This is a genomic window from Cellulomonas telluris (assembly GCF_004886325.1).
Classification (GTDB): Bacteria; Actinomycetota; Actinomycetes; order Actinomycetales; family Cellulomonadaceae; genus Cellulomonas; species Cellulomonas telluris.
Window position 1 is genome coordinate 1 of sequence record NZ_QXFN01000003.1, and the last position, 56,584, is coordinate 56,584.

At 76.2% G+C, this 56,584-nt stretch carries 55 protein-coding genes (1 of these 55 cut by a window edge); 30 read left to right on the top strand and 25 right to left on the bottom strand.

Annotated features, from left to right (window positions below):
* The 4 genes from FB586_RS08815 to FB586_RS08830 form a co-directional block, all read left to right on the top strand.
* A partial coding sequence (locus FB586_RS08815; RefSeq protein ID WP_136518992.1) for an RHS repeat-associated core domain-containing protein occupies positions 1-303 on the top strand: 303 nt, incomplete at its 5' end.
* Between the two features lie 338 nt (positions 304-641).
* On the top strand, positions 642-845 hold the full coding sequence (locus FB586_RS19400) for a hypothetical protein (protein WP_168800514.1): 204 nt from the start codon (positions 642-644) through the stop codon (positions 843-845).
* Between the two features lie 716 nt (positions 846-1,561).
* The gene (locus tag FB586_RS19800; protein ID WP_222928331.1) at positions 1,562-2,116 is read left to right on the top strand and encodes an RHS repeat-associated core domain-containing protein; all 555 of its coding nucleotides are present in this window, start codon (positions 1,562-1,564) and stop codon (positions 2,114-2,116) included.
* 12 nt (positions 2,117-2,128) lie between these two features.
* Positions 2,129-2,332 carry a hypothetical protein gene (locus FB586_RS08830; protein WP_136518994.1) on the top strand — a complete coding sequence of 68 codons (204 nt, stop codon included), beginning with the start codon at positions 2,129-2,131 and terminating at the stop codon, positions 2,330-2,332.
* A 318-nt stretch (positions 2,333-2,650) separates the two neighbouring features.
* Here the strand turns inward: FB586_RS08830 and FB586_RS08835 are convergent, their stop codons facing one another.
* From FB586_RS08835 to FB586_RS08850, 4 genes are all read right to left on the bottom strand, one after another.
* On the bottom strand, positions 2,651-3,283 hold the full coding sequence (locus FB586_RS08835) for a hypothetical protein (RefSeq protein WP_136518995.1): 633 nt from the start codon (positions 3,281-3,283) through the stop codon (positions 2,651-2,653).
* Positions 3,267-4,478, bottom strand: coding sequence for a hypothetical protein (locus FB586_RS08840; RefSeq protein WP_136518996.1), 1,212 nt, complete (start codon positions 4,476-4,478; stop codon positions 3,267-3,269). The genes FB586_RS08835 and FB586_RS08840 overlap by 17 nt, the downstream gene beginning before the upstream one ends.
* Entirely contained in the window at positions 4,475-5,128 is a 654-nt protein-coding gene (locus FB586_RS08845; protein ID WP_136518997.1) for an ATP-binding cassette domain-containing protein, read from the bottom strand. Before FB586_RS08845 ends, FB586_RS08840 begins: the two co-directional genes overlap by 4 nt.
* Positions 5,129-5,777: 649 nt before the next feature.
* The gene (locus FB586_RS08850; RefSeq protein ID WP_136518998.1) at positions 5,778-6,347 is read right to left on the bottom strand and encodes a hypothetical protein; all 570 of its coding nucleotides are present in this window, start codon (positions 6,345-6,347) and stop codon (positions 5,778-5,780) included.
* Positions 6,348-6,653: 306 nt separating this feature from the next.
* Here FB586_RS08850 and FB586_RS08855 point away from each other — a divergent pair, with 306 nt between their 5' ends.
* From FB586_RS08855 to FB586_RS08865, 3 genes are all read left to right on the top strand, one after another.
* Positions 6,654-7,661, top strand: coding sequence for a hypothetical protein (locus FB586_RS08855; RefSeq protein ID WP_136518999.1), 1,008 nt, complete (start codon positions 6,654-6,656; stop codon positions 7,659-7,661).
* 149 nt (positions 7,662-7,810) lie between these two features.
* On the top strand, positions 7,811-8,251 hold the full coding sequence (locus FB586_RS08860) for a PPOX class F420-dependent oxidoreductase (RefSeq protein ID WP_246036665.1): 441 nt from the start codon (positions 7,811-7,813) through the stop codon (positions 8,249-8,251).
* Between the two features lie 194 nt (positions 8,252-8,445).
* Positions 8,446-9,939: a glycoside hydrolase family 88 protein gene (locus tag FB586_RS08865; protein ID WP_246036666.1), complete on the top strand. Its 1,494-nt coding sequence runs from the start codon at positions 8,446-8,448 to the stop codon at positions 9,937-9,939.
* Positions 9,940-10,066: 127 nt separating this feature from the next.
* On the opposite strand, the gene FB586_RS08870 is transcribed toward FB586_RS08865, so the two are convergent.
* Together FB586_RS08870 and FB586_RS08875 are read right to left on the bottom strand one after the other, a co-directional pair.
* Complete coding sequence (locus FB586_RS08870; protein WP_222928332.1) at positions 10,067-11,443, bottom strand: acyltransferase family protein; 1,377 nt, start codon at positions 11,441-11,443, stop codon at positions 10,067-10,069.
* A gap of 162 nt (positions 11,444-11,605) precedes the next feature.
* Positions 11,606-13,144, bottom strand: coding sequence for a non-reducing end alpha-L-arabinofuranosidase family hydrolase (locus FB586_RS08875; protein ID WP_136519000.1), 1,539 nt, complete (start codon positions 13,142-13,144; stop codon positions 11,606-11,608).
* Positions 13,145-13,474: 330 nt separating this feature from the next.
* Here FB586_RS08875 and FB586_RS08880 point away from each other — a divergent pair, with 330 nt between their 5' ends.
* The 3 genes from FB586_RS08880 to FB586_RS08890 all read left to right on the top strand — a co-directional run bounded on the left by FB586_RS08880 (position 13,475) and on the right by FB586_RS08890 (position 16,875).
* Positions 13,475-14,428 (top strand): DUF808 domain-containing protein, encoded by a 954-nt coding sequence (locus tag FB586_RS08880; RefSeq protein ID WP_136519001.1) that lies wholly within the window; start codon positions 13,475-13,477, stop codon positions 14,426-14,428.
* A 70-nt stretch (positions 14,429-14,498) separates the two neighbouring features.
* A complete protein-coding gene (locus FB586_RS08885; RefSeq protein ID WP_136519002.1) occupies positions 14,499-15,314 on the top strand; it encodes a formate/nitrite transporter family protein in 816 nt (271 codons plus the stop codon).
* A gap of 79 nt (positions 15,315-15,393) precedes the next feature.
* Positions 15,394-16,875, top strand: a complete 1,482-nt coding sequence (locus FB586_RS08890; RefSeq protein WP_136519003.1) for a gluconokinase — start codon at positions 15,394-15,396, stop codon at positions 16,873-16,875.
* Between the two features lie 84 nt (positions 16,876-16,959).
* On the opposite strand, the gene FB586_RS20000 is transcribed toward FB586_RS08890, so the two are convergent.
* The 3 genes from FB586_RS20000 to FB586_RS08905 all read right to left on the bottom strand — a co-directional run bounded on the left by FB586_RS20000 (position 16,960) and on the right by FB586_RS08905 (position 18,870).
* The gene (locus tag FB586_RS20000) at positions 16,960-17,526 is read right to left on the bottom strand and encodes a dTDP-4-dehydrorhamnose 3,5-epimerase family protein (RefSeq protein WP_136519004.1); all 567 of its coding nucleotides are present in this window, start codon (positions 17,524-17,526) and stop codon (positions 16,960-16,962) included.
* A 152-nt stretch (positions 17,527-17,678) separates the two neighbouring features.
* Positions 17,679-17,894 carry a hypothetical protein gene (locus FB586_RS20005; protein WP_136519005.1) on the bottom strand — a complete coding sequence of 72 codons (216 nt, stop codon included), beginning with the start codon at positions 17,892-17,894 and terminating at the stop codon, positions 17,679-17,681.
* A gap of 133 nt (positions 17,895-18,027) precedes the next feature.
* On the bottom strand, positions 18,028-18,870 hold the full coding sequence (locus FB586_RS08905) for an SMP-30/gluconolactonase/LRE family protein (RefSeq protein WP_136519006.1): 843 nt from the start codon (positions 18,868-18,870) through the stop codon (positions 18,028-18,030).
* 217 nt (positions 18,871-19,087) lie between these two features.
* On the opposite strand from FB586_RS08905, the gene FB586_RS08910 reads away from it, so the two are divergent.
* The 4 genes from FB586_RS08910 to FB586_RS08925 all read left to right on the top strand — a co-directional run bounded on the left by FB586_RS08910 (position 19,088) and on the right by FB586_RS08925 (position 24,764).
* Positions 19,088-21,184 (top strand): prolyl oligopeptidase family serine peptidase, encoded by a 2,097-nt coding sequence (locus FB586_RS08910; RefSeq protein WP_136519007.1) that lies wholly within the window; start codon positions 19,088-19,090, stop codon positions 21,182-21,184.
* A complete protein-coding gene (locus FB586_RS08915; protein ID WP_136519008.1) occupies positions 21,181-22,365 on the top strand; it encodes an amidohydrolase family protein in 1,185 nt (394 codons plus the stop codon). The genes FB586_RS08910 and FB586_RS08915 overlap by 4 nt, the downstream gene beginning before the upstream one ends.
* A 129-nt stretch (positions 22,366-22,494) precedes the next feature.
* A complete protein-coding gene (locus FB586_RS08920; RefSeq protein WP_136519009.1) occupies positions 22,495-23,364 on the top strand; it encodes an LLM class flavin-dependent oxidoreductase in 870 nt (289 codons plus the stop codon).
* The gene (locus FB586_RS08925) at positions 23,361-24,764 is read left to right on the top strand and encodes an MFS transporter (protein ID WP_136519010.1); all 1,404 of its coding nucleotides are present in this window, start codon (positions 23,361-23,363) and stop codon (positions 24,762-24,764) included. The genes FB586_RS08920 and FB586_RS08925 overlap by 4 nt, the downstream gene beginning before the upstream one ends.
* Here FB586_RS08925 and FB586_RS08930 read toward each other — a convergent pair.
* Positions 24,758-26,800: a prolyl oligopeptidase family serine peptidase gene (locus FB586_RS08930; protein WP_136519011.1), complete on the bottom strand. Its 2,043-nt coding sequence runs from the start codon at positions 26,798-26,800 to the stop codon at positions 24,758-24,760. The two genes, FB586_RS08925 and FB586_RS08930, sit on opposite strands and share 7 nt — an antisense overlap.
* Before the next feature lie 200 nt (positions 26,801-27,000).
* Here FB586_RS08930 and FB586_RS19405 point away from each other — a divergent pair, with 200 nt between their 5' ends.
* The 8 genes from FB586_RS19405 (at position 27,001) to FB586_RS08965 (ending at position 34,954) form a co-directional block, all read left to right on the top strand.
* Positions 27,001-27,153 carry a hypothetical protein gene (locus tag FB586_RS19405; RefSeq protein WP_168800515.1) on the top strand — a complete coding sequence of 51 codons (153 nt, stop codon included), beginning with the start codon at positions 27,001-27,003 and terminating at the stop codon, positions 27,151-27,153.
* A 68-nt stretch (positions 27,154-27,221) separates the two neighbouring features.
* Entirely contained in the window at positions 27,222-29,366 is a 2,145-nt protein-coding gene (locus tag FB586_RS08935; RefSeq protein WP_136519012.1) for a YcaO-like family protein, read from the top strand.
* A 52-nt stretch (positions 29,367-29,418) separates the two neighbouring features.
* Complete coding sequence (locus FB586_RS08940; RefSeq protein ID WP_246036720.1) at positions 29,419-29,979, top strand: NADPH-dependent FMN reductase; 561 nt, start codon at positions 29,419-29,421, stop codon at positions 29,977-29,979.
* Positions 29,976-30,800 carry a class I SAM-dependent methyltransferase gene (locus FB586_RS08945; RefSeq protein WP_136519014.1) on the top strand — a complete coding sequence of 275 codons (825 nt, stop codon included), beginning with the start codon at positions 29,976-29,978 and terminating at the stop codon, positions 30,798-30,800. The genes FB586_RS08940 and FB586_RS08945 overlap by 4 nt, the downstream gene beginning before the upstream one ends.
* A gap of 34 nt (positions 30,801-30,834) precedes the next feature.
* Positions 30,835-32,481: an ABC-F family ATP-binding cassette domain-containing protein gene (locus FB586_RS08950; RefSeq protein ID WP_136519015.1), complete on the top strand. Its 1,647-nt coding sequence runs from the start codon at positions 30,835-30,837 to the stop codon at positions 32,479-32,481.
* 63 nt (positions 32,482-32,544) lie between these two features.
* Positions 32,545-33,519, top strand: a complete 975-nt coding sequence (locus FB586_RS08955) for a squalene cyclase (RefSeq protein WP_136519016.1) — start codon at positions 32,545-32,547, stop codon at positions 33,517-33,519.
* 53 nt (positions 33,520-33,572) lie between these two features.
* Positions 33,573-34,136, top strand: a complete 564-nt coding sequence (locus tag FB586_RS08960; protein WP_136519017.1) for an RNA polymerase sigma factor — start codon at positions 33,573-33,575, stop codon at positions 34,134-34,136.
* The gene (locus FB586_RS08965) at positions 34,133-34,954 is read left to right on the top strand and encodes a hypothetical protein (protein ID WP_136519018.1); all 822 of its coding nucleotides are present in this window, start codon (positions 34,133-34,135) and stop codon (positions 34,952-34,954) included. The genes FB586_RS08960 and FB586_RS08965 overlap by 4 nt, the downstream gene beginning before the upstream one ends.
* A 79-nt stretch (positions 34,955-35,033) precedes the next feature.
* On the opposite strand, the gene FB586_RS08970 is transcribed toward FB586_RS08965, so the two are convergent.
* From FB586_RS08970 to FB586_RS09000, 7 genes are all read right to left on the bottom strand, one after another.
* Positions 35,034-35,690, bottom strand: a complete 657-nt coding sequence (locus tag FB586_RS08970) for a response regulator (protein WP_136519019.1) — start codon at positions 35,688-35,690, stop codon at positions 35,034-35,036.
* Positions 35,687-36,934 carry a sensor histidine kinase gene (locus FB586_RS08975; RefSeq protein WP_136519020.1) on the bottom strand — a complete coding sequence of 416 codons (1,248 nt, stop codon included), beginning with the start codon at positions 36,932-36,934 and terminating at the stop codon, positions 35,687-35,689. The genes FB586_RS08970 and FB586_RS08975 overlap by 4 nt, the downstream gene beginning before the upstream one ends.
* Before the next feature lie 36 nt (positions 36,935-36,970).
* Entirely contained in the window at positions 36,971-39,019 is a 2,049-nt protein-coding gene (locus FB586_RS08980) for a serine hydrolase domain-containing protein (protein WP_136519021.1), read from the bottom strand.
* 396 nt (positions 39,020-39,415) lie between these two features.
* Positions 39,416-40,093 (bottom strand): response regulator, encoded by a 678-nt coding sequence (locus FB586_RS08985; protein ID WP_136519022.1) that lies wholly within the window; start codon positions 40,091-40,093, stop codon positions 39,416-39,418.
* 47 nt (positions 40,094-40,140) lie between these two features.
* Positions 40,141-41,517 (bottom strand): sensor histidine kinase, encoded by a 1,377-nt coding sequence (locus FB586_RS08990; RefSeq protein WP_136519023.1) that lies wholly within the window; start codon positions 41,515-41,517, stop codon positions 40,141-40,143.
* A gap of 71 nt (positions 41,518-41,588) precedes the next feature.
* Positions 41,589-42,434, bottom strand: a complete 846-nt coding sequence (locus tag FB586_RS08995; RefSeq protein ID WP_136519024.1) for an ABC transporter permease subunit — start codon at positions 42,432-42,434, stop codon at positions 41,589-41,591.
* Complete coding sequence (locus FB586_RS09000; RefSeq protein WP_136519025.1) at positions 42,431-43,384, bottom strand: ABC transporter ATP-binding protein; 954 nt, start codon at positions 43,382-43,384, stop codon at positions 42,431-42,433. Before FB586_RS09000 ends, FB586_RS08995 begins: the two co-directional genes overlap by 4 nt.
* A 234-nt stretch (positions 43,385-43,618) precedes the next feature.
* On the opposite strand from FB586_RS09000, the gene FB586_RS09005 reads away from it, so the two are divergent.
* Both FB586_RS09005 and FB586_RS09010 read left to right on the top strand, forming a co-directional pair.
* Positions 43,619-43,819: a hypothetical protein gene (locus tag FB586_RS09005; protein ID WP_136519026.1), complete on the top strand. Its 201-nt coding sequence runs from the start codon at positions 43,619-43,621 to the stop codon at positions 43,817-43,819.
* A 78-nt stretch (positions 43,820-43,897) separates the two neighbouring features.
* Positions 43,898-44,266: a VOC family protein gene (locus tag FB586_RS09010; protein WP_136519027.1), complete on the top strand. Its 369-nt coding sequence runs from the start codon at positions 43,898-43,900 to the stop codon at positions 44,264-44,266.
* A 69-nt stretch (positions 44,267-44,335) separates the two neighbouring features.
* On the opposite strand, the gene FB586_RS09015 is transcribed toward FB586_RS09010, so the two are convergent.
* On the bottom strand, positions 44,336-45,433 hold the full coding sequence (locus FB586_RS09015) for an NADH:flavin oxidoreductase/NADH oxidase (protein ID WP_136519028.1): 1,098 nt from the start codon (positions 45,431-45,433) through the stop codon (positions 44,336-44,338).
* A gap of 234 nt (positions 45,434-45,667) precedes the next feature.
* Between FB586_RS09015 and FB586_RS09020 the strand changes: the two genes are divergently transcribed.
* Together FB586_RS09020 and FB586_RS09025 are read left to right on the top strand one after the other, a co-directional pair.
* Positions 45,668-46,435 (top strand): hypothetical protein, encoded by a 768-nt coding sequence (locus FB586_RS09020; RefSeq protein ID WP_136519029.1) that lies wholly within the window; start codon positions 45,668-45,670, stop codon positions 46,433-46,435.
* A gap of 119 nt (positions 46,436-46,554) precedes the next feature.
* A complete protein-coding gene (locus tag FB586_RS09025; protein ID WP_136519030.1) occupies positions 46,555-47,226 on the top strand; it encodes a DUF2238 domain-containing protein in 672 nt (223 codons plus the stop codon).
* A 6-nt stretch (positions 47,227-47,232) separates the two neighbouring features.
* On the opposite strand, the gene FB586_RS09030 is transcribed toward FB586_RS09025, so the two are convergent.
* Positions 47,233-48,366, bottom strand: a complete 1,134-nt coding sequence (locus FB586_RS09030; RefSeq protein WP_168800516.1) for an RDD family protein — start codon at positions 48,364-48,366, stop codon at positions 47,233-47,235.
* 130 nt (positions 48,367-48,496) lie between these two features.
* Here FB586_RS09030 and FB586_RS19730 point away from each other — a divergent pair, with 130 nt between their 5' ends.
* On the top strand, positions 48,497-48,979 hold the full coding sequence (locus tag FB586_RS19730) for a GNAT family N-acetyltransferase (protein WP_246036667.1): 483 nt from the start codon (positions 48,497-48,499) through the stop codon (positions 48,977-48,979).
* Positions 48,980-49,087: 108 nt separating this feature from the next.
* On the opposite strand, the gene FB586_RS09040 is transcribed toward FB586_RS19730, so the two are convergent.
* The 4 genes from FB586_RS09040 to FB586_RS09055 form a co-directional block, all read right to left on the bottom strand.
* On the bottom strand, positions 49,088-49,426 hold the full coding sequence (locus FB586_RS09040; protein WP_136519032.1) for a DUF3140 domain-containing protein: 339 nt from the start codon (positions 49,424-49,426) through the stop codon (positions 49,088-49,090).
* A 40-nt stretch (positions 49,427-49,466) separates the two neighbouring features.
* Entirely contained in the window at positions 49,467-49,700 is a 234-nt protein-coding gene (locus FB586_RS09045) for a hypothetical protein (protein WP_136519033.1), read from the bottom strand.
* A gap of 72 nt (positions 49,701-49,772) precedes the next feature.
* Complete coding sequence (locus tag FB586_RS09050) at positions 49,773-50,726, bottom strand: NAD(P)/FAD-dependent oxidoreductase (RefSeq protein WP_136519034.1); 954 nt, start codon at positions 50,724-50,726, stop codon at positions 49,773-49,775.
* A complete protein-coding gene (locus tag FB586_RS09055; RefSeq protein WP_136519035.1) occupies positions 50,723-51,622 on the bottom strand; it encodes a class I SAM-dependent methyltransferase in 900 nt (299 codons plus the stop codon). The genes FB586_RS09050 and FB586_RS09055 overlap by 4 nt, the downstream gene beginning before the upstream one ends.
* Between FB586_RS09055 and FB586_RS09060 the strand changes: the two genes are divergently transcribed.
* Positions 51,621-52,256: a helix-turn-helix domain-containing protein gene (locus FB586_RS09060; protein ID WP_136519036.1), complete on the top strand. Its 636-nt coding sequence runs from the start codon at positions 51,621-51,623 to the stop codon at positions 52,254-52,256. The genes FB586_RS09055 and FB586_RS09060 overlap by 2 nt on opposite strands.
* A 14-nt stretch (positions 52,257-52,270) precedes the next feature.
* Here FB586_RS09060 and FB586_RS09065 read toward each other — a convergent pair whose 3' ends face one another.
* Entirely contained in the window at positions 52,271-52,561 is a 291-nt protein-coding gene (locus FB586_RS09065) for a DUF4287 domain-containing protein (protein ID WP_136519037.1), read from the bottom strand.
* A gap of 174 nt (positions 52,562-52,735) precedes the next feature.
* On the opposite strand from FB586_RS09065, the gene FB586_RS09070 reads away from it, so the two are divergent.
* Complete coding sequence (locus FB586_RS09070; RefSeq protein WP_136519038.1) at positions 52,736-53,782, top strand: alcohol dehydrogenase catalytic domain-containing protein; 1,047 nt, start codon at positions 52,736-52,738, stop codon at positions 53,780-53,782.
* 416 nt (positions 53,783-54,198) lie between these two features.
* Complete coding sequence (locus tag FB586_RS09075) at positions 54,199-55,845, top strand: glycosyl hydrolase family 18 protein (RefSeq protein ID WP_136519039.1); 1,647 nt, start codon at positions 54,199-54,201, stop codon at positions 55,843-55,845.
* 57 nt (positions 55,846-55,902) lie between these two features.
* On the opposite strand, the gene FB586_RS09080 is transcribed toward FB586_RS09075, so the two are convergent.
* Positions 55,903-56,584, bottom strand: the end of a protein-coding gene (locus FB586_RS09080; RefSeq protein ID WP_136519040.1) for a methyl-accepting chemotaxis protein. It continues 920 nt past the right edge of the window; the window shows 682 of its 1,602 coding nt (coding positions 921-1,602); its start codon lies beyond the right edge, outside the window; it ends in the stop codon at positions 55,903-55,905.

Below are 56,584 nucleotides of genomic sequence, written 5' to 3' on the forward strand. Positions count from 1 at the left end.
AACGTCCTGGCGGCGAAGCAGGGCAGCAACCGCCTGTACTACGTCCAGGATGCGACGGACTCGGTCATCGGTGTGTTCGATGCCGCCGGCGGGTTCACCGGTGGGTACTCCTACTCCCCGTACGGCGAGCTGCGCGCGGCGAGCGACAACCCCGTGATCAAGGACAACCCGTTGCGCTTCGCCAGCGGCCTGTGGGATGGCGCGGTCAACCTCTACCGGCTCGGCGGCCGCTACTACGACCCGAGCCTGGGCCGGTTCACGCAGTACGACCCGACCGGTCAGGAGCCCAACCCCTACGCGTAGGCGGCGGGCAACCCGGCGAACTTCATCGACCCGACCGGCACGAAGGTGCGGTGGGGGTGGTTCACCAAGGCCGTCGACAAGGTAGGCAAGGGGCTCGACGGCTTCCAGGCGTTCCAGACGGTCCGTGCCTACGCTCGTGGCGACACGTACGGCGGCTCGGTGGGTGTGGCGTCGTTGGCCATCGGAGGAGTGGTCGGTGGCGTCTGCGCCGGCCTCACCGCCGCGGCCACCGGAGGGGCAGGGCTTCTCGCGGCTGGTGGCTGCGTGACCCTCGGGGGCATGGCGAGCTTCGGGTTCGAGCAGCTGGCAGCCAAGCGGCGCAGGTAGCGAGGAGTGACATGACCAACCAGACCGACGACCGGCCCCGCGGTGCGCTGGCGGTGATCCTGTACGTGCTGGTGCCGCTGGCGACGGCGGGCGCCTTGTACGCCGCGTTTACAGGGCACGCGTCGGACGCGCGGGTGCTTGTCGCCTCGGTCGTGGGCTCGGCGACCTGCATCGGGGTCCTCTACAAGGTGCTGACGTCGTGGGGAAGGAGCTGACGTGGACGTCGTGACCGTGCTCGTCATCGCTGCGGTGGTCGTCGCGGTCAGAATGGCCTCGAACCGGCACCGCAAGGGCCGCGACCGCTGACAGCACCGGCGGCGGTTCACGTCGGCCGCGCAACCCACCGCCTCGGCACTCGGACGCACGGCTCACCCGGGGCGCTCCCGGCAAGGACCACGTCGACCCCGCACCAGGGCAACCTGGGCGGGGTCGACGTGCGCGCCGGCGCCGGTACCGCGCAGACCAGACCGCGGTCGCGGTGCGCGTCGCTGCGCTGCTGCACCCAAGGACACGCTGCGCGCGACCGAGGCAACCCCGACCACGTCGCCTCCTGGTACCCGGCTCGGCCTGTCCCGGGGCACGGGAGGTCGCGGCTGCGAGTTGCCCGGCCAGGTGGCGAGCGGGTACACCGCAGCCGCGTTCTCAAGCGCGCAGCTCTACGTTCTAGGAGGCGCGCGGTCGACATTCCCGGATCTGCTGGTTGCGGTTCCCGCTGAGGCGAAACGATCACGGCCTCTGCGAGCCGAGCAGCAGGTCCGAGCTAATCCACTCATGTCCCAGGGGCCCGGGTGATGAGGGGATCCACTCGTGGAACCCGCGGGACAGCACCGGTGTCGTCCGCGGGTGGCCGGGAGGGCGCCTGCAGGCGACGGGACCGACGGTACAGGCTGGTCACGGAGGTGCGGGATCGTGACGAGGTCGGTCATCGGGGTTGTTCGACGCCGCCGGCGGGTTCACCGGCGGGTACTCCTGCTCCCCGTACGGCGAGCTGCGCGCGGCGAGCGACAACCCGGTGATCAGGGACAACCCGCTGCGCTTCAGCAGTGGCCTGTGGGACGCGGCGGCCAACCTGTACCGGCTCTGGGCGCGCTACTACGACCCGAGCCTGGGCCGGTTCACGCAATACGACCCGACCGGCCAGGAGCCCAACCCGTACTCGTACGCGGCGGGCAACCCGGCGAACTTCGTCGACCCGACCGGCACGAAGATGCGGTGGGGGTGGTTCACCAAGGCCGTGGACGAGGTGGGCAAGGGGCTCGACGGCTTCCAGGCGTTCCAGACGGTCCGTGCCCACGCTCGGGGTGACACGTACAACGGCTCGGTGGGCGTGGCGTCTCTGGCCATCGGCGGGGTCGTCGGTGGCGTCTGCGCCGGGATCCCCGCCGGCGCCACCGGAGGGGCCGGGCTGGCCGCCGCTGGTGGTTGCCTAGCCCTTGGCGCGGGCGCGAGCTACGGGTTCGAGCAGCTGGCCCAACGACATCGATAGCAGGGAGCGACCATGACGAACCAGACTGACGAGCGGCCGCGCGGTGCGGCGGCAGTAGTCCTGTTCTTCCTCGTGCCGCTGGTCACCGCGGGGTTGCTGTACGCCGCCTTCACCGGGCATGCCTCGGACGCCCGGGTGCTCGTCGGCTCGGTCGCCGGCGTGATCAGCTGCTGCGCGGTGGTGTACAAGCTGCTGACGTCGTGGCGCGGGCGCTGACGTGGACGTCGTGACCGTCGTCGTCATCGCTGCGGTGATCGCCGTGGTCTTCGCGTACTCCAGGCGGGACCGCGACCGACGTCACCGCTGACAGCACCGCCAGCGGTCCACCGGGGCCCGGGCGTTCGGCGCCGCGTCGCTCGAACAGCAGCCCGGGCGCCGGGGCGCACTAGGCAAGGAGCACGTCGACCCCGCCCCCGAAGTGTCCGGGGCGGGGTCGACGCGTGCCTGGGCCTCGGTCATCGGTGCACGGTCGGGATGACGACGATGTCGTGCGTCTCCCTGAACGGCACGAGTAGACGGCATGCGGTTCGACGGCTAGGACCGCGCGTGGGCGCGTACGCGCCCGCGCCGTGGCCGTGCCGCGAACAACGCCACGACGACCGACGCGCCCACGAGGAGCAGCGGCAGGTCCGGCACCGGGCGCCACGGCGCCAAGGGGCGTGCCCACGGTTCGAAGGTCCCGTCGGGGGAGGCGCCTGCGAAGAGGCAGCACCCGAGGTAGGCGAGCGACGCCGAGAAGCCGGCCGTGGTGCCGCCCACGCGCGCCGCGGCCAGGGCGAGCGCGGTGGTCACGACGAGGGTGCGCACCGCGGCCGCCGCTGCCGCCGCGTCACCGCCGCGCGCGAGGGCACCCGCCGCGACCAGGCCTGACGTCACGACGAGCAGCAGCACGCCGAGCCCCGTGCGCAGGGCGCGCACCGGGCGGGGCGAGCGCTCCTCGAGCTCGAGGTCGCCACCGGTGAGGGTCGGGACGAGGCACATCGCGACCACGAAGGACGTGACTGCGGCCGTCGCGGCCTCGAGCTCCCCGCCGCGCAGCTGTGGCGTGGACACCGTCGTCGGCAGCAGCGCGGCGATCACCGTCACGCCGGTGGCCGCGAGCAGTGCCGGGGTGACCAGCCGGCGCGCGCACCACGTCGCCACGACGCCGTCAGCACGCACGGGCACGCCGCAGGATGGGCTCGAGCTCGTCGGACGCGTCCTCCTCGACGGCGCGGAGGAGCGCGTCGTGCAGGTCCGCGAGGATCGTCAGGTCGTCGGTCGCCGCCGTGCACGGCGCCGCCCACGCCTGTGCGTACGCGGCGACCATCTGGCTGCGGAGGTCCGTCTCGTCGACGTGGGCCGGGGACGTCCGGACGACCACGGTCGTGTCGTCGGACGTCAAGCCGTACTGGGCGAACCGGAGGTCGGCGGGTGCGCCCGTCCGCTCCACCGCTGCGCGGACCCGCTGCTCGGCGGCGACCATGACCGGCAGCGTCGCCCGGGAGCCGGCCCACACGCACACGCGCGCGTCGGCGGAGCAGACCGAGCCGGACGGGTCGGTGCGGGCGAAGCCGTTCGGTGACCACCCCGACGCCACGAGCCCGGCGGAGATGACGACGGCGGCGGCGGGCAGCAGGACCGTGCCGACGCGCGGGCGCGCCACGTGCAGCCGCGCGCCGAGCACCAGCACGAGGGCCACCCCCGCGGTCGCCGTGACCGCGAGGCAGTACGCAGTGAGCACGAGGAGGGGGCGAGGGGCGGGTACGAGGTTCGGGAACCACGTCTGGTCGACGAACGGCGCGACGAGCTGCTGCAGCTCGGGCCTCGGCGACAGGGCCACCTCGCCCGCGAGGAGGGTGGCCGCATAGGGCGCCGGGGCCACGAGGACGACGCCGAAGGAGGTGCGCAGCACGGTCCCCACCGCGGCCGCGACCGCGTAGCACGACGTCGCGGAGGCCAGGCCGAGCAGGGTCAGCGGCCAGGCCGACAGCAGAGCCGATGCGCCGAGCGTGGCGCTCCGGCCGTACGCGACCAGGTGGACCAGCAGCAACGCGCCGGTGAGCCACACGAGATCGCCCCCGGCGGAGACGAGGACGACGCGGGGCGGCGAGGGCACGCTCCGTCGCAACGTGTACCCGCGGTCGTCCGACCAGCGGGCGCCGGCGAGGTAGCCGACCACCGCGAACAGGCAGCCCCCGATGGCGAAGGACAGGACGGAGAGGAAGAGGCCCGTGTCCGGCGTCGCGCCGAGCCACCGGCTGGTCGCGGGGGTCTCGGCGAAGACCAGCGCGGCGCCGGACGCCGTCAGGAGCAGCGCGGCGGCGGGCGCGCCGGACACCGCTGCGGCGTCGAGGACCTCGCGCACCCGGGGCCGTGTCACCGCCCACCGCCGAGCAGCTGCTGGACCGTGACCGCACCGTCGCCGGTGACCGACTCGACGAGGCGTCCGTCCTCCAGCACGTGGTACGTCGCGCCCGGGTACCTGTTGAGCTCGTGGTCGTCGTGGGAGGCCACGACCACGACCGCGCCCGCGTCGAGCGCGGCCGTCACGACGTCGTGCACGGCGTCCCGGGCCTCGAAGTCCAGACCGGATGTCGGCTCGTCCAGCAGGTAGACGTGCGGGCGGTTCGACAGCTCGACCGCGAGGCCGAGCCGCCGCTGCATCCCGCCCGAGAGGCGACTCGCCCGCGCCTCCGCCCGGTCGGTGAGCCCCACCGTGGCGAGCACCTCGGCCGTGCGGGACTCGAGCTCGTCAGCGGCGACCCCGCGCAACCACGCCCCGTAGCGTGCGAACGCCCGGACGCTCGCGCGTCCGCGGACCGCGAAGTCCTGATGGAGGTAGCCCGACACGGCCCGGTAGTCGCGCCACGCGGCCGCACCGGAGACCTCCGCGCCGTCGAGGCGCACCGTCCCCTCGCGCGGGCGTTCGAGTCCCGCGAGCACGCGCAGCAGGCTGCTCTTCCCGGAGCCGTTGCGCCCCACGAGGAAGTGCACGCCGCCGGGCAGCGCGAGACGGTCGGCGCCGAGCATGAACCCCGAGCGGCCGTACCGCAGGACGAGACCCTCGACGTCGAGGCGGTGCGCCGCGGGTGTCTCGCCCCGGTTCCCCGGTGAGGGTGCCGACCTCTGCCCCCGGGGTTCGTCTCGCTCGGGTCGAGGTGCGCGGGGCGTCAGGAGCCCGACCCGGAGACGACGAACGACACGACGCGTGACGCCGGCAGCGTGGTGCTGACGCTCCCGGACGTCGACTGCTGCCCCGGGCCGGAGCTCCGACCTGCGTCCCGCACTGTGCACCTGCGGACCGGTGACATCCCCGTGCCCCCTGTGGCTGGCGACGTGTCTCGATGACCGGCGGCAGCGCTGCCGCCGGGTCGAGGTGACGGCGGTGACCCTAGCGCGGTCCACCTCCTCCCCGGGGCGGTTCCGTGGGTGGTCCTCGCCCGGGCTGACCGGGTCGGCTCGACCTCAGGCACCGAGGACGTGTCTCGCGATGCAGCGCTCAGGTCGTCAGCGGACATGCCAGGACGTCGGGCGCCGGAAGTACGAGACCGTGCGGTCGTCCGGCCACGGCACCGGGCTGACACTCGTGGCTCGAAAGGGTCCATCGCGCGGCCGAGGTGGCCGGGCGCACATGGCCGGGGACGCGTTCCGCCGGCTCAGGGGCCGCGGCGTGCGGACCTCACCCGCCGGGGCAGTCCCCGCTGCCCGAGTAGCACGGGACGTGCTCGACGGGCGGGATCGGTAGTGGCACCTCGTCCTCGTGGGGGGCGAGCCCCTGCACGAGCCGGTCGGCGTGCAGGTCGTTCCGCACGGGGACGAGTCCGTCCCCGCACTCGACCTGCCGGGTGCTGACGGTGCCGCGCTGCCCGACGTCACCCTCGGCGTCGCCGGGGGTGGCCGTGATGGTCACGCACGCGCCGAGCATCTCGTCGCCGTACGTGCCGTCGGCGTTCACCTCCTCCATCGCGATCGCGGCCGTGAGGTGGACGGTGCCGTCCGCGTCGTGCCGCGTCGCGTCCGGCTCCACCATCGTCTCCTCCGTGAACGCGTCGACCACCGCCTGACCGGTGCCCTCGGGGTCGCGGGAGCGCACGGCGACCATGGCACGGTGCGCGTGCGCCACGACGGTCTCCACCTGCGAACCGCCCTGGTCGTCCACGCTCCCGGGGTCGCCCGCGCAGCCGGCGAGCGCGCCTGCGAGGAGTGCGATCGCGGTCGCGCCGGGTGCCGTCCTCGTCCACCGGGCCACCGCTGCCTCCGTCCCTGCGCCGCGCGTCACGGGCGTGCGGTCGGCCGACGGTACCGCTGCCGATGGCGGGGCCGGGGGCGTTCCGGGGCCCGACGTCGAGAGGTCGGCCCTCGAGGTGTCGGGTGACCTCGATGCGAGCGCGGACGCCGCGTACCGCCCGACCGTGGGCGGGCGGTCGGGGTGGCCCCACGAGCGGACCCCCGACGGGGCGCACGAGGTGGTCCGGCAGGGGTACGGCGCGGCGACCTGCGGGTCCGCTCGTGAGACCGTACGGCGTCCACGAGCACGACGGGACGGGAGCGGACGATGACGAGCACCGCCAGGGACGACGCCAGGGCCGGCGGTCCGGTGATCCGGGCGCGGGTGGGTGAGGAGCACCGCGACATCGACCTCGCGCCGCTGGGCGCGAGGCCCGACGGGCAGGACCTCGCGAGCCTCCAGGAGGCGGTGGCGGCCGGACGGTACGGGCGCGCGTCGCGCGAGCAGTACGGCAAGCCGTCCCGAAGCGGAGTCATGGTCTTCACCCTGGTCGGCGGGTTCCTGGCGCTGATCTTCGGGGGCACGGCGCTCGCGGCGCTCGTCCGGGGCGACACCGACGGCGCGCTGATCGGTGTGTGGTTCACCGCCGGCGTGCTGCTCGTCGGGCTGCTCTGCGGGTGGGGGGCGCAGCGCAGCGACCGGCGGCACCGGGCCGACGTCTGGCGGCTCGTGCGCTTCGCGGAGGCGAACGGGCTCGAGGTCCAGCCGGCCGCGAAGGTGGTGCTGCGCCCGGGAAGCATCTTCACCACGAAGGCGCACGCCTCGACCGGCGAGCAGATCCGCTGGACGGTCGACGGCCGGTCCGTCGAGGTCGCGCACCACTCGCGCAGCGGCGGCGGGACGACGCCGAACAGCTTCTCGGCCCGGTACCTGGCCGTGCAGGTCGGCGAGGTGCCGGCGTTCACGTTCACCGGGCCGGTGCGCGGTCCGGCGCGCCCCCGCAGCCTCGCCGGTCCGGAGGTCGTCGTGCACGGCACCGGCGGGGGGCGGCGCCGGGGGAAGCTCGTCAGCCGGGTCCGCACCGCGGACGCGGCCCGCGCCTTCCTCACGGACGACCTCGTGGACCTGCTCACCGACCCCGAGCACCCCTGCAACGCCGAGACCGCCGGCGGGTGGTTCCTCGCGTACTTCCCGTCGCGTCCCGTCCCGGACGCCGCCCGCTGGCGACACCTGTTCGCCCTCGCGGAGGCGGTGGTCCGCGCGGCGGACCGGTCGGCCGGCGGTGCCACCTCGTCCCCTCCGACCGACGGGGCGGGGCCGAACGGCCGGCCCTGACACTCCCGCGGCGGGCGCGGCGTCGTCCACGTGCGGTCACGTGCGCGCACGCGCATGCTGGCGCCGGCCCCACCGCGCACCCCGCGCCGGTGGTCCCCACGTCGCCGGGCCTCCTCCGGAGGCCGACCACGGACTCGGAGAGGACGACCGTGACCACGTCCGACAGCCCCGCCCCGCAGGACCCCGCCCCGCCCGCCCGCGCGCTCCAGCGCCTGCGCGCCCTCGGTGACGAGCGGTACGTCTCGCTCACCACGTTCCGGCGCAGCGGCGAGCCGGTGGCCACGGCCGTGTGGATCGCGCGCGACGGCGACGACCTCGTCGTGACCACGTCCGCCGGCAGCGGCAAGGTCAAGCGGCTGCGCCACGACCCGCGCGTCGAGCTGCGCCCCTGCGACCGCTTCGGCCGGGTCGCCGACGACGCGGAGTGCGTCGCCGCGACCGCCGAGATCGTCGGCGCGGACGTCGACGAGCCGCACAGGATGGGCCTCCTGCGGGACAAGTACGGGCTCGAGTACCGCGCCGTCACGGCTCTCGAGAGGCTCACCCGCCGGGGCGGCGACCGGATCGTCCTGCGCATCTCCGCCGCCTGATCTCCGGCCGTGGCCGCGCCGTCCCTCGCGACGGCTCTCTCTCAGCGCGGCCGGCAGGCCCTGCACGGGCACGGACGTCCCTCCCGGGGTCGCGGGACGGCGGGCGCCGCGCGCCTTCCGGAACGTCCGGTTCCTCCCTAGCCTGGTCGCGGCCCGGCGACGACGCCGGGCCCCGTCTCATGGGGGAGCACGCGATGTCCGACGCCACCGAGCTCGACCAGCGCCACGACCACCGGCACGACGACCACCAGCACCACGACCACCAGCACGCCGGGCCCCGGGCGCCGCTCGCCCGCCGCACCTTCCTCGCGCTGACCGGGGTGGCCGCGGCCGCCGTCGCGGGCGCGAGCGGTGCGGCGGCGCACGACGGCCGCGGCTGGGGGCCGCGCCCCGACCTGCGCCACGGTCCTCGCCGCCACCACGGTGGCCGGGGTGGCGCCCAGCGCGCCGCGGTCGGGTTCCTGCAGGCCGCGACGAACGCCTACCCGTCAGTCGGCACGGGGCCGCGCCTGGCGCAGAGCTACGCCGACGAGCTCGGCCTGTTCAGCACGGCGTTCGTCTACGACAACGCGCTGGCCATCGGCGCGCTGCTCGCCGACGGCCGCCGCTCGAGCGTGCAGACCGCCCGCGTGATCGGCGACGGCCTCGTGTTCGCGCAGGAGAACGACCCCGACTTCGACGACGGCCGGCTGCGGCAGGGCTACAACGTCGGCCCGTACACGTTCTACGACGGCACGCCGCAGCCCGACGGCCTCGTGCGCGCGGACGGCCGGGCGAACGTCGGCTGGCAGTTCGGGTTCCTCGGCACGGCCGTCGGCGACATGGCGTGGCCCGGCATCGGCCTGCTGCACCTGTTCCGCGCCACGGGGGACCGGCGCTACCGCGACGCCGCGGTGCGCATCGGCGAGTGGATCACGACGAACACGTGGTCGACCCGGCCGCTCGGCGGGTTCTCGTTCGGCGTCGACGGCGCGAACCAGCCGGTGCCGAACGGCTCGACCGAGCACAACATCGACTGCGTCGCGTTCTTCGGCATGCTGCGGCGGGCCACCGGCGACCGCAGGTGGGAGGCCGCCGCCGCGCACGCCCACACGTTCGTGCGGCGGATGTGGGAGCCGGCGTCGGGCTGGTTCTGGACGGGCACGAACGACGGGGTCGAGATCAACCGCGACCCCGTGCCGCTCGACCCGCAGACGTGGAGCCGCCTCGCGCTGCAGGACCGGCGCTACGACCGGGCGCTCGACTGGGCCGCCACGGGCCTCGCGGTGACGGACGACGCGTCGGCACCGACGTCGCAGCTGCCCGACGGCGAGCGGGTCTCCGGCGTCACGTTCAGCACCGCGTCCACGACGTCGACCGCGCAGTACAACGGCATCACCGTCCACCCGCAGGGCGTGTGGCTGGAGGGGACGGCGCAGCTCGCCACGTCGCTGCTCGACCGGGACGCGCGCGGCGACCGGCACCGGGCCGAGCGCCTGCTCGACCAGGTGCGGCACGTGCAGGACGTCCTCGGCGGCGGCCAGCACCTCGGCGGCGTCGAGGTGGACGGCGGGATCGTGGCGGCGTCCAGCCTGCTCGACACCGGGTTCGGGTTCGGCTACTTCCAGGTCCAGCACGTCGGCGCGACGTCGTGGTTCCTGTACGCCTCGACGCGCTCGAACCCGATGCGCTGGGGCGGCCTGCGCTGAGCTGACCGGTCCGCTCCGCCGCCTCCGGAGCTCGTCGGCACCCGACGCCTCAGGGTGCCGACCAGCTCCGGGACGGCGAGCGGGCAGGGGACCCCGCTGCACAGGGACGGGCGAGACCCGGCGCGGGTCACGCGCGACGCCCCTGCCGCGGAGCCCGTCCCGCACGCGCCAGCAGCACCAGCCCGACGACCACGAGCGCGAGCTCCGTGACCGGCGCACCGGCGACCGTGGGCGCGAGCCCGTCCACCCCGCCGACGCCCAGCCCGAGGAGGCCGAGGAGGCACGCGACCACGCCCAGCCCGACCGCGACGCCCGAGGGCTCGCGATCGGGCGGGCGCGCGGGGCGCAGCTCGAACCGCCCCACGGCCGCGACGACCGCGACGAGCAGCACGGCCAGCACGAGCACCCACGGGACCCGCAGCGCGAACCAGCGGCCCGACCCCACCTCCGGCGTCGGGAACGCGCCGGTGCCGACCAGCGCGAGCCCGGCCACCACGACGGGCACGGTGTGCCACAGGAACACCGTGAGCACGACCGCGTTCGCCCCGACGACGGCGTCCCACACGCGCGGCCGCGCGACCGCGCGCTCGCCCAGCGGGCGCAGCAGCAGGACCACGCCGGTCCACGCCGCCGTCAGTGCCAGCAGGGCGAGCGTGGGCGGGGCGGTGTTGTCGAGCTCGCCGGCGGGTCCCGCGCCCACCATCGTCACGGCGTACGGGCCCCACGCCGTGAGGACGACGACGCCCGCGAGGCCGGCCGCCGCGAGCGCGACCGCCGTGCCGCGCGACCGGGTCAGGACGCCGTCGTGCCAGGCGACGCCGAGCTGGTGCGCGACGAGCCAGCCGGCGAGGTAGCTCGCGGCGGCCGGTGCGGGCGAGCCCGTCACCACGCGCGCGACGTCCCCCGCGGCGACCAGCGCGACGAGCGGCAGGAGCACGGCCGCGGCCCCGCGGCGCCGCTGCCAGGCGATCGTCGCCGGCGCGAGCGCGACCACGGCCAGGTACACGACGAGGAACCACAGCGACGTCGTCGCGAGCCACACGCAGGTGCGCGCCAGCTGCGGGTCGGCACCCAGCGCCAGCGCGCCGACGTACCCGGCGACGAGCACGACGCCGAACGCGGCGGTCGGGCGCAGGAGCCGCAGCGCCCGGGCCCGCACCCACGCTGCGGCACCGCCCCCGCGGCGCGGCGACGACCACGAGGCCGCGTTCGCGTACCCGCCGACGAGGAACACGACCGGCATCACCTGCGTGAGCCAGGTCCACGGGTGCGTCCAGGGCAGGAGGGTGAGGATGCTGACGCCCCCGAGCCGGCCGTCGGTGACGGTGACCGCCGAGACGACCCAGTGGCCCAGCACGACGACCGTCACGGCTGCGACCCGCAGCAGGTCCACGTAGCGGTCGCGCCCGGCGGGCGCGGTGGCGGCCGCGCGCCGCACGCGCCCGCCGAACGTCGTGGGCGCGTCCGCACCGCCCCGGTGCCCGTCCCCCCGGCTCCCGCTCACGGCGACCCCTCGTCGCGTCGACCGTCCCCTCGACCCCTCCGTCGAGACCTCCATGGTGACGCCCTGCCAGCACTGCGGCACGGGCGCGAACCCGGACTTCGTCAGGACGGGGTGCGCGGGGTCCTGACGAGGTCCGGGTTCACGGGCTGGACGGTTCGGGTCCTACCGCTGCAGGGTCAGCAGGCCCGGCCGGTAGGGCAGGCGGCCGTAGTCACCGCCGGAGGACGGCGAGCGGCCCTGGTAGAGCAGCTGGAGGTTGCACGGGTCGACCGTCATGGTCTGGTCGGCGCTGGTGCGCAGCAGCTCGCCGTGGCTGATGTCGTTGGTCCAGGTGGCGCCGCTGTTGGCCTTGCCGGCGAACGGGTTGGACTCGGTCGTCGCGTTCGGGGTCCACGAGCCGCCGAGGCTGGTGGCCGTGAAGGACCGGAAGTAGCGGCCCTGCGCGCCCATGGCCTCGACGATCATGAGGTACCGGCTCTGGCCCGCGAGCTTGTAGACCTGCACGGCCTCGAACAGGTTCTCCTTGGTGTCGCTCATGACGACGGTGGAGGCGGGGCCGAAGCTCCCGGGGAAGTTCCCGATCGGCATGCTCGCCCGGTAGATGCGCCCGTTGTCGCCGGCGAAGAACAGGTACATGTTCTGGCCGTCACCGATGAGCGCCTGGTCGATCGGGCCGGTGTCGGAGCCGGAGATGGTGCCGGAGAACAGCGTCTGCGGGGCCGACCAGCTGTTCACGTCGGCGGGGTTGGTCGACGTCCGGTAGGAGAAGGCGGGTCCGCCCCACTGGTAGGCGAGCACCCAGACGTTCTTCGGCGCGAAGTAGAACAGCGAGGGCGCGACCGCGCTGAACGGCATCGCGATCTGCTGGGCCGAGGCCATCTGCGACCAGCTCGAGAACGGCGCGAAGGCCATCGAGCCCCACGACGTGCCGTTGTCGTGCGTCGTCGCGTAGACGAGCTGCTGCCCGTTGTACGGGGCGACCGTGAAGTCCTTGAGCGAGGCCCAGCCGGACCGGGGCTGCGCGAGCACGCCCGAGTCCCGCCATCGGTAGGACGTCGGCAGCGAGCAGGTGCCCGTCGGCGGGGTCGTCGTGGTGGGGGAGGGCGTCGGGTTCGGGCTGGTGCCGCCGACGCGCACGAGCTGCCACTGCTGGTTGGCGCCGCCCCAGCTCGTGTACTGGACGACGTTCGCGCCGTCGGCCGTCGAGGCGCCCTGCACCTCGACCGCCTTGCCCGACTGCCGGCCGATCAGCGTCACGTACCCGCCGGAGACGTCCTGCAGCCGGAACTGCTGGTTGGCCTGGTTGCGGTCGGTGTACTGGACGATCGCGGCACCGTCGGCCGTCGACCAGTTGTGGACGTCCAGCACCTTGCCCGAGAGGCGCGACTTGAGCCGGTACCACCCGTCGCCCGAGTCGACGAACTGCCACTGCTGCTGGGCCCCGTCGTTGCGGGTCCACTGCACGATGCGGGCGCCGTCGTTCGTGGCCAGGTTGTAGACGTCGAGCGCCTTGCCGCTGCCGCGGTTGACCAGGACGTAGGAGGCGTTCGTGTCGACGGTCGCCGCGGACGCCGCCGGTGCGACGACCAGCGCGAGGGCGCCGGTGGCGACGGCCGTGGCGAGGGCGGCGAGCCCGGCCACCAGGCGGTGCCGGGAGGCTCGGGCGGGCCGGTGGGCCCGGGGTGCACGTGCTGGTCTCATGGTGCTCTCCTTCGAGTCGCCACGACGGCCGCGGAGGACGGCGGCGCGGACGGGCCAGGGACGGGCTGGATCGATACAACCGCGTCGGCGGGAGCCGCCGGGGCCGCGGATGTGAGCCTTAACATTGGCCCGCTCGTCGCCGCGTGCGAAGAGGGAGCAGCAGGAGTTAAACGCTTCGACGCCCGGACGCGTGACCGGGCCGCGTCGCGCCCGCCCGCGCCCACCGGAACCGGCCCGCGGGCGGCGGGCGCGTGCGGCGGCCCCTACCCTGTCCTCGGCGCACGACCCGCCCGGGCCGTGCCCTCGGCACGGACGAAGGTGGCGGCGCGCATGCCTGGCGGACTCGCAGCACTCCTGGACGACGTCGCGGCCCTCGCGAAGCTCGCGGCGGCGTCCATCGACGACGTCGGCGCAGCCGCCGGGCGCGCGGGCGCGAAGGCAGCGGGCGTCGTCATCGACGACACCGCGGTCACGCCCCGCTACGTGCACGGCGTGACCGCGAACCGCGAGCTGCCGATGATCTGGGCGATCGCGCGCGGCTCGCTGCGCAACAAGCTGCTGTTCATCCTCCCCGCGGCCCTGCTGCTCAGCCAGTTCCTGCCCGGGCTGCTCACACCCATCCTCATGGTCGGCGGCACCTACCTGGCGTTCGAGGGGGCCGAGAAGGTGTGGGAGGCGCTGCGCGGAAACAAGGCGGCCGAGCGCGCGGAGGCCGCCGTCGAGCAGGGGCCGGAGGCCGAGAAGAAGCTCGTGGCCGGCGCCGTCCGCACCGACTTCATCCTGTCGGCCGAGATCATGGTCATCGCGCTCAACGAGGTGGCGGACCAGGGGTTCGTGGGCCGCGCGGTCTCGCTCGTGGTCGTCGCGATCGCCATCACGGCCCTCGTCTACGGGGCGGTCGCGCTCATCGTGAAGATGGACGACATCGGCCTGCGCCTCGCGAACACCCGCCGTGGGGCCACGGCCGCGTTCGGCCGCGGTCTCGTCACGGCGATGCCCAAGGTGATGGCCGTGCTCTCGACGGTCGGCATCGCGGCGATGCTCTGGGTCGGCGGGCACATCCTGCTCGTCGGCGTCGACGAGCTCGGCTGGCACGGGCTGTACGACGTGGTGCACCACCTCGAGGAGGCCGTGCACCACGTGCAGGGCGTCGGCGGGTTCCTCGCCTGGTTCGTCAACACCCTCGCGTCCGCGCTCGTCGGGCTCGTCGTGGGTGCGGTCGTCGCGTTCGTCGTCCACCAGGTCCACGTGATCCGCCACCGGCGCGCGCACGCGGCGCACTGACGCCGGGGCCCGCGGACCGGCGGGCGCGTTCGGATCGCGCGGGCAGCGCAGCCGCCGTTCCCTGGGAGACATGGCCGACGTGCGCGACTCGCCCGCCCTCCCGCCCGAGCAGCCCGAGGCGGAGGTCGAGGACGCGTTCGACCGGCTGGTCGAGGAGGGCGAGGACCGGCTCTCCCGCCCCTGGCTGCCGCTGGTCAGCACCGGCCTGCTCGGCGGCATCGACGTCGGCACGGGCGTGCTCGCCTACCTCGTCGTGCTCGAGCAGACCGGCGACCACCTGCTGGCGGGGCTCGCGTTCTCGATCGGGTTCGTGGCGCTGCTGCTGGCCCGCAGCGAGCTCTTCACCGAGAACTTCCTCGTCCCGGTCACGGCGTTCGTCGCACGCCGGGGGACGCTGCGCCAGCTGCTGCGGCTGTGGGGCGTGACGCTGGTGCTCAACCTGGTGGGCGGCTGGGTGGTGACGTGGCTGGTCGTGCAGGCGCTGCCCACGATCCACCCGACGGCGGTCGAGGCCGGTGAGCACTTCGGCACGATGCCGCTGGGCCTGACGTCGTTCTGCTCCGCCGTGCTGGCAGGCATGGTGATCACGCTGATGACGCGCATGCAGCACGCCACCGAGAGCATGGGCGTCAAGATCGTGCCCGCGATCCTGTTCGGCGCGCTGCTCGCCGGGCCGCAGCTGTTCCACTCCGTGCTGGACTCGCTGCTCATGTTCGCCGCGCTGCACGTCGGCGCGGACTTCGGGTACGTGGACTGGCTCGCGCGGCTCGGCTGGGCCGCGCTCGGCAACCTCGTCGGCGGGCTCGTCCTCGTCACGGCGATCCGGCTGCTGCGGGTCCCGCACCGCGTCGCGCAGGAGCGGCGGGCGGTCGCCGAGGGGCGCTGACGCCGGACGGCCGACCGGCGGGACCTGCGGCCCCTCACTAGGGTCGGGGACGTCCGTTCCGGCGACGACGAGGTGCGTGATGGGCCGTTCCGCTGACGACGTCGATCTCGACGACGCGCTCGACCCCCTGGTCGTCGCGATGGACGTGGGCTCCACCGCCACGCGCGGCGGGGTGCACGACGCGTCGGGCCGGCCCGTGCGGGGGCTGCAGCACAAGGTGCCGCACGCCTTCACCGTCGCCCCGGACGGCACGTCCGTCATCGACCCGGACCAGGTGACGGCCGAGATCGAGCAGGTCCTCGACGCCGTGACCGCCGACCGGCGGCTCGGCACGCGCATCGCCGGCGTCGCGCTCGACACGTTCGCGGCGTCGCTCGTCGCCGTCGACGCGGCGGGGCGCCCGCTCACGCCGTGCCTGACGTACGCCGACTCCCGGTGCTCGACGGCGGTCGCGGCCCTGCGGGAGGAGCTCGACGAGCACGCCGTGCAGCAGCGGACGGGCACCCGCGTCCACGCCAGCTACCACGCGCCGCGCCTGCGCTGGCTCGCCGAGGCGGAGCCGCGGACGGTCGCGGCCACCACGGGCTGGTGGTCGCTGGGGGAGTACGTGCTGCACCGGCTCGTCGGGGTGCCGCTCGCCGGCACGTCGACGGTCGCGTGGACCGGCCTGCTCGACCGCCGGACGGGCGAGCTCGACGGCGAGCTCCTCGCGGCCGCGGGCGTCACGCCGGACCACTTCGCTCCGCCCCGGGACATGACGGACCCCGCAGCGGCCGCCGCACCCGCCCGCTGGCCCGCTCTCGCGCGTGCCCTCTGGTTCCCCGTCGTCACCGACGGCTACGCGAGCAACGTCGGCGCCGGCGCGACCGACCCGACCGTCCTCGCCGCGTCCACCGCGACCAGCGGTGCCCTGCGCGCCCTGCTCGACGGTCCGGCCGACCCCCTGCCGTTCGGCCTGTGGAACTACCGCGTGGCGAAGGACCGGACGCTGCTCGGCGGCGCGATCAACGACGTCGGGCGCGCGGTCAGCTGGGCGCAGTCCACGCTGCGGCTCGGTCCCGACCCCGCCGCCGTCCTCACCGCCGCCCCCAGCGACGCGACCCCGCTCGTGCTGCCCTACCTCACCGGCGAGCGCGCCCCGGGGTGGGTCGGCGACGCGCGCGCCGTGATCGGCGGCGTGTCGGTCGCCACGGACGCGGACGCGCTGTTCCGCGGGGTCGTCGAGGGCGTCGCGATGACCTACGCCCGCGTGGCCGACGAGCTGCGCCCGGCGGCGCCGCAGGTCGAGCAGGTCGCCGCCTCGGGCCGGGTGACCAACGACCAGCCGGAGTGGCTGCAGGTGCTCGCCGACGTGCTCGCACGTCCCGTCACGCACGTGACGCGCCGGCGCGCGACGCAGCGCGGCACCGCGCTGCTCGCCCTGGACGTGCTCGCCCCGGACGTGCCGCGGGCGCCGGACGCCACGGGGGCGACGTACGAGCCGCGACCGGAGCACGCCGACCACTACGCCGAGCGGCGGGCCCGCTTCGCGCAGGTGTACGACGCGCTGCTGCGTCCGTGAGCTACCCGGCAAAGTGCTGGACGGCTTCGGTCGTCAGACCGTCCCGTCGCGCGTGGCCCGTGCCGGCGTCGAGACGGGAGGTACTCAGACCCGGCGCTGCTCTGCGCGCCAGTCCGGGGCATCGCGGTCCTTGGTCGAGATCTGGGCGGGGTCCGACGGATCGACGGGGATGGGCCAGGTGATCGCGAGGTCCGGGCTGAGCGGGCTGAACGCGGTCCCCGGCATCCCCGCGCGCCACTCCTCGTCGAAGCAGTAGAGGTACTGCGTCTCGTCCGCCAGCGACTGGAAGCCGTTGCAGACGCCGCGCGGTACGAAGACCTGCGTGCCCTTCTCCAACGGGCAGGTGTGGACCGCGCCGTATGTCGGTGACGTGGGCCGGGCGTCCAGGTAGGCGCCCCACGCCCTGCCGGCGACGATCCCGACCAGCTTGTTCATCGCTTCGCCGTGCAGACCACGCACCGCTCCGCGGTGGGTCTCGGTCACGTTCACCTGCAGCCAGGGGCCGGCCGCCGCCGCCGCCTCGGCACCCTCCGGCCACGCGGACGAGCGGTAGAACTCGCGCACCGTGCCTCGCGCGTCCTGTGCCTGCTTCAGCCGGATCACCAGCAGTCCGTCGATCGGCGTGCTCTCGATCGCGATGTCGCCTGTCACGTCTCGCCCTTCGCTCACCAGCCCCGACCCGACGTCCCGAGCGCGGAGTCGAGACGCGCGCGTCACCGTACTCCCGGGCGCACAGCTCACGCGCCCCCGGCCTCCACCCGCGGGCTCGCGTGGCGCCGGGACGCGGGTCGGGTCGGCCTGAGCTACTCGGCGGCGGCCTCGGCGGACGCCCAGCCGCGCGCCTCCAGCGGTGACTGGCCCGCGACCCGTCGGACGGCGACGGACGGCACGCGGACGGCCCTCGGTGCCGGCCGGGCCACGCCCAGCGCGATCGCGAGGGTCCGGTCGCCGCAGTGCAGCGCGCCGACGGGGGCGGGCAGGGCGGTGACGGGCAGGGCGGGGGCGGTCGTGGTGCTCATGGCGGGTCCTTCGGGGCGTGCACGGTGCGGGGCGGCGCGCCCCTCCCGGTGACATCGGCACGCGTCGTACCCAGGATGAGGGCGCAGGCGCCGCCGACGTACGTCCCGGGCCTCCCCGGCCTCCTTGGGGCCCTCAGCCGCCGTACGGGAGCACCGGCCTGCCCGGCACGTCGACGCGCACGTGGAACAGGGCGCCCGCACCCGGCTCGGGGTCGTCGAGGTTCTCCCGCGAGGTGCTGATGTACAGGTCCTGCAGCGTCGGCCCGCCCAGGGCGCACGCCGTCACCTGGGCCGCCGCCACCTCGACCTCGGTCAGCACGTCCCCGGACGGCGACACGCAGCGCACCCGCCCGGCGCCGTGCAGCGCCACCCACACGTTGCCCGCCGAGTCGACGGTCAGCCCGTCCGGGTGGTCGTCCTCGCCGGCGAAGAACGGCCGGCGGCCGGTCAGGCGGCCGTCCACGACGTCGAACACGTCCGTCCGGCCGGTCGGGGTGTCGTTGTAGTACGCCCGCGTCCCGTCGGGGGAGAAGTCGATGCCGTTGGAGATCGTCACGTCGTCCAGCACGACCTCCACGTCCCCGTCGGGCGCGATCCGGTACAGGCGCGCGCCGCCGGGCGTGGCGTCGTAGGGCATCGACCCCGCGTACAGGACGCCGGACGGGTCGCAGCCGCCCTCGTTCATCCGCACGCCGGTGTCCGACCACAGCTCGGGCAGCGGGGTCGGCACGGCGTCGGGCCCGTCCGCCAGCGCGATCCCGCGCTCGAGGCCCACGACGTACCCGCCGCGCGTGCGCGGCCGGACGAACGCGGCGACGTCGCCGACGTGCAGACGGTCGACCGAGCCGTCGTCCCGCAGGGTCAGCAGGTCGCCGGCCAGCATGTCGACCCAGCGCAGCCCGCCCCACGTGGGCGACCAGCACGGGCCCTCGCCGTGGTAGGCGACTGCCTCGGTGACCTGCTCTGCTCGGCGCACGGTGCTCCTCCTCTGACGGGTCGACCCGGCCAGCCTCGCGCGTGCCGCGGGCCCTCCGCACGCCGACGCGCGCAGGCCGTGCCGACGCGGCGGTCCCGGGACGTGCCGGACGCGCGCCCCGCACGACCGACGCGGCGGCCTGCCTCGTCGGTCGTGGGACACCGGTCCCTGTGCTAGAAGAGGTACCCGCACCCACCCCTCGCTCGGGAGGTCGGTCATGACCGCAAGCCCTCCGGCGCCGCGCGCACGGCTCGACCCGGTCCACCGGACGGTGCACGGGCGCGAGCTGGTCGACGAGTACGCGTGGATGCTCGACACGGGCTCCGCCGCGGTGCGCGAGCACCTCGAGGCCGAGCGCCGGTACGCGGCGGCGCAGCTGGCGCAGGTCGAGGCCCTGCGGCAGGTGGTCCGGGCAGAGCTCGACGCCCGCCACGTCGACGCGCCGGTGTCGCCGACGGCCCACGGCGGCTGGTGGTACTTCACCAGGCGGCCCCGCGGCGCCGACCACCGCCAGTACCTGCGGCGCCGGATCGTCGGCGACGGCACCGTGCCGACGGGGGCGGAGCTCGAGCGCGGCGCGGAGGTGATCCTCGACGGCGACGACATCCACCGCCGGCTCGGCGGCTTCGCCCTCGGCGCGTTCCGCCCCAGCCCCGACCACCGCCGGCTGGCCTTCGGGGTCGACGTGTCGGGTGACGAGCGCTTCACGCTCCTCGTCCGGGACCTCGAGAGCGGCGAGCTGCTCGCCGACCGCCTCACCGGGTGCCACTACACGTGCGCGTGGTCCGCGGACGGGACGCGCCTGCTGTACACGACGGGCGACGCGGTGAACCGCCCGCACCGCGTCTGGCTCCACGTCCTCGGCACGGACCAGGAGCAGGACCTGCTGCTGCACGAGGACCCGGACCCGGCGTCCTGGCTCACGCTGAGCAGCACGCGCAGCGGGGCGCTCGTGGACGTGCGGGCGGCGGTCGGCTCGGTCACCGAGCACCGGCTGCTCCGCGCGGACGACCCGACCCTGCCGGCGGTCCTCGTCCTGCCGCGCGAGCGCGGGGTCTACTACGAGGTCGACCACCGGCGGACGCCCGACGGTCGGGACCTGCTCTACCTGCTGAACAACCGCAACGGGCCCGAGTTCGAGATCGCGCGGGCGTCGCTGTCCACACCCGGTGAGTGGGAGACCGTGGTGCCGCACGACCCGGACCGCCGGCTGCACTGGGTGCTGGCCTTCCGGGACCACGTCGTGGTGCACGCGCGCGCGGGGAACGCGACGGGCTTCCTCGTGATCGGGCCGGACGGGACGCAGCGGTCCGTGGGCTTCGACCCCGGCGTCCTGGTGTCCCCGGCCTCCAACCCCGACTTCGCGAGCGGTGCGCTCCGGGTATCGCACACCTCGCCGGTCCTGCCGCCGAGCGTGCGGTCGGTGGACCTGGCGACGGGCCGCACCACCGTGGTCGAGCAGATGCCGGTCGGGCCGGCGCCGGACGGTCGGCCGTACCGCCCCGAGGACTACGTGGCGCACACCCTGGGCGCACCGGCGCCGGACGGCACCACCGTCCCCGTGACCCTCGTGGAGCCCGCCGCGACGGTCGGGGCAGGACCGCGCCCGTGCGTGCTGTACGCATACGGCGCCTACGAGCGCATCGCCGACATGACCTTCTCGGTCAACCGGCTCGCGCTGCTCGACCGCGGGCTCCGGTACGCCGTCGCGCACGTGCGGGGCGGCGGCGAGCTGGGCAAGCGGTGGCACGAGGGCGGTCGCCGACAGCACAAGCCCGTCTCGGTGTCGGACTACCTCGCGGTCGTGCGGTTCCTGACCGAGGAGGGCTGGGTCGCGCCGGGCCAGGTGGTCGGGCGGTCGTCGTCCGCCGGCGGGCTGGTGGTGGGCGGCGCGCTCAACGCGGACCCGGGGGCCTTCGGCGCCGTGGTGCTGACCGCGCCGTTCGTCGACCCGCTGACCTCGCTCCTCGACCCGTCGCGGCCGCTGACCGTGCCCGAGTGGGACGAGCTCGGCAACCCGCTGGAGGACCCCGCGGCGTTCGACACGATCCGCGGCTACTCGCCGTACGAGAACGTGCGCGGCGTCCGGTACCCGCCGGTCCTCGTCGTGTCGGGGACGCAGGACGCCCGCGTGTCGATCGCGGAGCCCGCGCGGTGGGTCGCCCGGCTGCGGGCACGGGCGACGGGCGGGCCGTTCGTGCTGCTGCCCGAGGAGCGCACCGGGCACAGCGGCGCCCGTGGCCGGCGCCAGGTGCTCGACCGGGACGCGCTCGTCACCGCGTGGGTCCTGCATGCGGTCGGGGCGCCGGCGTGACGACCTGCGTCGTCCGGGCCGCACGCGTCCGCGACGCCGGGGGCTGGGCGACGCGCGACCTGGTCGTGCGGGACGGCGTGCTCGCGGACGTCACGCCCGCCGGGCAGGCCGCCGACGCCGATGACGGCCACGAGGTCGACGCCGCGGGGTGGTGGGCCGCACCCGTCCTGACGGACGCGCACTGCCACCTCCTGCCGGGGCACCTGCTGCGCCTGCCGCTGTACGGGGTGGGGTTCGCGATGGACCTGTTCTCCGCCCCGGGCGCCCGCGCCGGCCTGGACCGGGAGGCGGCCTCCGGTGGCGCGCGGTACGCGACGGCGGGCGTGGGGGCCGCGGTCCGCGGCGGGCACCCGTACCAGCTGGTCGCGGCGGGGCTGTACCCGGACTTCCCCTCGGTGGCCGAGTCCGGCGGCCCCGAGGCGTTCGTCCGCGCGCTCGTCGCGAGCGGCGGGACGGTGCTCAAGGTGTTCCTGGACGACGGGCGCCTCGCCGGGACGAGCCTGCCGACCTTCACGCCGCGGGAGGTGGCCGAGCTCGTCGCGGCGGCGCACGCGCACGACTGCCGGGTCGTCGTGCACGCGCCGTCGGCCGACCTCGCCTGTGTGGCCCTCGGCGCCGGTGCGGACGGGCTCGCGCACGCGCCGGTGCCCGAGAGCGACGACCAGGCGGAGGAGCTCGTGGAGGTCGCGCTGCGCCACGGGGCGTTCCTCGTCTCCACCCTCGTGGCGACGGCCTCCGCGCTGGGGCTGCCGCAGTCCGGCTCGCTGGCGGGCTCGCCGGTGTGGGAGCGGGTGCCCGCGGGGTGGCGCGCGCACCTGCGCCGGTCCGGGCGCGCGGCCCCCGACCGGGCCGCGTTCGACCGCCTGTTGGGGCTCGTCGCCCGGGCCCACGAGCGGGGCGTGCCGGTGCTCCCGGGCACCGACGCGGCGTTCCCCGGGGTGGTGCCGGGAGCGAGCCTGCACGTCGAGCTCGAGCTGCTGCACCGGTGCGGCGTCGAGGCGCACGCGCTGCTCGACCTGGCGACCGCCGGCCTGCGGGAGCGGCTCGGGCTCGGGGGCGGGCGGCTGGTCCGCGGTGCGCGGGCCGAGGTCGCGCTGCTGGACGAGGACCCGGCGGAGACCGTCCACGCGTGGGGCCGCCTGCGCGCGCTGGTGCTCGGCACGGCCACCCTGCGGTTCTGACCGGCGCTGCGCCCCCGTGTGGTTGCGGTCACATCGGGGCTTCCCTAGGTTGCCAGACGGCGCCGCTCGCGACCACGGTCCGGCGGCGCGGGACGTCCCGCACCGCAGGAGCGACGCGCGGAGGAGTGCATGAAGTTCGGTATCGGCCTGCCGCCCCACGACCCCGCCGCCCACGTCGGCTGGGCGCGCCGCGCCGAGCAGGGTCCGTTCAGCACGGTCGGCGTCCTCGACCGGATTGTGTACCACAACCCCAGCCCGCTCATCTCGCTCGCCGCGATCGCCGGTGCCACCGAGCGCATCCGGCTGCAAACCGAGGTGCTGCTCGCCCCGCTGCGGCAGACCGCGCTCATGGCGAAGGACATCGCCACCCTCGACCGCGTCTCCGGCGGCCGGTTCACGCTCGGGCTCGGCGTCGGGAACTGGCGGGGCCCCCGGTTCGACGACTACCGGGTCGCGGGCACGGACGTGCGGACGCGCGGTGCGCGGCTCGACGAGCAGGTGGCGCAGATGCGCCGCATCTGGGCCGGGGAGCCGCCGCTGGACGGCATGGACCCGGTCGGGCCCGCGCCCACGCGCCCGGAGGGGCCGGAGATCCTGTTCGGCGGGTTCCACCCCAGGGCCCTGCGCCGGGTCGTGCGGTGGCAGGCGGGCTTCATCGCGGCGGGCCCGCCCAAGTACGTGCGCCACCTGATCGCCGAGCTGCGCGGGTACTGGCGGGAGGCGGGGCACCCCGGCGAGCCGCGGATCGTCGCGCACTGCTACGTGGCCCTCGGCCCCGAGGACGTCGTCCAGGAGGGCCTGCGCACGGTCGTCGACTACTACCAGTACACCGACGACGCCGTCCGGGTGCCGGAGTACGTCGCGCAGACGCCCGAGGTCGTGCGCATGCTCGTGAAGGCCTACGAGGACCTCGGTGCTGACGAGGTGATCTTCTACTTCTGGGCGCAGGACGAGCGGCAGATCGACCGGCTCGAGGACGCGCTCGGGGCACTGCCGTGACGGAGGCGGGCGGCACGGCAGGCCCCGCGCCCGCTCGTCGGCAGGGGCGGCTCGCCGTCCTGATGCTGGCGAGCTCGCTGATCTTCATCGAGTTCCTCGGCGGCATGCAGCGGTACCTCTCGCAGACGGTCCTGCCCCTCGTGGCGGCGGACCTCGACGGGGCGCACCTGTACGGGCCCCTGGACGCGGCGGCGCAGGCGCCCACGTTCCTCATGATGCCCGTGGGTGCGTGGCTGCTGTCGCGCTACCGCGTGGGCCGTCTCATGGTCGTGTTCACGGTCGTCACCGTGGTGGGTGCGGTCATGTGCGCCGCCGCCCTGAGCATGGAGGTGTTCATCGCGGGGACGGCCGTCCGCGCCGTCGCGGGCGGCGCGCTGGCGACGATCGGCATGGGCGCCATCAGCCGCGGGCTGCCGCCCCGGTACCGGCAGCTCGTCCTGGCCGGCATGTCGGGGATCTGGGTCTTCTCGTCGGTGCTCGGTCCCGTCTACGCCGTGTCGGCGTCGCAGGCCTTCGGGTGGCGGTGGGCGATGCTGCTCTACCTGCCGCTGCTCCTCGTGGCGCGGGTGCTCGTCGCCCGGTACATGCCGGAGCGCACGGAGGAGGTCCCCGAGGAGAAGGCGCCGTGGGCGTGGGCGGTCGTGCTCGCGACGGGCTCGGCGGTCATCGCGCTGCCGCTCGGCGCGTGGTCGGCGGCCGCGGTCGCCGCCGGTGCGCTGCTCATGCTGCGCGCGACGGCCGCGGTGCTGCCCGGCGGCACCTTCCGGGCGTCGTCCGGCCGGCGCGCCGCGCTGACGGCGCTCATGGTCACGGCGGCGGTCTACTTCGGCGCGACGATGGTCCTCTCGGTGGTCGCGCACGACGTGTTCGGCCTGCCCGCGGGCAGGTTCGGGTACATCATCGCGGCGCCGGGGTTCACCTGGGCCGTGGCCGCGCTGTGGACCGGCTCGCACCCCGCGTCGCAGGACGGCGCCTTCCGGCGCCGGGCGCTGCTGGCGGGCACGGTGATCACGACCGGGGTCGGGGTGCTGCTCCTGACGACGTCGCTTGAGCCGGCGGCCTCCTCGGCGTTCGTCGGCCTGCTCGTGGGCGCGGCGCTCATGGGCACCGGCATGGGGATGCTGTACCCGGACCTGCTCGGGCGGTGCCTCGCCCGGCCCGAGACCGACGACGGGATCTCCGACGACCGCATGGCCGCCGCCGTCGTCATCGCCGAGTCGGTGGGGCTCGCCATCGCCACGACCGCCGCGTTCTCGTGGCTGGGCACCGGGCTGGGCGTCGTCGAGGACCCCGGCAGGCGGGCGCAGGTGCTGTACCTCGCGCTGCTGCCCCTGGCGGTGGTGATGCTCGGCCGGCTCGCCGCCGCCGCACGCGGGGAGCGCGCGCGCGTCCGTCAGTGACGCGCCGGCACGAGGTGCCGGTCGAGGAAGGCGGCGGTCACCGCGTGCCCGCGCGCCCCCGCCGCGGTGGTCCCGAGCGCGTCGTGCCCCGCCCCGGGGGTCTCCAGGTAGAGCACGTCGGCGCCGGCCGCCGCGAGCCGGCGCGCGGCGCGGCGCGAGTGCTCCGGTGAGACCCGGTCGTCCGCGTCGGACGTCCACAGCAGGACGGGCGGGTACGCGACGCCGGGGACGACGCGGTGCACGGGGGAAAGCGCGGCCATCGCGCCCGCGCTGGCCGGGTCGCGCGGGTCGCCGTACTCGTGCGACCACGCCGTCCCGTCCAGCGCCGGGTAGTCCAGGAGGTCGAGCACGGCGGAGCGGCAGGCGACCGCCCCGAAGGCCGCGGGCTCGCCCAGCACGGCGTTCATGGCGACGAGCCCGCCGTGGCTCGCCCCCGTCGCCCCCAGGTGGGCGGCGTCGGCGACGCCGTCGGCGCGCAGGGCGGCCGCGACGGCCAGCATCTCCTCGACGCTCGTGCGCAGCCGGTCCCAGGGCGCCGCGTCCCGCGGGGCACCGCGCCCGACGAACGCGTGCACGAGCACGCGCCGCCGGCCGTCCGGCGTGCGGCGGTCGAGCCAGGTCGGTCCCGTGAGGTCCAGGTAGTCGAGGCGCTCGTGCGCGTCGAAGCCCCCGTACACGGACAGCACCGTCGGGTTGCGGCCGTCCGGCACCATGCCGGCCGGCGCGACGACCACGTACGGCACGGGGGCGCCCGTGGGGCCGGCCACCGCACGGCGGGTCACCCGGAAGGCGTCATGGTCGAAGGTCGGCGCGGTCGCGGCGACGACCTCGCGGCGTCCGTGCGCGCGCGCGTCCAGCAGCGACAGCGTCGGCGGGGACAGCGGGCCGGAGGTCTCGACCCAGCACCGGTCACCGCCGGGTGCGTCGGTCACGTCGACCGGGGACGCCCGGAGGGTCGTGGCCGGTCCGGTGCGGACGAGCTCCTCGGCGCTGCCCGTCCGCGGGTCGAGCGCGAGGAGCCGCGCACCGTCGTCGTCGCCCTCGACGACGAGCACGCGCTCGCGGACGGGCACCAGCTGCTGCATCCGCGCCGGACGCGGGGTCCGGTGCAGGAGCCGCGGTCGGACGCGCCCCCGGACCACGTCGTCCGCGGGCGCGACGAGGGCGTCCCCGGGACCGTGGACGACCCCGTCGTGGGTCCAGGGACGGCGCGGCACGAGCAGCAGGACGTCGCCGTGCAGCTGGACCCGCACGTCCTGCGGGACGGGGACCGGGCACCAGGGCCCGGCGGCCTCGCGCGCGAGGTGGTACGCGCGGCGGCGGTGGTCGAGCCACTCGGTCATGAGGTACCACGGGCGCGCCGCGGTGGTGCTGCGGGTGATCGCCGCCGCGACCCGGTCGGGCGGGAACGCGTGGACCGCGTGGGGCGCGGCGGCCCCCCGCTCCACCCGCTCGACCACCCAGCGCGCGTCCCCGGCGCCGTCCGTCTCCTGACGCGAGACCAGCAGCGCGTCCGGCCCGTCCCAGCAGAGCTGGTGGACGCTCGGGCCGACGTGCAGCCCGCCCGGGACGGGTGCCCGGCGGGCGAGGTCGACCTCGACGCTCTCGGCGACGTCCGTGCCGCCCGGGGCCAGGCGGACGATCACGCGTTCCCGGAGCGGCGCGTCCACCGGGAACGGGCACGGCAGGAAGTTGCCCGAGCGGACCGGGTCGACGAGCCGCGGGTCGAGGCCGACGTCGACCGGTTCCCACGACCGGCGACCGCCCGCGTCGGCCGGCGACCACCGCCAGCCCCCGGCGCCCGGCTCGTACCGGACGTCCCAGCCCGCGCGGCGCAGCGGCGGCGCCGTGGCGGAGCGTCCCGACATCGCGTCGCGGACCACGGCCTCGCACGGCGCGGTCGCCTCCGGCGGGAACCGAGCCGTCACACGCTCGTGCTGCAGCCGCAGCCAGTCCGCCACCCCCAGCCGGTCCGGCGGGGCGGCGGCGCCCGTGTCCCGGGTGTCGCGGCCGGGGCGGGACGGGTCCGGGGTCACGCTGCTCCTCGGGACGGGGGGACGGGGGGACGGGGGGACGGGGGGACGGGGGGACGGGGGGACGGGCGGTCGTTCCGCCGTCCTCGCGGTTGCGCGATTCGGGGGGTTTGGTCACACTCGTAAGTGACCGGTATCACAGCACGGCGCCTTCGGGTCCGGCCAGCCGGGCCCGAGGACGCCCACTCGGAAAGGAGCGGCACATGTCCAGCGCCACCATCCGCGATGTGAGCGAGCACCTCGACTCCCTGCTCGAGTCGTGGGGACCGGAGCTCGAGGAGGACGACCTGGGGCGGGTGACCATGCCTGCGAACAACAACATGGTCGCCCCCGTGCAGTTCTCCTGGGCTGACTGATCCGGCAGAGACGAGCCCGGCCGCGCGGCACGCGCGGCCGGGCTCGTGCGTACGGGCGAGGGGGTCGTGTGGAGGACAGGCGGACGATCACCGTGGCGGCGCACGGTCTGACGACCGGGGGGTCGCTGCTCACGGTCGACGGCAGACGGCGCGTCGCGGTGCGGGAGTCCGTGGCGCAGGTCGAGCGGGCGCTGACGGCGGACGGGGCGCAGGGCTTCCTGGGGGAGCTCGGCGGGCTGGTCCGCGGCGTCGGCGCCGCGGTGGCGCAGGAGCGGGCGCGGGTCCGGCGTCTCGTCGTGCGGTGCGACCCCGAGGTGGCGGCGGACCCGGTCGGTCCGCTGGTCGCCGCCCTGGCGGCGTCGTTCCCGGGGCTCGACGAGGGACCCGACGCGCCGCTGCGGGCCGGCGACGTCGTGGTGTCCCTGTACGCGGAGCTCGACCTGGCCCGGCTGTGCGCCCTCGAGGACGAGGTCGCCGCCGCCGGCGCGCGGTGGGCGCCGTTCTGGTTCGACGGCGCCGGAGCCCGGTTCGGGCCCGTGCGCGAGGACGGGACGAGCCCGACGGTCCGCGACCTGGCGGCCCGCTGGGTCGCCGCGGCGCAGCAGGACGTGCACGGCCGGGCGCTCCTGCGCGCACCGGGCCGCGTCGTGCGCTCGGTGCCCCAGTCGGCGGTGGAGCGCGCGCACGCGGTCGGCCTGTTCCTCCTGGACGTCGAGAGGTGGCTCGGCGGGGCGCGTCCGCTGGCGTGGTGGCACACCGTGCACGTCGACCCGGCCGGCACCCTCGTGCGCGACCCGGTCCTGCCGCTGCCCCGCCGCGGGCCCGGGGTCCCGCCCGGCACGTCCGGCCTGGTTCCCACCGACGTGGTCAACCCGACCGTCGGGATCGTGCGGCGGCTGCGGGAGGTGCGGTTCCGCACCCCCACGCCCCCCGGGGTCGTGTTCGTCGAGAGCCAAACCGCGGACATGGCCCGGCTGGCGCCGTGGGCCGCGAACATCTACAACGCGGGCAGCTCGTGGGGCGACCCGGAGCGTGCGCGCGCCGGCGCGACGGGCGAGGCGATCGAGCGGTACTGCGGGAACGCCATCGACGACGGCGCGCTCGAGCTCGCCTCCTACGACGAGCTCGTGCGCCGGGGTACGCCCGCCCTCGACCCGCGTGAGCTCACGCTGTTCTCCGCGGAGCAGTACGCCGACCCGCGCTTCCCGTTCGTCCCGCTCGACCGCGGCACGCGGACGCACTGGGTGCGCGCGGAGTCGCTCGTCGACGGCCGGGAGGTGCTCGTCCCGGCCTCGTTGACGTTCGTCAACTGGAACACCGGCCGCTCGGTGTTCTCGCCGCGCACCAACCCCGCGATGTACCCCGGCATCGCGGCGGCGCCCACGCGCGCGCACGCCCTCGCGAACGCGCTCGAGGAGGTCGTCGAGCGCGACGCCGCGATGGTGTGGTGGTGGAGCGGGCACCGGCTGCCCACGTCCCCGGGTGCGGACGCCGTGCTCGACCGGCTCGTCCCGGTGGGGTGGCGCGAGCGCCACGGGGTCGACCTGCACGTCGTGCCGCTGACCCACGCCGTGGCCGTCCCGGCGGTCGCCGTCCTGGTCGACGCCCCGCACGCGGGGGTCGTGACGATGGGGCTCGCGGCGCGCGCGACGCCGGAGGAGGCCGTCGAGAAGGCGCTGCTCGAGGCGCTGGGGCTGGTCGAGACGGCGACCGACATGCAGGATCCGGACGGGGGGTTCTGGACCACGTACCAGCCGGGGGAGCGCAGCGGTGCGGTCCGCCCCGTGCGTGCGGACCGTCGCTACCTGGACTCGTACCGGCCCGACTTCCGCGACGTCACCGACCTGTTCTGCCAGCTGCAGGTGCAGCTCGACCCGCGCAGCCGCTCCGTCGTCCTCGGGCGGCTCGGGCCCCCGGACGCCGGCGTGTGGGACGGGCTGCCGTCCTTCGGGAGCCGGGACGCCGCCGCCTACGTCGACGCGCTCGCGGCCCAGGGCCTCGAACCGCTCGCGGTCGACCTGACGACGTCGGACGTGGCCGCCGCCGGGTGGTCCGCCGTCCGGGTGCTCGTCCCCGGCCTCGTGCCCAACTTCCCCACCGCCTTCCCGCCGCTGGGGCGGGGACGGCTGTGCCGGCGACCGGCGGAGCTGGGCTGGCGGGCCGCCCCGCTGCGGCCGGACGAGCTCTGGTCGTTCCCGATGCCGTACGCCTGACGACCGCGCGGCCGGGCGGCCGCAGCGCGACCGAGAGGAGATCACCGACGTGATGCTGTGCCTGGGCGGGAGCCTGCGCGAGGGGTCGCTGAGCACGGCGGTGCTGGAGCACGCCGCCGCGCTCGCACGCGAGAGGGGCGCCCGCGCGGCCCTCTACACCGTGCACGACATGCCCGGCCTGTACCGGCCCGGCGTGACCCGGCCGGACGACCCCGGCGTCGCCGAGCTGCGCGACGCGGTGGCGGCGGCGACCTGCCTCCTGGTCGTCACGCCCGTGTACGGCGGCATGGTCTCCGGGGCCGTCAAGAACCTGCTGGACACGCTGCACCTGTTCAAGGGCGACGGGCAGGGTGCCCTGAGCGGGCGTCGCGTGGTCGTCGGCGCGGTGGGCGGCGGTGCGCTGCAGGGCAGGTACGAGTACCAGCCCGGCGCGACGATGGCGCTCGAGATCGCGTGCCAGAACCTGGGCGGCTGGGTGTCGCCGCGGCACCTGGAGCTCTCGGAGCTCATGTTCGACGCCGACGGGCGGCTCGTGGACGAGCTGGCGCGCGACGCGCTGCGGACCGCGGTCGCCGGTCTGGTGGCTCCCCGCACGACCGAGGTGGGCGCGTGAGCGACGACGCCCGCACGGTCCACGCCGAGAACGCGGTCGGGTGGGACGAGACCGCGTCCTGGTACGCCCGGCGCGCGGAGGACCTGCGCGAGCTCCTCGCCTCCGGCGGGTCGACGCTGCAGCCGCAGGAGCACCGCCTGCTCGGGATGCTGCCGCCGCTCGGCACGTGGTGCGACCTGGCCGTCCACCTGCAGTGCGCCGCCGGCTTCGACACGGTCTCGCTCACGAACGCCGGCGCCCGCCGGGCCGTCGGCGTCGACATCGCGCCCGAGCTGGTGCGCAACGCGCGGTCGCTCGCCGCGCAGGTCGGCGCCCCCGCCGAGTTCGTGTGCTCGGACGTGCTCACGCTCGACGGCCTCGACGGGCAGGCGGACCTCGTCTACACCGGCAAGGGCGCCGTGCACTGGATGTTCGACCTGCGCGCGTGGGCAGGGAAGGTCGCGGCGGTGCTGCGCCCGGGCGGCTGGTTCCTGCTCTTCGACTTCCACCCGATGATGTGGATGTTCCGGGAGGGTGACACCGGCCTGGAGGTCAACCCGGTCAGCTACTTCGCCCCGGTGGTGACGTACCACGGGTGGTCGCAGGGCCACCTCGGGGGTGCGGACGGCGTCGAGGGCGGGACCTCGCCGAAGAAGCTGCGGCCCTGGCCGCCGAGCGGCGTCATCCAGGCGCTGCTCGGCGCCGGCCTCGAGCTCAAGCTGTTCCACGAGTACCCCGACACCCTCGCCGAGCAGTGGACGGCGTACCCGCGCACCCCGCACCGGGACCGGGCCAGGATCGCGAGCACGTACGCGGTGCTGGCGCGCAAGCCGGACGCGTGACGGCCCAGGCCCCCGCACCGGCAGGATGGGGGCCGTGAGCGCGACCTTGCAGGCCCGCGGCGTGGCCGCCGCCTTCGGCGACCGGGAGCTGTTCTCCGGTCTCGACCTCGTCGTCGCCCCCGGGGACGTGGTCGGCCTCGTCGGCCCGAACGGCGCCGGCAAGACGACGCTCCTGCGGGTGCTCGCCGGCGTGCGGGCGCCCGAGGCCGGGGCGGTGACTCTCTCGCCGCCGACGGCCCAGGTCGGCTACCTCGTGCAGGAGGTCGAGCGGCAGGACGGGGAGAGCGTGCACGCGTTCCTCGAGCGGCGCACCGGTGTCGCGGCGGCCCAGGCCGAGATGGACGCGGCGTCGGACGCGCTCGCGGCCGGCGGGACGGGCGCGGACGACCGGTTCACGCAGGCGCTGGAGCGCTGGATGGCGCTGGGCGGTGCGGACCTCGACGCCCGGCTCGGCGTCGTCGCCGACGACCTCGGCCTCGGCGTCGACCTGGACCTGCCGATGACGGCGCTCTCCGGCGGGCAGGCGGCGCGGGTCGGCCTGGCGGCCCTGCTGCTGTCCCGGTTCGACCTGTACCTGCTCGACGAGCCGACGAACGACCTCGACGCCGACGGCCTCGACCGGCTGGAGGAGTTCGTGGCGCACGCCCAGGCGCCCGTGGTCGTCGTCAGCCACGACCGGGAGTTCCTCGCCCGGACCGTCACGACCGTCGTCGAGATCGACCGGAGCCTGCAGCGGGTCGCGACGTACGGCGGCTCGTACGACGCGTACCTGGAGGAGCGGTCCACGGCGCGCCGGCACGCGCGCGAGGCGTTCGAGGAGTACGCCGCCCGCCGCGAGGCCCTGCAGGCCCGGGCCCGCACGCAGCGCGCGTGGATGGAGAAGGGCGTGCGCAACGCGCGCCGCAAGGCCACCGACAACGACAAGAACGTCAAGCACCACCGGGGCGAGACGTCGGAGAAGCAGGCCGCGAAGGCGCGGCAGACCGACCGCATGATCGAGCGGCTCGAGGTCGTCGAGGAGCCGCGCAAGGAGTGGCAGCTGCGGATGAGCATCGCGGCGGCGCCGCGGTCGGGCGACGTGGTCGCCACCGTGCGCGGGGCCGTGGTGCGTCGCGGCGGGTTCGTGCTCGGCCCGGTGGACCTGCAGCTCGACCGGCAGGACCGCGTCGCGGTCACCGGCCCGAACGGGGCGGGCAAGTCGACGCTGCTGCAGCTCCTGCTGGGACGCCTCGCGCCCGACGCGGGCAGCGCGTCGCTCGGGCCGGGCGTCCTGGTGGGCGAGGTCGACCAGGCGCGCGCGGCGTTCGAGGGCGCGACGCCCCTCGGGGACGCGTTCGCGCGGCAGGTGCCGGACTGGACGACCGCGGACGTGCGCACGCTGCTCGCCAAGTTCGGGCTGGCCGGCCACCAGGTGCCCCGGCCCGCGTCGTCGCTCTCGCCGGGCGAGCGCACGCGCGCGGCCCTCGCGCTCCTGCAGGCCCGCGGCGTCAACCTGCTCGTCCTGGACGAGCCGACGAACCACCTCGACCTGCCGGCGATCGAGCAGCTCGAGCAGGCGCTGGAGTCGTTCGACGGCACGGTCCTGCTGGTGACGCACGACCGGCGGATGCTGGAGAACGTCCGGCTGACGCGCCGCTGGCACGTCGAGGACGGCCGGGTCACGGAGGTCGCGCGCGACTGACCGCGGGGGCGCGGGCGGCGGGCGAGGGCCCGCCGTGTCGGTGCCCCGGCGTAGCGTGCCGGCATGGCGGACGCCGCGCCGACGCAGGCGCTGACCGACTGGCTGCTGGACAGCGACCCCGCCCTGCGCTGGCAGGTCGAGCGGGACCTGCTCGGGCTGCCGCCGTCCGTCTGGGAGGCGACGCGCCGACGGGTCGCCACCGAGGGCTTCGGCGCCCGGCTGCTCGCGCTGCAGGACCCGGACGGGCAGTGGGCGGGCGGCGCGTACTTCCCGGCCGGGTTCGACTTCGCGGCCGTCGCGACGCAGGGGCAGCCCTGGACGGCGACGACCTGGTCGCTGAACGCCCTGCGCGAGTGGGGCGTCGACGCCGACGTCCTGGCCGGCACGGCCGAGCTGCTGGACCGGAACGCGCGCTGGGAGTACGACGACCTGCCGTACTGGGGCGGCGAGGTCGACTGCTGCATCAACTCCTGGACCCTGTCCAACGGCCTGTGGCTCGGCGCGGACGTGGACGGGCTCGTCGACTGGTTCCTCGCACACCGGCTGTCCGACGGCGGCTGGAACTGCGCGTGGGTGGAGGGTGCGACCCGCTCGTCGTTCCACTCCACGCTCAACACCCTCAAGGGGCTGCTCGACTACGAGCAGGTCACCGGCGACCACGCACGGGTCCGCGCGGCCCGGAAGGCGGGGGAGGAGTACCTGCTGGTCCGGGGGCTCTTCCGGCGGCTGTCCACCGGGGAGCCCGTCGCACCGTGGGCGCTGCACCTGGCCTACCCGTTCCGCTGGTACTACAGCGCGCTCAACGCCGCCGACCACCTCCGCGCCGCGTCCCTGCACGACGGCACCCCGCCCGACCGCCGCATGGCCGACGCGATCGAGCACATCCGCGCGGCCCGCACGCCCGACGGCACGTGGCTGCAGGAGCGGCGCCACCCGGGCGAGGTGTGGTTCGAGGTCGACGTGCCGGCCGGTGAGCCGTCGCGGTGGCTGACGCTGATCGCGACGCGTGTGCTGCGCTGGTGGGACGACGCGGCCTGACCGCGGTGAGCCGCCGGTGACACACCCGGGGCTGTGGCGGACAGGGGAAGGGCATGAGTCACGACGCACGCGCTCCCGACCGGGAGCAAACCTTCCGGGCGCTCTACGACGCCCTCTACGCGGACCTGCACCGGTTCGTCCAGCGGCGGGTGCACCCCGACCACGCCGACGACGTCGTCGCGGAGGCGTTCCTCGTGGTGTGGCGCCGCCTCGACGACGTGCCGGACGAGCTCGACGACGCCCGCGCGTGGGTGTTCGGCGTCACGCGCCACGTCCTGCTGAACGAGCGGCGCGGCGAGCAACGGCGCCGCGCCCTCGGCGTGCGCCTCGCGGACGCCGGCACGGTCGGCGCGCGGGGGGCCGAGACCGACGCGGTCGTGCACCGCGTCGACCTCGCCGCCGCCTGGCAGCGCCTGTCCGACACCCACCAGGAGGCCCTCGCCCTCGCGGTGCTTGACGCGCTCGACGCCCCGCACGCGGCCGCCGTCCTCGGCATCTCACCGGTCGCGTTCCGGCTGCGGCTCAGCCGCGCCCGCCGGGCGCTGCGCCTCCACCTCGACCACCTGCCCGCCCGGGGCGACGCCCCGGCCCGCCTCCCCGAAGGGGCCACGCCGTGAGCCGCACCGACCACCTCAGCGCCGCCCTGCGCACCCTCGACGCCGCCGACCCCCACGTCGACGCGCACGGCGCCCGCGCCCGGGCCGACCTCGAGGCGATCCTCGCCACCCACCCCGGGACGCCGGCGGACGCCCTGCCCGCCGGTCCGCTGCCGGTACCTCCCGGCCGCCGCCGGACCGGCGCGCGTCGCGCTGCCCTGCTCGCCGGCGCCGCGACCGCACTCGCCGGCGTCCTGGTCCTGGTGCCCGCCACGACCGGGGGAGACCGGGCCTTCGCGACCTGGACCGCGGCTCCCGACGCCCTGACCGCGCAGCAGCGCACCGACGCCGTGACCGGCTGCCGGGACGGGATGCGGGAGGCGGCCGGTGAGCACGCCGACGCGCTCGCGGCCGCCCGGCCCGCCGTCGCCGAACGGCGCGGCGTCTGGACGACCGTGGTGCTCGCGGGCGCCGGCGGCTTCCACGCCCTGTGCGTCACCGACTCCTCGGCCGGGGCGTTCACGGACGGCATGATCGGCTCGGTCGGCGTGGCGACGGGGCACGTGGATCCCGGTCCCCGCGAGGTCCGCGCCACCGACCTGGGGACCGGGTCGATGTCCGCCGGCGACGTGTCGCTCGCGGCGGGTGCCGTCGGGGCGGAGGTCGTGGGCGTGACGTACGCGAGCGCGTCCCGGGGGGACGTCGTCGCGACGGTCGCCGAGGGACGCTTCGCGCTGTGGCTGCCGGGCGACGAGCTGCGGGACGCGTCCCGGGCGGGGGTCGAGGTGCGGGTGACCTACCGCGACGGCACGACGGGCACGGCCCGCCTGACGCTCTGACGGCTCCTCCTGCCCGGCGACCGCCCCGACCCCGCGGTTCGTCAGCACCCGTCGGCGCCGGTGCTGACGAACAGCGGGGTCACGGCCTGCCGGCCACCCCCGTCCGGTACGCCCACACCACCGTCTGCAGCCGGTCGCGCGTGCCGAGCTTCGTCATCGCGCGGCCCAGGTGCGACTTCACGGTCGACGGCTCCACGAACAGCGCGGCGGCGATCTCCGCGTTCGACATGCCCTCGGCGAGCAGGCGCACGATGTCGCGCTCGCGGGGCGTGAGCAGCCCGTCGGCCTCGGTGGGGTCGGGTGCGGGGCGGCGGCGGGCGAACTCGGCGATGACGCGACGCGTCACGGCCTGGTCGACCATGCCCTCGCCGCGGGCGAGGCGCCGGATCGCGTCGGCGAGGTCGGCCGGGTCGGTGTCCTTGAGCACGAAGCCGCTGGCCCCGGCCTCGAGGGCGCCGAACACGTACTCGTCGAGGTCGAACGTGGTCACGACGAGGACGGCGGGCAGGTCGCCGTCGCGCTCGGCGACGATCTGCCGGGTCGCGGCGAGGCCGTCGCCGCCGGGCATCCGCACGTCCATGCACACGACGTCCGGCCGGGTGCGCCGGACCATCGCGACGGCCTCCGGACCGCTCGCCGCCTCGCCGACGACCTCCAGGTCGCCCGCGTCCTCGAGCAGCACGCGGAACCCCGCCCGCACCACCGCCTGGTCGTCCACCAGCGCGACCCGGATCATGCGCGTCCTCCCTCGTCGTCCACCGGCACGCGCAGCCGCACGCACCACCCGCCGTCGTGGGGACCGGCCGTGAGCGTGCCGCCCACGAGCGCCGCGCGCTCGCGCATGACCGCCAGTCCCGTGCCGCCGCGCTCACCGGGTGCCACGGCGGCCCCGGGCGCGGCCCGCCCGTTCACCACCTCGAGCACCACGGCGCCCAGCTCGTGCACGAGCCGCACGCGGACCGGTCCGCCGGGTGCGTGCTGCCGCGCGTTCGTCAGCGCCTGCTGCGCCACGCGGTAGACCGACACGTCCGCGAGCGGCGGCAGCGGCGCCGCCGGCGTGCCCACGCGCTCCAGGTCGACGTCGTCGCCGAGCGCGCGGGCCGCGGCCACCAGGTCGTCGAGGGCCGCGGCGCCCGGCACCGGGGCGAGCGCGTCCGGCTCGTCGCCGCGCAGCAGCCCCACCACCTGGCGCAGGTTGTCGAGCGTCTCGCGACCCTGGTCCCGCAGCCAGGCCGCGCCCGCGCGGGCGGCGTCGGGGTCGCGGCCGACGAGCCGCTCGACCGCCGCCGCCTGCACGACCATGCCGGACAGGTGGTGCGCGGCGACGTCGTGCAGCTCGCGCGCCAGGCGCGCCCGCTCGTCGGCGACCGCGGCCTGCACGCGGGCGTCGCGCTCCCGCTCGAGCTGGGCGGCACGCTCCTGCAGCAGCCGCAGGTGCTCGCGGCGCGTCGCCAGGTACGTCCCGACCAGCACCGCCGCACCCCACAGCAGCACCGCCGACAGCGCGTGCTGCACCGCGAGGTCCGCCCCGGCCCGTCGGGCGAGCACCGCCGCCGCCACGCCCACCGCCTCCGCGACGCCGGCGGCGGCCGCGGCGAGCAGGGCGCGCCGCGTCGGCAGCCGCGAGCCCACGGTCGCGGCGACGACGAGCACGGCCACCGACCGCACCGAGATGTCCGGGGCCAGCGCGACGAGCCCGACCTGCGTGAGGACCACGAGGACGACGCAGGCGGCGGTCGCCACCCGGCGCAGCACCAGCGCGAGCGACTGGACGGCCAGGACCACGAGCAGCCAGGGCGCCACGTCGGGTGCGGGCGCGGCCTCCGGCACGAGCCGCACCGTGGCCACCACGCCGAGCAGCATGACGACCGCGGTGACCACGGCGAGCAGCGCGTCGCGCGCGAGCGGCCCGCGGGCCCCGAGGCGGGTGAGGAACGTGTCCCACCTCGCCCCGGGGCCCGTGACCGGGGTGACGTCCATGGCGGTCATCCTCCCGTGCCGTCCGTCGTCCGGCCGTCAGTACGTGATGTCGGGCGAGAGCAGCTGCATCTCGTTGACCGCCCACGACGTCACGGCGAACGCGACCAGCACGACGCTCGCGGTCGCGACCCGGAACCAGCCGGTGCGACCCCGCGCCTCGGCCACGACACGCCAGCCGGCGGCCAGCAGGCCGAGCACCCCGACCACGGTCAGCACCTGGACCACGCGGACCACCGCGTCGGGCAGGGGCTGCAGCCCCATGACGGTGAGGACGACGTAGACCCAGCCGGCGAGCGCCGCGAGGGTGCTGAGGGCGGCGAGCCGGGTGAGCCGGCGCGGCAGGCGGACACGCGGGTCGGCGGGTGCGGCGTCCGGGGGTGACGCGTGCTCCGCCGTCGCGCCGTGCTGCTCGCCCGCCCCGTCGGTCGTGCCGCGCCGGGCGCGCACGCGGCGGACCACCGCCCCGACCGGCCACGCGAGCACCGTGAGCAGGAGCACGGCGGCGGCGCCCAGGAGCGCCGGCCCGGCCGCGGCCCGTGCGGAGGCGACGGGGACCATCGACATGGCCGCGTCGTGGCCGATCAGCTCGACCTCCCCCGCGTCGTCGGTGCGCACCGTGACGACGCGGTCGCCGCCGACCTGCCGGTACACCCACGGCTCGACCTCCTCGTACACCGCGGGCTCGAGCTGCCCCGGACCGGGCGTGAACAGCACGCGGTCGCCGTCGACGACCTGCGCCCGCATCGGCTGCAGCGGGCCCAGGGCGGTCAGGAACGTGGAGTGGAACCCGCGCGTCGACTCGTACGCGCCGGCCACGGTCTGCGCGTGGGCGCGACGGGTCTCGTCGTCGACGATGCTCGCCGCCGCGTCCTCGCCGGGGAAGTACCGGTCCGCGAAGGCGTCGAGCAGGTCCTCGCGCAGGTGGTACGCGGCGCTCCCCGTGCCGGTGCTGCTGAGCGACAGGTAGACGCCCGTGTCGTCGTCCGGCCACAGCTGCAGGTGGGAGTGGAAGACGTTCGTGTCGCCGCCGTGCCCCACGACCCGGTGTCCGTTGCGGGACTCGTCGAACCACCCCAGGCCCATGAACGGCCCCTCGGTGAGGACGCCGAGCGTCGACGCGTCGAGCGCGGGCTCCTGCATGAGCGCACGCGTCGGCGCGGACAGGATCTCCTCGCCGCCCACGGCGTCGCCGAGGTGGGCGAGCATGAACCGCGCCATGTCGGCCGCGGTGGCGCTCAGCGCGCCGGCCGGCGGCTGGCCGACCACCTCGAACGGCACCGGGGCGCCGTCGGACGTCGGGTAGCCCTGCGCCATGTCGTCCGCCAGGTCGTCCGGCAGCGGCTGCGCGAACGTCGACGACGTCATGCCGGCGGGTGCGAGCACGTGCTCGGCGACGTACTCCTCGAACGGCTGCCCGCTGACCGCCTCGACGACGTACCCGGCGAGCGCGTTGCTGTAGTTGGAGTACGCGGGCGTCGTACCGGGCTCGTACACCTGCTCGGGCGGCGCCTCCACGAGGCTGCGGCGCAGGTCGGGCGTGCTGCCCTCGGCGCCGATGAGGCCCGCGACGCGCTCCTCGAAGCCGGCGGTGTGCGTCAGCAGGTGCCGCAGCGTGACCGGGTGCTCGAGGTCCAGGCCCAGGCCGGTGTACTGCTCGACGTCCGTGTCCAGGTCGACCTCGCCCGCCTCCACGAGCTGCAGGACGGCGGTAGCCGTCAGCATCTTCGACACCGACCCGACGCGGAACAGCGTCCGCTCCGGGTCGACGGGCGTGCCCGCCGCGACGTCGGCCTCGCCGAAGCCGCGCGCCGTCACGACCTCCCCGTCGTGGACGACGGCGACGGTCGCACCCGCGATGCGCCCCTCCTCGAGGGCGTCGGGCAGCGTCTCGTCGAGCCACGCGTCGACGTCGGCCCGTGTGAGCCCCGCCTGCGAGGCCGGGTACGTCGTGGGCGGGTCCGGCGGCCCCGCGGCCGTGCCGCACGCGGCGAGCGTGGTGACGACGGCCGCGCCGGCCACGGCGGCCGCCGCCCGGCGCAGGCCGCGGCGGGGGCCGCCGGGGCGGGTGCTGAGGTCCGTGCGCATGGTGTCCTCCTGCCGCCGCGAGTCCCCGGGGTTCCCCGGACGAGCGCCTCGCGGCCTGCGTCCATGCTGGTCAGCAGGGGTACGGCACCGCTTCGGGCGCGACGGCGAACCTGCCTTGCGACCTCCGGGGGAGGCCGCGCGACGCCGCCTCGCCCCTGCGACGCAGGCCGGCGTCCACCTCGCCCCGCCGCCCTCCGCGCCCGCGGGCTCGTGAGCCTGTCGATCCGGTCGACGGGGACGACCGGGTCGACAGCCTCGCCAGGGCGAGGCGGGGGAGGGGGCAGACGGAAGAGGGGAGGAGGGGAGGGAGGGGCAGGGCGGGGACGGGGAACGGGCGGGATCAGGCCCTGCCCGGGGAACGGGCGGGATCAGGCCCTGCCCGGGGAACGGGCAGGGTCAGGCCGTGCCCGGGCGGACGAGGCCCGTCTCGTAGGCGAGGACCACGGCCTGGACGCGGTCGCGCACGCCGAGCTTGGCGAGGACGCGCCCCACGTGCGTCTTCACCGTGGCCTCGGACAGGAACAGCCGGGCGGCGATCTCCGCGTTGGACGACCCGTCGGCGACGCAGCGCAGCACCTCGACCTCGCGGGGCGTCAGCTCCGCGAGGCGGGGGTGCGGGGCGTCCGGGTCCGGCGCGGCGCCGGAGTCCGGGAAGCGTCCGGCGAAGAGCTCGAGCATGCGCCGGGTGACGCGCGGGGCGACGACCGCGTCGCCCGCGGCGACCGTGCGGACGGCCTCGACCAGGTCGGCCGGGCGGGCGTCCTTGAGCATGAAGCCGCTGGCGCCGGCGCCGAGCGCGGCGAACGCGTACTCGTCGAGGTCGAACGTCGTCAGGACGAGCACGCGCACGTCGGGGTGCGCCTCGACGACGCGCCGGGTGGCCTCGATGCCGTCCACGCCGGGCATGCGCACGTCCATGAGGACGACGTCGGGTCGCAGCGCCCGCACCTGCTCGACCGCGGTCGCGCCGTCGCCGGCCTCGCCGACCACGTCGACGGTGCCCGAGCTCTCGAGGATGAGCCGGAAGCCCACGCGCACCAGGGGCTGGTCGTCCACCAGCAGGACCGTCGTCATGCGTCTCCCGTCGTCATGCGTCGTCCGTCCTCGTCGCCCCGCCGCCGTCACGCGTCCGCCTCCGGCAGCGGCAGGAGCGCCCGCACGCGCCACCCGCGCCCGTGCGGACCGGCCTCGACCGTGCCGCCGAACACCGCCGCGCGCTCGCGCATCCCCACCAGGCCGCGGCCCGACCCCGGCGACGGCGTGGGCGGCACGGCGCCGCCCTCGTCGACGACGACGACCTCGACGGCGTCGGCACGTCGCTCCACCTCGACCCGGACGCCGTCGGTGCCGCGGGCGTGCCGCAGCACGTTGGTCAGCGACTCCTGCACGATCCGGTGCACCGCGAGCTGCACGGTGGCGTCGAGCCCGTCCAGGGTGGCGAGGCCGGTCGTGCGCACGGGCAGCCCGGCGGTGCGGAAGCCCTCGACGAGGCGGACGACGTCGAGGCCGCCCGGCTGGGGCGCGCGCGGCGCGGCGCTCGCGTCCTGCGCGCCGTCGTCGTGCAGCACCCCGAGGATGCGGCGCATGTCGGCGAGAGCGGCGCGGCCGGTGTCGACCAGCTCGTCGAGCGCGGCGCGTGCCCGGTCGGGGGCGTACTCGAACGCGGCGGACGCACCGCCGCCGAGGGTCACCATGACCGAGATGCCGTGCGCGACGACGTCGTGCATCTCGCGCGCGATGCGGGCCCGCTCCGCCGCCTGGTCGAGGCGCTCCCGCTGCTCGAGCGCGGCCGCGCGCGCGGCCTCCTCGGCGGCGGCGGCCGCGGCCCGTTCCCGCCGCGCGCGCACCAGCACGCCGAGGGTGACCGCGAGCAGCGCGAGCAGCAGCACCGGGCCCGCGTTGACGTACCAGGACAGGCTCTGGAGGAAGCCGAGCGCCCCGCCGCGCGTCACCGTCGCGACCTCCTGCGGCTCGTCGGGGTACGCGCCGACGACGATCGCCCCCACGGTCCGGGCGAGCGGCGACGCGGCCGCGACGAGGAGCGCGGCCACGCACGCCAGGACCGTCGGCCACAGGGCCCGCGGCGGGCCCCACACGGCCACCGCGTACAGCGCGAGCGCGAGCCCGACCTCGAACCCGGCGGTCCACCCCGTGACGACCAGGGACAGCACCCCGAGCACGGCCAGGACGGCCGCGACGACCACGGGCCGGTGCCGGCGGCGGGAGAGCGCCACCGCACCCGCCAGCGTGAGCCCGAGGGACGCCAGCTGCATCGTCAGCACACGGCCGGGCTCCAGCGCCTCCGACAGGAGGTACATGGAGTCGGCACCGAGGCCCAGCAGCAGCGCCCAGCCGGTGAAGCACGCGACGACCAGCGCGTCGAGGACGCCGGGACGGCGCACCAGGACCGCGTGGACGGCCCGCAGCGGCCGGCGCAGGGCCGCCAGGACGCGCGCGCCGGGCGTCGCCCCGTCGTCGCCGTCCGCAGCCCCGGTCACCGCGTCATCCTCGCAGGCACGCGGGGGCGGGCCGCCCGCCGGACGGACCGCCCCGGGGCGCGCACCCGTGCTCAGGCGTCCCTCCGGCGCAGGAGCACGCACGCGACGGCGAGCAGCCCGGCGACCCACGCGAGCATCACGCCGAACCCCGTCCACGGCGGCAGCGTGCTGGGCACGTTGCTGAGCACGGAGCCGAGCGCGTCGGACGTCACCAGCCGGGCCCCGGCGTTGGCGGGCAGGTACACGACGAGCTCCTGCAGCGGCGCCCAGGGGATCGCTCCCAGGCCGTTCTCGACGACCAGCACCAGCCCGAGGACGACCGTGATCCCCGCCGCCGTGCTGCGCGTCAGCGCACCGAACGTGAAGCCGAGCGCGGACGCGGCGGCGAGGAACAGCGGCATGCCGAGCACGATCCGGGCGTCCTCGGGGCGGGTCAGGTCCAGCGTCATGCCCGCCCGGCCCAGCACCGGCAGCGTCGCGGCGACGGCCACGGCGACCATGACCGTCGAGGCGACGAGGACCGCGGCGACCGTGACGACCAGCTTGGCCAGCAGCGCCGGCAGCCGCGTGGGGGCGGCGACGAGCGTCGAGCGGATCTGCCCCGTCCCGTACTCGCCGGCGACGCCCAGCACGCCGAACGTGCAGAAGGTCAGCAGCGCGAGGGGTGCGCCGGCGAGCGCGTACGCCGCGCCCATGCCGTCGGGGCGCACGACGTCGTCGGGGATGACCCCCGCGACGCTCATGGTCTGCAGCGGACCGAGCGCGGCACCGGCGACGACGGCCACGGCCAGCGCCCACCAGGTCGAGCGCAGCGAGCGCAGCTTGACCCACTCGGAGGCGAGCAGGCGGCGGAACGTGACCGGGTGGACCGTGACCCGGGTCCGGGCGGGGCCCGGGGTGGGGGCGAGCGTGCTCATCGGTGGCCTCCGGCGGTGCGACGGGAGCGGGCGGGGGCGGTGCCGGCGGCCGAGCGGTACTCGACCTCGTCGGCGGTCAGCCGCAGGTACGCGTCCTCGAGCGAGGACTCCACGGGGGCGAGGCCGTGCAGCACGACGCCGCCCGCCGCGGCCGCGGCGGCGATCTCGGGCGCGGGGCAGCCGTCGACCTCGAGCAGGTCCGCCGCGAGCGACGTCACCCGCGTGCCCGGCCGCCGCAGCAGGAGCGCCTCGAGCAGGGCGGCGTCCGGCGTCCGCACGCGCACCGCGGTCGGCTGCGTGCTCGCGACGACGTCCTGGACGGGGGCGTCCGCGAGGACCCTGCCGCGCCCGACGACCACGAGGTGGTCGGCCGTGAGGGCCATCTCCGTCATGAGGTGCGACGACAGCAGCACGGTGCGCCCCTCGGCCGCGAGAGCGCGCAGCAGGTGCCGGATCCACAGCACGCCGTCCGGGTCGAGCCCGTTGACCGGCTCGTCGAGCACGAGCACGGGCGGGTCGCCGAGCAGCGCCGCGGCGAGCCCGAGCCGCTGGCCCATGCCCAGGGAGAACGTGCCCGCCCGCCTGCGGGCCACCGACCGCAGGCCGGTGAGCTCCAGGACGTCCTCGACGCGGCGCCGGCCGATGCCGTGCGTCGCGGCCAGCGCGAGCAGGTGGTCCCGTGCCGACCGGCCGCCGTGCACGGCCTTCGCGTCCAGCAGGGCGCCCACCTCGCCGAGCGGCGCCCGGTGCTCGACGTACCGCCGGCCGCCCACGGTCGCGGTGCCGGCCGTGGGCCGGTCCAGCCCCACGAGCATCCGCATCGTCGTGGACTTGCCGGCGCCGTTCGGGCCCAGGAAGCCCGTCACCACGCCCGGCCGGACGGTGAACGACATGCCGTCCACCACCGTGGCGCTCCCGTACCTCTTCGTCAGGTCCCTGACCTCGATCATGCGTCCTCCTCGTTCGACGTCCTCGAACGTAGGAGCGGGGCCGGGGGCGGCGGGACGCCCGTGGGGACCACCTCCGGCGCGTGCGGGGGTACGCCGCGAGGACCACGCCGTCATCCCTGCGGCGACGCCACGGGCCTGCAGGTTCCACCCGCGCGTGCCGATGGGTGGGTGTACGCGCGACGGCCCCCCGGTGCTCCTCCGGTTGAGGGGACGCGGCGGACGGGAGGAGGGGCCATGACGGCGACGACGCTCGTGGAGCGGGTGGTGACGGCGCAGCAGGCCGGTGCGGACCACGCACCGGCGCTCCCGCGCAGGGCCGTGCCCTGCGCGGCCCGCCCGGGCACGGCCCTGCGCCACGTGGACGGCCCGTGCCTGTGCTTCGTGGGCGGTCCCCCGCCCGAGTTCGCGCCCAGCGGGGGGCGTCCGACCGGCTGAGAGGCCGCCGCGGCGTCGGTGTCGGACCCGCCCGATACGGTCGGGTTCGTCCGGTCCGCACACGCGAGGGGGCTTCCCATGGCACACGGCGACATCACCCACATCGACATCCCCGTCAACGACATGGAGCAGGCGACCCGCTTCTACGGGACGCTGTTCGGCTGGCGCATCGCGGAGGTCCCGGGCTTCGAGGGCTACCCGATGTGGCAGGCCCCGAACAAGATCAGCGGCGGCGGCCTCGCACCGCGCGAGGAGGGCTTCACGAGCCCGCGCAGCTACGTCGAGGTCGACTCCATCGACGACGTGCTGGCGCGCGTGACCGAGCTCGGCGGTGAGGTGCGCCTGCCGCGCACCCCGATCGACGAGACGAGCTGGTTCGCGGCGTTCGTCGACCCCGACGGCAACGAGATCGGCCTGTACGAGGGGTCGACGGCCGGCCAGGAGTAGCGGGCGGGCCCGGCCACCGGGGCAGGTGGCCGGGCCGTCGTGCCGTCGTGCGGCGCGCGTGCGACGCGCTCAGCGCAGCAGCGCCTGCGCGCGCTCGTACTGCTGCGGCACGACCGGCTCGACGCCGAGCTCGAGCGCGGCGCGCAGCGGCCAGTACGGGTCGGCGAGCAGCGGACGGGCGAGCGCGATCGCGTCCGCGGAGCCGTCCGCGAGCACCTGCTCCGCCTGCGCGGCGTCGGTGATCATGCCGACCGCCACGGTCGGCAGGCCGGCCTCGGCGCGGATGCGCGCCGCGAACGGCACCTGGTAGCCCGGACCCGCGGGGATCCGGACGCGGGGCAGGTTGCCGCCCGTCGACACGTGCACCATGTCGACGCCCAGCGGGGCCAGGTCGGCGGCGAGGCGGACGGTGTCGTCGGCGGTCCAGCCGGCCGGCTCCACCCAGTCGGTCGCCGAGACGCGGACCAGCACGACGACGTCCTCGGGCACGGCGGCGCGCACGGCCTCGACGACCTCGCGCACCAGGCGCGTGCGGTTCTCGAACGAGCCGCCGTACGCGTCGTCCCGGTGGTTGCTGTCGGGGGAGAGGAACTGGTGCAGCAGGTAGCCGTGGGCCGCGTGCACCTCGACCACCTCGTACCCGGCCTCGACGGCGCGGCGGGCGGCGTCGGCGAACGCCCGCACCACGTCCGCCACCTCGGCGGTGCTCAGCCCGCGCGGGGCGGGGTGCCCCTCGGCGAACGGCACGGCGCTCGGGCCCACCGTCTCCCACCCGCCCTCGTCCGCCGTGAGCGGGGCGCCGCCGCGCCACGGCGCGTCGGTGCTCGCCTTGCGGCCCGCGTGCGCGAGCTGCACGCCCGCCCGCGCGCCCTGGGCGTGCGCGAGCGCCGTCAGCCGGCGGTGCCCCGCGAGCTGCGCGTCGTTCCACAGCCCCAGGTCGAACGGCGTGATGCGCCCCTCGGGCGTGACCGCGGTGGCCTCGGTGATGACCAGCGCCGCACCGCCCGCCGCCCGCGACCCGTAGTGCTGCACGTGCCAGTCGTGGGGAACGCCCGCCGCGGGACCGGTCGGCTCCGCCGAGTACTGGCACATGGGTGCCATCCAGACGCGGTGCGGGAACGTGACGCCGCGCAGCGTGAGCGGCGTGAACAGGGCGGGCGTGCTCATCGGGGTCCTTCCGTCGGTGGGGCGGCGCGCGGACGCGTCCGCCGAGGGGGTCAACCGACCGACCGCTGCCGTCTCTTCCGCCGCACCCCCTCCCGCACGCCCCCTGTGGCGCGTCGCACACGGCGAACGGGTGACACCGCTCATCCCGGCGGCGTCGGGCGCCGATGGCGACCGGTGCGGCGCGTCCGTGCCGCCCGCCCGCGGGCGTGCCACCGACGAGCCACCGAGGTGCCCGTGCCCCGTGCCCGCACCGGCGCGCCCGCCGTCGCCGCCGTGCCGGGCCCGCTGTGGTGGGTGCGGTCGGTGCACGCGTCCGCCGCCGGCCCGCAGGGCCGTGCGCCCGTGGTCCTGCACGGCGTGGCCGGCGCGGCCCGGCCCGACGGCACCGTCGTGGACGTCGGCGGCGTGCCCGCCGCCGCCGCGCTCGCGGGGCGGGTCGCCCGCGTGAGCGTCTGCCCGGACACCCTGCGCCTGCTGCGCGTCGAGCTGCTGGGGGAGCACGCGCCGTCCGCGCCGCGGCTCGTGCTCGCCGAGCGCCTGCGGCCGGACGCCCCGTGCCAGGAGGTGCGCTGGGGACGGGCGGAGCTCGCCGCGTTCGACCACCGCGACGTCGCCGCCCGGGCCGCCCCGCTCGGCGCCCACGTCGCACCGGGCGCCGTGCTCACGGAGGTGGACGCCGCCCGGCTGGGGCTCCGTCCGGCGGACGCCGTCGGCGTGGCGACCTGGTCCCCGTCGACGGGAGGGCCGCTCGCGGTGCACGGGGTCCCCGCGCGGGCCGCGGTCACGACGTTCCTGGTGCTCGCCGCGAAGGGGGCGTGCGCGGCCCGCGGCTGGCCGCTGCCGCGAGCTGCGGACGCCCGCGAGCCCGGCGCGGAGGGCTGGCGCCGTCGACTGCGCGGCGGCGTCCGCCCGGGGCCCCGCCCCACGCCGGTGCCGCCGCTGCCGGCGCCCCGCTCCGCCCGCCCGACGGGGGCGCCCCGGCCCCGCGGTCCCGTCGACTAGGCCGCCGGACGGCACCGGGGGCGCCGCCGCCGCGAGCACCCGGAGGTGCAGCCCGGGCGGCACCGTCGTAGCGTCGCGGCAGCGCCGCTCTCCCGCGGTGCCCGACCGTCAGGAGCGACGTGGCCGCCACCGGGACCACCGTGGATGGCGGCGACGAGGGCGCGCACACGGCGGCGCAGGTCCGGGACGGTGCCGGCGCACCCGGCGGTGACGGAGGGCGACCGCTGTCGCGCGTGGTCGCCGCGCTGCTGCGCGGGCCCGGTGGTGCCGTCCGGGCCGTCGGGCTCGTCTGCGTCGCGGTCGCGCTGGCCCTGCGTGGTCCGGTCGACGCGGCGCTGTTCTCGCTGGTCCTCGCCGGGCTCGTCGTGCCCGTGGCGGGACGCGTCCCGCCCGGCCTCGACGCCGCGTACGGGACCGGGCTGCTCGGGGCCGCCTGGTGCGGTGCGCTCGGGCTCTACGAGCAGGTCGCCTGGCTCGACGTCGCGGCCCACCTGGTCGTGACCGGGCTGATCGCGGCGGTCGCGCACCTCGTCGTGGCGCGCACGGGTGCCGTCGTGGCGCCCGCGCACGCGACCGGCCGCGCCACCGGGCTCGCGTCGGTCGCCGTCACCGCGAGCCTCGGCCTGGCCCTGAGCGTCGCGTGGGAGGTCGGGGAGTACCTCGGCCACACGTACGTCGACCCGGAGATCCACGTCGGCTACGCCGACACCGTCGGCGACCTCGTCATGGGCGGCCTGGGGTCCGCCGTGGCGGGTGCGGCGCTGCTGCGGCGGGGACGGTCCGCCGCCTGACGTCCGTCAGTGCAGGAGCCCGGTGCACGAGGGTCCCCGCACACCCTCCACCTCGGCCCAGGCCACCCAGCGCCAGGGTGCGTCACCGCCGTCCCACGTGACGGGGTCGAACCCGTCGAGCAGCTCCGGGGGGAGGTCCACCGCGTACCCGTCGCCCAGGGACGAGACGACGCCGTGCGCGCTGCCCAGCAGCGCGCCCTCCCCGGTCAGCGTGCCGTCCGTCGCGAAGGTGCCGTGCGGCGTCTCGACGCGCTGCGGGGCGCCGTCGTGCAGGTCGACCGTCACCACGCGCGGTGCCCCGCCCGGTCGCGGGGAGACCTCCAGGCCGAGGCGGACCGCACCGTCGGGGACGTCGGCGAGCCGCCACTGCACGGCGACCGCGGCGTCGTCCGCGCGGTAGGTCCGGCGCACCCCGAGCCGGGTCTCGTGCAGGAACCCGCCGGTCCACCGGACCTCGGCGTCGACGAGCGCACCGGGTGCGGCGACGGACGGGTCGCCCTCGACCTCGGTCGCGCAGGCCGAGGTGCCCACCCCCGCCCCGGTGGTGGTCGGCAGGGCGAACGCGCCGCCCAGGGCGCACGCGACCACGGCCGCGGTCGTGACGGCCGCCGACGCCGGCCCGGGGCGGCGGGGCCCGACCACCCGCTCCACGAGGGCGGCCCGCGCGACGACCCGCGTCTGCACGACCTCCGTGCCGGCGAGGCCGTCCGCGAACGTCCAGCCGCGCGGGTGCCACAGCGGGCGCAGGTAGCCGAGGAGCAGGACGGCGTCGAGCAGGTGCAGCACCGCCCGGCCGACCGCCGGGACGAACCCCGTGGGCCGGCCGTCGGTGCGGCGCACGACCGCGATGCCGAGCACACGCTTGCCGGGCGTCGCGCCGGTCCAGCCCTGGAGCGCGAGGAGCACCGCCAGCGCGGCGAGACCGACGGGCCAGGTGGCGGTGCCGGTCACGTCGACGGCGTTCGCGGGCACGAGCGCGGCCGGGCCGAACATCGGGGGCGCGCCGAGCAGGAACGTCACCGTGCCGACGAGCCACCCGTCGAGGACGGCCGCGAGCACCCGGCGCCACCAGGGCGCGATCCATGGGACACCGGCAGCGGGCAGCTCGGTGGACGCGTCGAGACCCGCCGTCGTCGCCATGCCGGTGATCGTGCCACCGCGGGCACCGCCGCGGGCCCGGTCGGGGCACCGGATCGGTCCGGGTCCGTGCCACGATGCCGTCGGGCCGCCGCCGTCCCGCTGCCACCGCCGTCCCACCCCGGGGAGAACCGTGCCCGCGACCGTCGACCTCGTCATCCGCCCCGACGCACCGCACCGGGACGACGTGCTCGCCCTCCTGGAGGAGCACCTCGCGGACATGTACGCGACGTCGCCGCCGGAGTCGGTCCACGCACTCGACCCGTCAGGGCTGGTGGGACCGGGCCTGACGTTCTGGACCGCGCGCGACGCCGGAGGCGCCCTGCTCGGCTGCGCCGCGCTCAAGGAGCTCGCACCGGACGACGGCGAGCTGAAGTCGATGCGCACCGCCACGGCGGCGCGGGGCCGCGGCGTCGGCAGCGCCCTGCTGGCGCACGTCCTCGCCGAGGCGACGGCGCGCGGCTACCGCACGCTGCACCTGGAGACCGGCACGCAGGACTACTTCGCGCCGGCCCGTCGCCTGTACGAGCGCCACGGGTTCGTGCCGTGCGCGCCGTTCGGCGCCTACGTGGAGGACCCGAGCAGCGCGTACTACCGGCGCGTGCTCACCGCCTGACCCCGACGCCCGCCCCGGCGCCGCCCCCGACGCCCGCCCCCGACGCCCGCCCCCGACGCGACGAGGGCCGGGACGCGGCGTGCGTCCCGGCCCTCGTGCGGCGCGCCGTCAGGGGGACGGCTTGAGCGGGTCGTGCCCCAGCGACATGAGCCGGTGCCGCCACTCGGCGTCCCCGGCCTCCGGCTCCGGCTCGTCGCCGCGCTCGGCCCGCACCTCCGCGACGACCGACCGCATGACCTCGACGTCGTCCGGCGTCAGGTCGGTGCGGCGCTTGCCGAGGATCGCGAGCACCGTGCGGGAGCGCTCGTCGCCCGCCTGGTCCGGCTCGGTCTCGGTCGCCGTGCCGGCCGCCTCCGTGGCGAGCCACTCCTGCAGCTCGCGCGAGGTCATGTTGACGACGCTGTGGAAGTCCTCCCAGAGGTCGTCGTCGACGGGGCTGTCCGCCATGTCGTCCCCTTCCGTCGGGTGTGCTCGTGCGTGCCGCGGCTCAGGAGCGGCCGAACCGCTCCTTCAGCAGCGCCTTGCCCTGCTCGGCGCCCTTGCGGCTCTCCGCCTGCGCGCGGCGGAAGAACTCCGCGAGCTCGGTGTCGCCGTCGCGCTCGGCGTCCTGGATGTACGTCTCGAGCCGCAGGACGTTGCTCAGGCACTGCTCGGTGAACCAGATGACGTTGTAGTCCTTGTCCTTCGTGCCGGTGAGGGCACCGGTCTCGCCGTCCGTCATCGTGCGCTCCTCTCGGTCGTCGTCGGATCTGCCGGGAGCGGCCGTCCGGCGGCCGTGCCCGACGCCCCCACGCTAGGTCGAGGCGGGCGCGAGGGCGCGTCGAGCACGGGCGACCGCGGCCTCGGCGTCCTCGTGGACGAGCTCGCCGTTGATGCCGGCACCCGCGAGGACGCCCGCGGCGGCCGAGCCGCCCACCATCGCCGCGAGGTCGGTCGCGTTGCCGGCGACCCAGACGCCCGGCACGTCCGTGCGCCCGCCCGGCGAGGAGGCGATGTACGTGCCGAACGCGTGGTCGCTGATCTCGCCGCCGAGCCGCACGTACAGGTCGGCGTTCGCGACGAACCGCGGGGCGACGGCGACCGCGTCCACGTCGTACCGGGAGCCGTCCTCCAGGACCACGGCGCGCAGCGCGTCGTCGTGCTCCAGCCGGGCGACCGTCCCGCGCACGAGCCGCACCCCGAGCGCCTCGAGCTGCTCCCGCTCCTCGTCCGCCGGCTCGGGGCCGGTGTGCAGGAAGAGCGTGACGTCGTCGCTGAGCTGCCGCAGCAGCAGCGTCTGGTGCGCGGCGTTGTCGCTGGTGGCGAGCACGCCGATGCGCCGGCCGCGCACCTCCCACCCGTGGCAGTACGGGCAGTGCAGGACGTCGGCGCCCCAGCGCTCGCGCACGCCGGGCACGTCCGGCAGGACGTCGGTCAGCCCCGTCGCGAGCACGAGGCGGCGCGCGCGCACGACGTCCCCGCCGGCGAGCGTGACGACGAGCCCGTCGTCCTCGCGCCGCGCGTCGACGGCGCGGTCCTGGACCACGACGGCGCCGTAGCCCTCGGCCTCGCGCCGGCCCGCGGCGAGCAGCTCGCGCGGGTCGACGCCCTCGCGGCCGAGCACGTTGTGGGCGGCGGCGGCGTGCGCGTTGCGCGGCTCGCCGGCGTCGACCACGAGGACGGACCGCAGCGAGCGGCCGAGGGTCACGGCGGCAGCCAGGCCGGCGGCGCCACCGCCGACCACCACCACGTCGTACCGGTCGGTCATCGTGCACCTCCGTCGTGCGTCGTCGGGGAGTGGGTGGGGGAGTGGACGGGGGAGTGCGGGGAGGGGGCGGCGGGGCGGCGTGCGAGCCACAGGGTCCGCTCGGCCCGGACGGGGAGGGAGTCCAACGTCGCCGGGTGCTCGGCGAGCAGCCGGTCGAGGGTCGCGACGTCCGCGGGTGCGAGCCGCTCGGCCAGCCCGGTGCGCAGCAGCGTGAGCCAGGCGCGCCCGTACCGGCTGTCGACGGCCTCGGTCGTGACGTGGTGGACGTCGAGGACCTCGAACCCCGCGCGCTCGAGGTGCGGTCCCCAGTCGGGATGAACGTTCCACGTCGAGGCCGCCTGCGCGAGCCGGGACGCGAGACCGGGGGCGAGCTCGTCGGTGAGCAGGCGCACCTGCTCGTCGAGCTCGACGACGAGGGCGACGCCGCCGGGCCGCAGCGCGGCGTGCGCGTCGCGCAGCACGCGGTCCGGGTCGGCGAGGTGGTGCAGCGAGGACGCGGCCCACACCGCGTCGACGGTGCCCGTCGCGGGCCACGCGGCGTCGAGGTCCGCCGCGACCGTCCGCACGCGTTCCCCGACGCCGGCGGCGGCCGCGGCGGCGCGCAGGCGCTCGAGCATCGCGGGGGACCGGTCGACGGCGACGACCGTCGCACCCGGGAGGCGGCGCGCCAGCGCGAGCGTGCCGGTGCCGGTGCCCGCGCCGAGGTCGACGACGAGGGACGCGTCCGGTGCGTGCGCGGCGACGAGGTCCGCCGCCCGGGGCAGCCACGCGCCGAGCACCTCGGCGTCCAGGTCGAGGAGCGCGGCCGAGGCCGCGTGGTCGTGGTGGGGCGGGTGGTCGTGCGGGCGCCCCTGCCTGCGGGGGTCGGGCGCCGCGTGCTCGTGTGCGTGCGTCATGGCAGCCACGGTAGGGACGGGTGTGCGTATCAGGCATAGAATCGTGCGCGTGACGCAAGAAGAAGAAGATCTCGACGCCGTCGTCCGGCAGCGGGTGCGTGCAATGCGGCTCGCGCGGGGCTGGTCGCTGGACGCCCTCGCCGCCCGGTGCGCGATGAGCCCGTCGACGCTCAGCCGCATCGAGACGGGGCACCGGCGGATCGCGCTCGACCAGCTCGTCCCGCTCGCGCGGGCGCTCGGGACGACGCTGGACCAGCTCGTGGAGCCCGCCGGCGACGAGGACGTCGTCATCCGCCCCGAGCCGGAGCAGGTGCAGGGCATGACGACGTGGCTGCTCACGCGGCCCGGCGCGATCCCCGGCGTGGTGGTCGCGAAGATGCGCTTCACGCCCGAGCGCAGCGTCCGCGAGCTGCGCGTCCACCCCGGGCGGGAGTGGTTCACGGTCCTGACGGGCAACGTCCGGCTGCGGCTCGGCGAGCGCGTCCTGCACGTCGGGCCCGGTCAGGCCGCCGGCTTCGCCACCACGGTGCCGCACGCGATCGAGGCGGTCGGCGGCCCGGTCGAGGTCCTCAGCATCTTCGACCGTGACGGCGAGCGCGCCCACCTGCACGAGGAGCGGCGCCCCGCGGGCTGACGCGCCGCCGGTCGTCAGGCGGGACGCGTCGCCCTGCCGTCGAGCCACAGGGTCGTCGAGGCGTCCGCGTGCGGCCCGCCGGAGCCGACGTGCTTCGCGGAGATCTCGGGGCCCTTCGTGAGCACGTGCCAGAACGCCATCGCGTGCCCGCGGCCGAGCCCGTGCTCGTCGGCGAACCAGGCGACGACGTCGGCGGCCTTCGTCCCGGGCGCGTCGAGCCCCCGCTCGTGGGCGACCGCGAGCAGCTCGCGGGGGGTCATGCCGGTGCGGTCCTCGATCGTGTCGAGATAGGCCTGGAAGGACACGGGCGCTCCTCGTCGCGCAGGGGCGTCGCCCTGCGCGGCGCCGTCGGAGGGTGGACCGCGCCGGCGGCGGGAACTCATCGGGACCGCCGCACCCGGTTCCGGGCCTCCTCCGGAGGGAGGTGGCCCGTCCGGGGCGGGGGCTGCGCGGGGCCGAGGACGCGAGAGGATCGGGGCGTGCGCGCGCTGGTGGTCGACGAGTTCGGTGGTGCCCCCGAGGTGCGGGAGGTGCCGGACCCGGTGTGCCCGGACGACGGGGTGGTCGTGCGGGTCGCCGCGACGGGCGTGTGCCGCAGCGACTGGCACGCGTGGCAGGGCCACGACGACGGCGTCCGGCTGCCGCACGTGCCGGGCCACGAGCTCGCCGGGACGGTGGTCGCGGTCGGCCCCGGCGTGCGGGACTGGGCAGCGGGCGACGTCGTCACGGTGCCGTTCGTGTGCGCGTGCGGCACGTGCGCGACCTGCCGGGCGGGCGAGCACCAGGTGTGCCCGCACCAGACGCAGCCGGGGTTCACGCACTGGGGGTCGTTCGCCGAGCTCGTCGCGCTCGACCACGCCGACACCAACCTCGTGCGCGTCCCCGACGGCATGACGCCGGTCGAGGCGGCGTCCCTCGGCTGCCGCTTCGCCACGGCGTACCGCGCGCTCACGGTGCACGGGCGCGTCCGCGCGGGGGACGAGCTGGCGGTGCTCGGCTGCGGTGGCGTGGGGCTGTCCGCCGTGATGATCGGGGCGGCGCTGGGCGCGCACGTGGTGGCGGTGGACCCGTCGCCGGACGCCCGGGAGGCCGCCCGCGCGGCGGGTGCGGACGTCGTCGTGGACCCGGCCGGGGACGCTCCGGCGGGCGTCGCCGCGGCCGTCGTCGAGGCGACGGGCGGCGGGGCGCACGTCGCGCTCGACGCGCTGGGCAGCCCGGCGACGGCGCAGGCCGGCGTGCTGTCGCTGCGCCGGCGGGGCCGGCACGTGCAGGTCGGGCTGCTGCTCGGCGAGCAGGCCGCGACGGCGCTCCCGATGGACCGCGTCGTCGCCCACGAGCTCGAGGTGTACGGCAGCCACAGCATGGCCGCGCACGAGTACCCGGCGATGCTGGCGGCCATCGCCGAGGGCCGCCTGGACCCGGGCCGGCTCGTCGGCCGCACGGTCGGGCTGGAGGACGCGGCGGAGGCGCTCGCCGCGCTGGGCCGCACGGGTGCGCACGCGGGGATGACCGTCGTCGTCCTCTGACCGCCGCACCGGCCCCGGCGCGCGTGGCCTGGGGGTCCCGGCCCCCTCGTGCCCCACCCCCCTGCGCCTCCCGTCCCGCTCGTCGGGACGGCTCGGCCACGAACCGCGCGCAGGTGCGCGCTGCGTCCGTCCTGCCCGCAGGGGCACGCGGTCGGTCGACCCCCCCGTCCCGGTCTGCGGGACGGGGGCCGGCCGCGGTACGACGCCTGGCGGGAGCGCGCGGTACCCCGTGTCACACGAACGGGTGGTGGCGGACAGCTGACCTGCGGCGTCGGTGACCTGCGGGAGCCCGTACCCGCCATCGACATCGTTATCGACAGTCATAGGACGATTGACTCCCGTGTCCCCCTGGTCCTAACGTCGATCTCGTCCCTATTTGTACGGCCTCCTTACAAATCGACGACGGGAGTCGTTCCATGGTCAGGAGCAGTGCGCACCACCCTCGCGCCGGGCGGTCACCGCGCCGGCGCGTCCTCGCCGCCGCGCTGACGGCGGTCGGTGTCCTCGTCGCCGGGCTCGTCGCCGCGCCCGGCGCGACGGCGGCCGGCGGCGTCACGGTCACCTTCACCTCGCAGGGCGACTGGGGGAGCGGCCACCAGGTCGCCGTCACGGTCACCAACGGCACCGCGGCGAGCATCCCCTCCTGGAGCGTCGACTTCGCGCTCCCCAACGGCGCCACCGTCGGCAGCGCCTGGGACGCGGACCTCACCCGCAACGGCAGCGGCTACCGCGCGACGAAGAAGTCGTGGGCACCCGCGCTCGCGCCCGGGGCCTCCCAGACCTGGGGCTACGTCGGCACCGGGCCGTTCGTGCGCCCGACGAGCTGCACGGTCAACGGCGCCTCGTGCAGCGGCGGCGGGACGCCGACGTCCACGCCGACGACGACCCCCACCGCGACGCCGACCCAGACCCCGACCCCCACCGCGACGCCGACGACGCCGCCGCCCACGGGGTCCAAGGTCGTCGGGTACTTCGCCGAGTGGGGCGTGTACGGGCGCAACTACCACGTGAAGGACATCGACACCTCGGGCTCGGCCGCGAAGCTGACCCACATCCTCTACGCGTTCGGCAACACCACCGGCGGCCGGTGCTCCATCGGCGACTCGTACGCCGACTACGAGAAGGCGTACACGGCCGAGCAGTCGGTCGACGGCGTCGCGGACACCTGGGACCAGCCGCTGCGCGGCAGCTTCAACCAGCTGCGGGAGCTGAAGAAGAAGCACCCGCACCTGAAGGTCATCTGGTCGTTCGGCGGGTGGACGTGGTCGGGCGGCTTCACGCAGGCGGCGCAGAACCCGCAGGCGTTCGCGGAGTCCTGCTACGACCTCGTCGAGGACCCGCGCTGGGCGGACGTGTTCGACGGCATCGACGTCGACTGGGAGTACCCGAACGCGTGCGGCCTCACCTGCGACACGAGCGGCCCGCAGGCGTTCGACCGGGTCGTCACCGCGCTGCGCAACCGGTTCGGCCCGAACAACCTCGTCACTGCCGCCATCACGGCCGACGGCAGCGACGGCGGCAAGATCGACGCCACCGACTACGCCACCGCGGCGCAGAAGCTCGACTGGATCATGCCGATGACGTACGACTACTTCGGCGCGTTCAACCCGCAGGGCCCGACGGCACCGCACTCGCCCCTGACGGCCTACCCGGGCATCCCGCAGGCCGGCTTCAACTCCGAGGCGGCGGTGAACAAGCTGATTGCCAAGGGCGTCCCGGCGCGCAAGATCCTGCTGGGTGTCGGCTTCTACGGCCGCGGCTGGACCGGCGTCACGCAGTCCGCACCGGGCGGCTCGGCGACCGGTGCCGCGCCCGGCACCTACGAGCCGGGCATCGAGGACTACGAGGTCCTCAAGCAGCGCTGCCCGGCCACCGGCACGGTCGGCGGCACGGCGTACGCGCACTGCGGCAACCAGTGGTGGTCGTACGACACCCCGCAGACCATCGGCGGGAAGATGACGTGGGCCCGGAACAAGGGCCTCGGCGGCGCCTTCTTCTGGGAGCTGTCCGGCGACACGCCGAACGGTGAGCTCATCACCGCCGTGCAGGGCGGCTGGCGCTGAGCAGTCGACGCGGTCCGGGCGCCCCGCCCTCGGGGGGTGCCCGGACCGCGTCGTGCGTCAGAACCGGTAGGACCCGACGAGGTCGCCGAGCTCGGTCGAGACGCCCGTGAGGTCCTGCGCCGCGCGCCGCGACTCGTCGACGGACGTGGTGGTCGCGCGGGCGACGTCGGCGACGTCGCCGATGCCCGTCGCGATGCGTTGCGACTCGGCGGCCACCCGGGAGACGCCGCGGTTGATCTCGCCGGTCGTCGCGGCCTGCTGCTCGACCGCCACGGCGATGGCCCGCTGGTGGCCGTCCATCTCCTGGATCACGCGGGCGACCTCGGTGACCGCCGCGACGGCCTGCTCGGTGTCCGCCTGGATCGCCGCGATGCGCCGGGCCACGTCCTCCGTCGCGCGCGCGGTCTCCTGCGAGAGCTCCTTCACCTCCGTGGCGACGACCGCGAAGCCCTTGCCGGCGTCGCCCGCCCGCGCCGCCTCGATGGTCGCGTTGAGCGCGAGCAGGTTCGTCTGCTCGGCGATGGCGGAGATGAGCTGCACGACCTCGCCGACGGTCCGGCTCGACTCGCCGAGGCGGCCGATCGTGCCGACGGTCTGCTCGACGACCGTGACGGCGCGCCGGCCGATCGTCACCGCGTCCTCCGCGCTGCGCGCGATCTCCCCGATCGACGCGCCCATCTGCTCGGAGCCGGCCGACACGTCCGCGATGCTGCGGGAGACCCCCTCGGCCGCCTCGGCG

Coding starts and splice junctions, on each gene's coding strand:
- FB586_RS19400 (WP_168800514.1), top strand. CDS start 642: ATGACCAACCAGACCGACGACCGGCCCCGCGGTGCGCTGGCGGTGATC.
- FB586_RS08830 (WP_136518994.1), top strand. CDS start 2,129: ATGACGAACCAGACTGACGAGCGGCCGCGCGGTGCGGCGGCAGTAGTC.
- FB586_RS08845 (WP_136518997.1), bottom strand. CDS start 5,128: ATGCTCGGCGCCGACCGTCTCGCGCTGCCCGGCGGCGTGCACTTCCTC.
- FB586_RS08855 (WP_136518999.1), top strand. CDS start 6,654: ATGACGAGCACCGCCAGGGACGACGCCAGGGCCGGCGGTCCGGTGATC.
- FB586_RS08865 (WP_246036666.1), top strand. CDS start 8,446: ATGTCCGACGCCACCGAGCTCGACCAGCGCCACGACCACCGGCACGAC.
- FB586_RS08875 (WP_136519000.1), bottom strand. CDS start 13,144: ATGAGACCAGCACGTGCACCCCGGGCCCACCGGCCCGCCCGAGCCTCC.
- FB586_RS08880 (WP_136519001.1), top strand. CDS start 13,475: ATGCCTGGCGGACTCGCAGCACTCCTGGACGACGTCGCGGCCCTCGCG.
- FB586_RS08885 (WP_136519002.1), top strand. CDS start 14,499: ATGGCCGACGTGCGCGACTCGCCCGCCCTCCCGCCCGAGCAGCCCGAG.
- FB586_RS08890 (WP_136519003.1), top strand. CDS start 15,394: ATGGGCCGTTCCGCTGACGACGTCGATCTCGACGACGCGCTCGACCCC.
- FB586_RS20005 (WP_136519005.1), bottom strand. CDS start 17,894: ATGAGCACCACGACCGCCCCCGCCCTGCCCGTCACCGCCCTGCCCGCC.
- FB586_RS08910 (WP_136519007.1), top strand. CDS start 19,088: ATGACCGCAAGCCCTCCGGCGCCGCGCGCACGGCTCGACCCGGTCCAC.
- FB586_RS08920 (WP_136519009.1), top strand. CDS start 22,495: ATGAAGTTCGGTATCGGCCTGCCGCCCCACGACCCCGCCGCCCACGTC.
- FB586_RS19405 (WP_168800515.1), top strand. CDS start 27,001: ATGTCCAGCGCCACCATCCGCGATGTGAGCGAGCACCTCGACTCCCTG.
- FB586_RS08940 (WP_246036720.1), top strand. CDS start 29,419: ATGCTGTGCCTGGGCGGGAGCCTGCGCGAGGGGTCGCTGAGCACGGCG.
- FB586_RS08955 (WP_136519016.1), top strand. CDS start 32,545: ATGGCGGACGCCGCGCCGACGCAGGCGCTGACCGACTGGCTGCTGGAC.
- FB586_RS08960 (WP_136519017.1), top strand. CDS start 33,573: ATGAGTCACGACGCACGCGCTCCCGACCGGGAGCAAACCTTCCGGGCG.
- FB586_RS08970 (WP_136519019.1), bottom strand. CDS start 35,690: ATGATCCGGGTCGCGCTGGTGGACGACCAGGCGGTGGTGCGGGCGGGG.
- FB586_RS08975 (WP_136519020.1), bottom strand. CDS start 36,934: ATGGACGTCACCCCGGTCACGGGCCCCGGGGCGAGGTGGGACACGTTC.
- FB586_RS08980 (WP_136519021.1), bottom strand. CDS start 39,019: ATGCGCACGGACCTCAGCACCCGCCCCGGCGGCCCCCGCCGCGGCCTG.
- FB586_RS08985 (WP_136519022.1), bottom strand. CDS start 40,093: ATGACGACGGTCCTGCTGGTGGACGACCAGCCCCTGGTGCGCGTGGGC.
- FB586_RS08995 (WP_136519024.1), bottom strand. CDS start 42,434: ATGAGCACGCTCGCCCCCACCCCGGGCCCCGCCCGGACCCGGGTCACG.
- FB586_RS09000 (WP_136519025.1), bottom strand. CDS start 43,384: ATGATCGAGGTCAGGGACCTGACGAAGAGGTACGGGAGCGCCACGGTG.
- FB586_RS09005 (WP_136519026.1), top strand. CDS start 43,619: ATGACGGCGACGACGCTCGTGGAGCGGGTGGTGACGGCGCAGCAGGCC.
- FB586_RS09010 (WP_136519027.1), top strand. CDS start 43,898: ATGGCACACGGCGACATCACCCACATCGACATCCCCGTCAACGACATG.
- FB586_RS09015 (WP_136519028.1), bottom strand. CDS start 45,433: ATGAGCACGCCCGCCCTGTTCACGCCGCTCACGCTGCGCGGCGTCACG.
- FB586_RS09030 (WP_168800516.1), bottom strand. CDS start 48,366: ATGGCGACGACGGCGGGTCTCGACGCGTCCACCGAGCTGCCCGCTGCC.
- FB586_RS09040 (WP_136519032.1), bottom strand. CDS start 49,426: ATGGCGGACAGCCCCGTCGACGACGACCTCTGGGAGGACTTCCACAGC.
- FB586_RS09045 (WP_136519033.1), bottom strand. CDS start 49,700: ATGACGGACGGCGAGACCGGTGCCCTCACCGGCACGAAGGACAAGGAC.
- FB586_RS09050 (WP_136519034.1), bottom strand. CDS start 50,726: ATGACCGACCGGTACGACGTGGTGGTGGTCGGCGGTGGCGCCGCCGGC.
- FB586_RS09060 (WP_136519036.1), top strand. CDS start 51,621: ATGGCAGCCACGGTAGGGACGGGTGTGCGTATCAGGCATAGAATCGTG.
- FB586_RS09055 (WP_136519035.1), bottom strand. CDS start 51,622: ATGACGCACGCACACGAGCACGCGGCGCCCGACCCCCGCAGGCAGGGG.
- FB586_RS09075 (WP_136519039.1), top strand. CDS start 54,199: ATGGTCAGGAGCAGTGCGCACCACCCTCGCGCCGGGCGGTCACCGCGC.